The sequence below is a fragment of the Flavobacteriales bacterium genome (assembly GCA_020635855.1).
Taxonomy (GTDB): Bacteria; Bacteroidota; Bacteroidia; order JACJYZ01; family JACJYZ01; genus JACJYZ01.
The window spans coordinates 1-57,671 of sequence record JACJYZ010000004.1; the positions used below are offsets into that span (position 1 = coordinate 1).

The following is a 57,671-nucleotide window of genomic DNA, read 5'->3' on the forward strand; positions in this document are numbered from 1 at the left end:
CGGTCGCGTCAATCACATCCAACCACCCATTGACTATTTACAATTGACTATTGATCATTGACTATTACTACCCCCGCAGTCCGTAGCTTGTCACTAACGGCGGCGGGTGTTAGGCGAAGGTTGCACCTTCGTCTTTCTATTCTGTAGCATTCGCTACGCATCTAAGCCCACGATAGCTTTTTCTTTTTACCTTGGGTATGGTTCTTTGAAAAGTTTCTCCGTTTGGGATGATCATGCCAGGACGCAATCAAAGTTCAAGCGGCTATAGGTTCGGCTTCAATGGGAAAGAAGCTACGACCGAGTGGAATAGCCAGACCGGAGCCATCTACGACTATGGGTTCCGTATCTACGATGCCAGATTGGGGCGATTCCTAAGCGTTGACCCTATTTTTAGATCATATCCAGAATTGACTGTCTATCAATTTGCTTCCAATAGGCCAATTGATGGAATTGATCTGGAAGGGAAGGAATATTATTCTGTACACATTAAGGAATATCCTGATGGTACTCGAACACAAATGGCCGTGGTGAATTATACAAAAACCGCCGAGGGTTATGGCCCCAGAGGAGATGTTGGAATTACTTATACAATCCATAAAGTTGATAAGGACGGTAAACTCACAGGCGAAACGACACAGTTCAACGTAAAAAATCGTCACGGAATCTATCAAGGAGGTGATAACCCAAAAGCATATTGGGAAAAGCAACGTTCAGACGGAAGTTATCCGGACGATTATTCTTTAGACCCCATTGATGAAACGGATGCAAACGCCAAACAACATGATTTGGACTATGATAAAGTTCGTGCAAGCGGGCCAACCGATGCGGTGCTAAAAACCAACACAAAAGCCGCAGATGATGCTTATATTGAAAGAGCTAATGAGACTATCAAGAAGTATGAAGCAGGTGGTATTGATAATGTCACGGGCAAACCTGTTTCGTATAAAGCAAACGAGGCTGCAAAAGAAGGTAAAACTTTCTTTAACTTAGTTGGCCCGATAAAGCAATTCAAAGGCTTCCTCAAGAAAGTGGATGACTTTTTGGAGGGTTCATCTAACTGATTCACCTTGTGATGAATAAGCGGAAAAAGATTCTTCTGACTGCTTCAGGTATAATATCATGTACCTATTTTGTAGTTCCACTTTTTGTTGAATATTTCTTTCCGTTAGCTTACGGGGATTTTTTGGACAGTTCATTTTTTGCGATATCAACTGGAATCTATGCTGGATTTCGGTTCTTTGGAGAGAGTGCCGTTATTTTCTGGATAATGCTTGCGATTGCGGTATCAGTATTATGGGTTATTCTTTTTTTTCTGTTCAGATTTATATGGAACGGAGTTTCTATGCTGCGCAAAAAGCAATAGGCAATCTGGAGAGGATATGTTGGAATTCTTTGAAGGCCTCAAGAGGTATATAGAAAGCGGGAGAGCCCGCCGAGTTGGATGAGGCCATCAGGCACCAGGTAGAAGCGCTCAAAAATAACCTTAGTTAGCAACTTATTCAAGCGTAACTTGCACGTTCCAAACACCTTAATGTGCTTAGACACATATCAGAAGAAGTAGATGCTGATATCCAAGAGTAAACTGCAGTATAAATGCTTGTGTCTTTTAATTTTTGCTACCGTTATTGTTGGGTGTGCTACGGATGACAAAAAGCAAGATGATTTTTATTCGGTGGGGTGTGGCTCTGATTGTCGAAGAATCCCGTTACTAAAGCCGTATTTTGCAGCAAGCACTACCGGTATTGATGGGCAATGGTATTTGGATAATGGGCAGGAAGGCATCAAAGTTCAATTTCTCAATGTTGTTGATTCGGTTATAGTTTCTTGCTATTACAATGCATCCATTACAGTGCCCGAAAACAGAGATACTACGTGGTATATTCATGAGCCCTCAAAAATCAAGATGTATAAGTTCTCTTCGGAAGCAAAGTTTCAAGAGAAATTGAATGAATTTACGGATCAACCTGCCGTATTTTTAGACATCAAAAATTTGTATCGGGAATTGGTTGATAAAGGTTACTTGGATTGGTTTCCTGATGACTTTAAAGCCAAAAAATCTTCACGCATAGCCAGTATTGAGTAAGTTTCGATCATCTCCTACGACCCCTCGTAGTTAACAACTTCCACAGATATAACTTGCACGTTTCCAACACCTTACTGTACTTAGACGCAAAACACGGTCTATGGTACATATTGAGAAAGAAAAGCTGGTCATAGAGATCCCCCATCCTTGTCCGAAGGACTTCTTCTACGATCTGAGAAAAGCCATTATTGAAATCATACAGCGGCAGCAGGAAAACCCCAAGCTGGCGCCGATGTTCCTAAGCGCAGCTGGCGCGAATTTATGCGAGGGTTTACGGGAGGTTAATTCGTGCCTATGTTTATCGTAGTGCATCGGTCGTGTGGTTAGGTGCTACCGGCACATGTGGGTCATCCGCGGCTGCATCGATTACGTCATCGGGTACTACTATAATGCCTTCTACGAAGGTGCATTTGTTGCTAAGACAGAATATTTTGTTTAATAAAAGAGAAACCTGTTAACCCCTTTGTTTCTATTTGATTTACAAGTCTCTTTGATATGAAAATATTGGAATGAATAAATGGAAACATGAGTAGGTCGTACGAATTCTTTGCGTAATCCTTGTCAAGGATGAGTCTACTAGCACGAATATGTTTCATTTTTAGTTCACTTTTTTCTTTCAGAAATTCATCATAAGAGGATAATTTCAGATCGTTGATTTTAACGAATGCCAGGTTGGTGACTTGAAATGAAGATGCCGAAAAATCAACCCCAAATAAATCTCCTTTTACAAGATGAAGCCACTCGTATTTGTAGTTTTTTTCATTAAACTTGACTGATGCGGGGTAAAATTTATGTTCAATCATAGTGCTATTTTCAAATACTTCTTTTGCTCGTTGACTAAGTAGTAGTCCTCGCGCTGATATATTACTTGGGCTCAATAAATCTGTTAGATTCGCATCTTCTTCTAATTCAAAAAGCAGTTCCGGTTGTGCATTTGGAAATGCATTATTATTAAGTTTGGTCATAGAATTTGATTTCTCAAACCATTCTTTTGTAAATCCGTATCCCGAGGGCATCCCTTTACACTGAGGATAACTCTTTCCTACTACTTCTTCCTTAGTGGAGCATGTCAGAATATCGTATTCCATTGTAATATCCTTTTAATTTAGTTGCGTCAATACCCGGTCCACTATAGGTGTTCTGTCCAATTTTTCCGTCACCTTCCTTGGAAGAGAGGTCAAGGGAGAAAATGCAGGCATACTCCAGCGGACGGGTTGCTTTGATATGCTTTGGCATAGTGAAGGCAATTTACCAAATGATCAGCTTGAATTCCCCCAAGCTAGTGCCAATATTCCTATGCTTGGCTGGCGCGAATTTTTGCGAGGGCCTGTGCGGGGTGTTAATTCGTGCCTGAGGCAACTAATAGTTTCCGGAAGTCTTTGATGTGGTTTTCAGTTCAAGCGCCAATTGTCCGACATGTGACAAAGGTGGTTGTGCTTATCGGATAGCGCGAGCAAGGTTTTGCTGTATCTTGCATTTGTACGATCAGATGTGACATTGGCACGGATTAGCTACGCGCAGGCTTACGCTGAAATCCGCGCCAGCCGCTTTGGTGGAACATCGGTGCTAGCTGGGTCACCCCACCCATTGACCATTTACTATTTACTATTTACTATTTACCACCCTCTTTTCGAACAACCAATAACGAACAACCAATAACAAACAACCATTTGCTTTTTATCCGCAGGAAAACCTATCTTTGCACCCGTAGAGGTGGCATCGTTCCGTATCTACGGAACCGCCTTAATAGGGAATCCGGTGCCTGACCCTGGAACCAGTCCAGGTAAGAATTCCGGAGCTATCCCCGTAGCTGTAAGCTCTTTTTAAGTTTTCGCATTCCTTCAAGCCACTGTTCCCTTCGCGGAACGGGAAGGCCAGCAGAAAACGGAGCAAGCCAGAAGACCTGCCCTTGCAATTTGAACCATTCAAAGCTTTCGGGTGAAAAGCAAGGAATAGAAAAGCAGGCTTGCCTTCTTTATCCCCCATCGGGTATTCCTTTTTTTCTGAAAGCTTATAGTATGTTATTCTTTAACGCAACACGCTATGAGCAAAAAAACACAGCAAACGCCGGCAGGCGGAAAGTACCTGACAGGCATCACAACCGTGATGATGATGCTGTCGGCAACCACGTGCATACATGCACAAAACCAAACCACCGATTCCACAAAAACCTATGACCTCGGTGAGGTGGTCATTTCCGGTACACGCTTCGAAAAACATGAAGATGAAGTTGGACGAAGCGTAACGGTAATCACGAAAGAAAAACTCCAGGAATCACCTTACCAATCCCTGGCCGAACTGCTTGCACAGGAGGAAGGAATCTATGTAATGGGCAGTGAGCAGAACCCCGGTTCACTGCAAAACATCTACATGCGTGGCGCTGCTTCCAACCACACCGTCATCCTGATCGACGGTGTGCGCATCACCGATGCAACTAGTGTTGACAACGCCATCGATCTCTCCGAACTTTCTTTGTCTGACATTGAAAAAATCGAGATCGTACGTGGCTCGCACAGCACACTCTACGGTTCCTCCGCCATCGGTGGTGTTATCAACATCACCACATCCAAAAACATGGATCCCGGTTTCCATGGCCAGGCGCAACTTCACGCCGGTGAGTTCGGCGCCAAAACCTCCGACATGGGGGAAAAGCTGCACCTGAACTATACCCATACCAAAGGATTTTATGTCAATGCCGAAGCATTCAATCGCAACGTGAATGGCATCAATGCAACCATAGATACCATTACAAACCCCAATACCTTTAAGGATTTCGATCGCGACGGGTTTACCAAAACCGACCTCTCGGGGAAAGTCGGCTACCGTACTGACAAGTGGGATGTGTATGGCTCCGTGCGAAACACACAGCAATCATCCGACATTGACGACGGTGCTTACAACGATGACAACAACTACGTGATTGATTATCAAAGGCAGCTTTTTACCGCAGGTATCTCCAGACAAATCGGCGAGAAATGGAAAGTAAGCTACATCGGCGGGTACACCACCATGAACCGCGACGCAACAGACGATTCGACCGTGGTGGACGAAGCAGGTCTCACCGACCATAGTTTCTTCAAGGCCCATTATGAAGGCAGCGTATCCAACCATGAATTGCAGCTGAACCTCAAACTCAAACACATCACCCTCGTTGGAGGCGCAGGCACTTACATGGAAACCATGACGGCTTCCTCACAGTACCTCAACACCGCCTGGCAGTATACCAGCAGCAGTGATCTCGACAGCCTGGACATCCACGCATCCATCAACCACCTGTTCCTGCAAGGCGACATCAACGGAGCGTTGCTCGGTGACAAATGGAAAGATGTATCCCTCGTACTGGGCGCCCGCGGAAGCGACCATAACCTGTTCGGGAAAAACGTCTCCTTCGAGATAAACCCCTCATACCGCATCAGTGAAAGCTCACTGCTCTTTGCCTCCTACTCCACCGGGTTCAACGCCCCCGCACTTTACCGGTTGTACAGTCCGGAAACCAACTACATTTCAGGCATCACCCGTGGCAACAAATCCCTTGACCCCGAAAGATCCCTCTCCTTCGAGATGGGCTTCAAGCAGAGTGTGGGCAAAAACCTGCGTCTGGGTATGTCTTACTTCCAAACCAAGGTTTTTGACGCGATCGATTATGTGTACCTGTGGGACAAGAACATCGCCATTGACTCACTGGGCAACGACTGGATGCGCGATGACTACCGCGGCGACACCTACCTGAACATCGGCACCCAAACCAACCGTGGCGTTGAGTGCAACGTATTCACACGCCTGCACAAGAAGCTATCGCTGCAAGGGAATTTCAATCTGGTCAGTGGCAGGCTTGAGTACGACCGCAACTATGTATCCAACAAACAAACGCAGGGAAATCATGTGCAGCTTTACAGCAACGGCGCGTTCCTGGGAAAAGATGTGGAAACAACCGGGCTCGTTCGCAGGCCCAGCACAGCCAACATCAGCGTGAACTATACCCCCAATGATAAACTCAGCTTCAAAGCCGGCGTTCGTCATGTGGGTTCGCGAAACGATGTGTACTATGAATCCCAACTCGGTCCGTACGGCGCCCTGGCCACCCGACCCGTTTCCGATTACACACTACTCGACCTGACTGCGGCATATGCCTTCAACCAAAACTTTTCAGTGACCGCACTGGTGAGCAACATCACCGACGTCACCTACAGTGAGATCTACGGATACACAACGAAAGGCAGAGCCGTTTACCTGAAAGTCCGCTATGGCTTTCATGCCCTTCCCAAAACCAAATAACCGACTGTATTCTTTCAAAACATCAATGTCATGATACCCAAAAAAGAACCCAACCTGATGCGTTCCGGCGTGCTGTTCGGATTCATTGCTTTTGCAACCATATCCCGTCTGATGGCACCATACGTGCTGGGCCACCCGTCAAATCTCGCACCCATCGATGCCATCGCACTTTTCAGCGGCGCATACTGTGCCAGCCGGTGGCGCGCCATGATCATCCCCCTCCTTTCGGTATGGGTGGGCGATTGGTTCGTACTCACCGCACTCCACGGTAAACTGGAGATATTCTACCCAGGTTTCTATTGGCAATACGGCACATACATGTTGCTGGTGTTGCTCGGTTCTTCCCTGCGCGGAAAAGTGAATTTCGGTCGGGTGATGACAGCCAGCCTGCTTGCGGCATGCATCTTCTTTGTTATTTCCAATTTCGGCGTATGGGCGGGCGGATACATGTACCCCTACACCTGGAACGGCCTGATGGCCTGTTACACAGCCGGTATTCCGTACTTCAAATACACACTGGCGAGCGACCTGCTGTACAGCGGTATGCTCTTCGGTGCCTTTGAATGGATGCAGAACAGGTATCCGGTACTGACACGCAAACCGATCGGACTCACCCGTTAATGAACCCCGGTTCCACAGCCAAGCCGGCACTCCGGACAAAAACCTGCGTGTTCTGCCAGACCCGGTTCTCGTGCGGTTCCGGCCAGGCCGTGGCATGTTGGTGCAACCAATACCCCGCCATCATGTCGATGGATATTCAGCACGACTGTCTGTGCCAGGAGTGCCTGCACAAGGTGATCCGGGAGAAAACCGAAAATTATGCGCAGGCATTTCTGGCCGGGCTTACAGATGGGAAGGCGGCGAAAAAACTGGGACCGGCAACCGCGCCCATGGAAGGCATAGACTACCACAAGGATGATGCCGGCCGCTATGTTTTCACCGCTTGGTTCCACCTGCGGAGGGGCAAATGCTGCGGCAACAAATGCAGGCACTGTCCATACAACCACATCAACGTACCCGCATGATATACCTGATCACCGGCGGCGCCCGATCCGGCAAAAGCAGCCATGCACTCCGCCTCGCCGAATCCATGTCTGCCACCCCCATGTACATCGCAACCGCACGTATCTGGGATACGGATTTCAAAAAAAGGGTGGATCGGCACAAACAGGAACGCGGTGACAACTGGACCTCGATCGAAGAAGAAAAACACATCGGAACACTCGAACTTGAGAACAAGGTGGTGGTGATCGACTGCCTGACGCTTTGGCTCACCAACCTGTTCACCGATCACAACCAAAACATGGATAACTGCCTGAACGAAGCACGGCAGAACCTGGATGCACTGGCACAACAACAGGCCACCGTCATCCTCGTCACCAACGAGATCGGGATGGGTGTGCATGCCCACACCGAAACAGGACGCAGGTTCACGGATCTGCAGGGGTGGACCAATCAGCACGCAGCCTCACTGGCCGATGAAGTCATCCTCATGGTCTCAGGTATTCCCGTTACCGTAAAATCATGACAGATCTATTCGACATACAACCGGTACCCGGCAACCTCGTTCCGGAACTTCAGCAGAAGATCGATGGAAAAACCAAACCACCGGGCGCTTTGGGTATGCTGGAAAAAATTGCCCTACAAATAGGAAGTATCCAACAAACCTTACAACCGAAACTCACCCTCCCCAACCTGGTGGTTTTCGCTGGTGATCATGGCATTGCCACCACCGGACTCGTGAACCCGTTTCCGCAGGAAGTAACCGCACAAATGGTGTACAATTTTTTGAACGGAGGTGCAGCCATCAATGTGTTTTGCAAACAACACAACATACGTATGCAGGTGGTGGATGCCGGTGTGAACCATCGTTTTTCCGAACACCCTGATCTGATCAATGCGAAACTGAAGAAGGGAACCCACAACTACCTGGAGTCTCCCGCCATGACCTTACAGGAATGCAAAGAGATCATGCATCGCGGTGCGAACCTGATTGACAGGATTCATCAGACCGGGTGCAATGTGATTGCATTCGGAGAGATGGGAATCGGCAATACATCCGCTGCTGCCATCCTTTGCCACCTGTTTACCGGCCATGACCTGGAAGCCTGCACGGGTAAGGGAACCGGATTGGATGAGGCGGGGATTGATCGCAAGAGAAAAATACTGGCACAAGCCGTTACCAGGCATCCTGGTATCACTGACCCGGTGGAAATACTCGCCACTTTCGGCGGCTTTGAGATCGCCATGATGTGCGGTGCCATGCTGCAGGCTGCCAGCCACCGCATGGTGATGATCATCGACGGATTCATCGTGGGCGCCGCCTTGCTGGCTGCATCGGCCATCTGTAAAGAGGTGACCGGCTATTGTATCTTTGCACATCTGTCGGAAGAACAGGGCCACCGCCTCCTGCTCGATCACCTGGAAGCCCAACCGATCCTGCAGTTGGGCATGCGTTTGGGCGAAGGCACGGGAGCGGCACTGGCCTACCCGTTGGTGGCATCTGCCGTGGGATTCCTGAATGAAATGGCCAGCTTTGAAAGCGCCGCTGTTTCCGGCAAAACATCCGTGTCGTGAAACAGCAGCTCCGCATATTTTTCACTGCGGTGATGTTCTTCACGCGACTGCCATGCCCGCGATGGGTAGATCATGACCCGACGTATCTCACCAAAAGTTCACGCTACTTTCCTCTGGTGGGCATCATCGTGGGAAGCCTGGGTGCCTGTATATATCTGATCGCTTCTTTTGTGTTTGCCCACTCCATTTCCATTGTCCTGAGTATGATCGCCACCATCCTCATTACCGGCGCATTTCATGAAGACGGGTTGGCGGATGTATGCGACGGGTTCGGTGGAGGCTGGACAAAGGATGACATCCTCCGCATCATGAAAGATTCACGGATCGGTGCCTACGGCGTGATCGGCACCATCTGCGCACTCGGACTGAAATTCCTGTGCCTGCTCGAAATGCCCCACGGGGTAATTGTGCCCGCAATGATATCCGGGCATGCACTCAGCAGATTTGCGGGAGTTACATTGCTGTACACCCATCCATATGTGCGATCTGAGGATGTAAAAGCCAAACCCGCAGCGGAAAAGATGGACATACCGTCCCTCCTGCTTGCCGGTATTTTCGGTTTGATGCCGCTGTTGCTTTTCAAAGATGCTCAGGTATTATGGGCATTGGTCCCGGTGTTCGTTGCCCGTTTCTGGCTGGGTCGGTATTTCCGCAAATGGATCGGCGGGCAGACCGGTGATTGCGGTGGCGCCACCCAGCAGGTTTGCGAAGTGGTGTTTTATCTCACACTGCCACTCGTATGGAAATTGTATTGATCCGCCATACCACCCCGGACATTGCCAAAGGAATCTGCTACGGACAGTCGGATATACCGTTGGCAAAAACGTTTGAGCGTGAGGCGGAACTCATCCGCATCGCACTTGCCAGCGGACCGTTTCCCGATGCGGTTTTTAGCAGTCCGCTCAGCCGATGCCAACAACTGGCTTCCTTTCTTTCACCCGCATCTTTTCAGGTGGATGACCGGCTCATGGAACTGCACTTCGGGACCTGGGAAATGACAGCCTGGAATAGCATTGATCCATTGCAACTCGACCCCTGGATGCGGGATTTTGTACACACGCCCTGCCCGGGAGGTGAATCATACATGCAGCTGTACAAACGTACGAGCGCGTTCCTGGATCAGTTGCGTATGGAGCCGCTTGAACGGGTGTGGGTGATCACCCACGGCGGTGTGATCAGGGCCGCCCTGGCTCACTGCGGCGATACAACGCTGGAAAATTCCTTCGACCGCAAGATTGGATACGGGACAATCACCCGGCTGCACTTGTCGTAAAACTGCGCTTTGCATTTTTGCTACATTTGAGTCGCCAAAACCCATCCTCATGAAACATCCTTCCATTCACCTGACAGGTGTCATGCTTACCTTCCTGTTTGCACTTTTTTCCATTTCCGAATCAACCGCCGCAACCGACGGAAATGCCGATTCATTGTACATCGCTTCGCACTACAACAAACAGGAAGTGATGATCACCATGCGTGACGGCGTGAAGCTTTTCACCCAGATCTACGCTCCAAAGGATGCTTCGGAAAAGTACCCCATCCTGCTCAAACGCACACCTTACAGCTGCCAACCTTATGGTAATGATGGCTTCAGAAAAGACCTCGGTCCCGACAGCCTTTTCATTCGTGAGAAATACATTTTTGTTTACCAGGATGTCAGGGGACGATTCATGTCGGAAGGCACCTATGTGAACATGCGACCACAGATTGATCAGAAAAAGAAGAAAACGGATATCGATGAGAGCAGCGACACATGGGACACGATCGACTGGCTGGTACAGAATGTGTCCAACAACAATGGCAAGGTGGGCATGTACGGAATCTCCTACCCGGGATTTTATACCGCCGTGGGCAGCATAGACAGCCACCCGGCACTCAAGGCCGTTTCACCGCAAGCCCCCATTGCGGATTGGTTTTGGGACGACTTCCACCACCACGGCGCATTTTTCCTGCCGCATGCTTTCGGATTCTTCTCCTTTTTCGGAAAACCCCGGCCACAACCCACCAAGGTATGGCCGGCCCGTTTCGATTACGGCACCCCTGACGGCTATCATTTTTACCTGGACAAACTCGGTGCGCTCAGCCAGGTCAACCCGAAGTTTTATCATGATAGCATTGCGTTCTGGAATGAAATGGCAGCCCACCCCAATTACGATACATTCTGGCAAAGCCGCAACCTGCTTCCGCATCTGAAAAACATCCGATGCGCCGTATTAACCGTAGGAGGGTTGTTTGATGCGGAAGACCTGTACGGCTCGTTTAAAATTTACGGCCAGATTGAAAAAGACAACCCCGGCATTTCCAACCGGGTGGTGATCGGTCCGTGGCGGCACGGCGGCTGGGTGCGCGACGACGGCACCCACCTGGGCAATGTGGCATTCGGAGACAGCCTGCCTGCATCCAGGTATTACCAGGAGCAAATTGAGTTTCCCTTTTTTCAATATCACCTGAAAGGCAAAGGCAATTCAGATCTTGCCGAAGCCACCGTTTTTGAAACAGGCACCAACAAGTGGCGCAAGTTCGACAGCTGGCCGCCGAAAGGGATCGTTCAGAAAAAACTGTACCTACATCCCGGGCATCGCATGAATTTCACCGCAGATGCATCACAAACATCCGATTCATTCATCAGCGATCCTGCGCATCCGGTACCTTTCACCGAAACGATTTACACCGGAATGACCAGGGAATATATGACGGATGATCAGCGCTTCGCATCCAAACGGTCTGACGTGCTGACCTATCAAACCGATATCCTGGATGAAGATGTGACACTGGCTGGCCCCATCCTGGCACACCTGCTGGTATCTACTTCACAATCCGATGCCGACTGGGTGGTGAAACTTATTGACGTGTACCCGGATGATGCGCCTGACAACGCATACATGCAAGATCGGCTGCACATGGGCGGATACCAGCAGATGGTGCGCAGCGAAGTCATCCGCGGTCGTTTCCGCAACAGCTACTCCGTGCCCGAACCCTTCCAACCCGATCAGCCGGCGGAAGTGAAACTACCCCTGATGGATGTGATGCACACCTTCCGGAAAGGTCACCGGATCATGGTGCAGATACAAAGCACATGGTTTCCGCTGGTGGACCGGAACCCTCAGAAATATGTGCCGAACATTTTCGAGGCAACGGAAAACGACTTCGTTCCTGCCACACATAAGCTATATATGGGCACCGAGAGCGGAACTTTCCTTGAAGTGGGCGTTCTCAGGAACCCATAAGTGCCTCTTTGGCTTTTGCAAGTGTTGTTGACACGTTGGACGGTTCGTGTACAAAAGGAATGTATACACGCACCCGCGTCCCTTGTGGAAACACATCGTCTGTTTGCATCAGGATGGGTTTTTTATAACGTTTATTGAACGCCTCGATTCGCTCCTGGAGGATACGTGTTCCGTAAGATTTATGCGTACCCGCTGTTGCTTCCTTCAGTTCCTGTGCTTTGGTTCTTCCAATGCCATTGTCGGTAACGGTGCAGACCAGGCTTCCCTCGCTTCTTGCAATTTCCACATCCAGCTTCCATTCCTCTTCGGCTGTTCCCTGGAAACCGTGTTTGATTGAATTTTCGATCAACGGTTGAAGAATCAGTGTGGGCATCTCCTCATCTTCAGGATCGAGTTCGGATGAAACCCGGATGTGGTATTCCAGGTGTCCGTTCATGCGCAGGTTCTCCAGCGCGAGATAGTGATCCAGCATTTCAACTTCCTGTTGCAACAGAATCTTATCTTCCCGCGAGCCTTCCAGAATGGCTCGGATCAGGCGTGCGAACCGGCCGAGGAACTGCGTGGCCTCATCTGACTGGTTTTTCCTGATAAACCCTTGAATAGACGTAAGTGCATTGAAAATGAAATGCGGATTCATCTGTGAACGTAGCGCTTTCTGTTGCAACTCGAGCATCTGTTTCCTGTCCCTCAGCCTCCGGTTCTGATACACAAACACCAAAAACCCAATCGCAGCCACACCCAATCCGGCACCGCCCGCCATGAGGTTGCGTGACTGGGTAAGTTTCAACTCCTGCACTTTGTTCTTTTCCGCCAGCAGGGCCAGTTCCTGTGTCTTTTTCTCGTCTTTGTACTTTGCTTCCACCTCGGCTATTTTTTCATCCCGGCTGGTCACACCGACAGAATCCCTGAGGTGTTTTTCGATCTTCAGATGATCAAAGGCTTCCTTGTACATTCCGTCGGCTTCGAAAGACTTCCAAAGCAACTCATGCGAAGTCATCAGCGGATCTGCATATTTGTTCCTGAGTGCCAGATCTGCCCCTTTGAAACAATATCCCCTTCCTTCCTTTCCTTGGCCAACTTTTATGAGCACCTCACCAAAGTTGTTATATGCCACACACAGCGAGCTATTGAGTCCGGTTTTCTCATATACCTGTATGGCCTCGATCATCGCTTTTTTACACGCTTCAACATCCCCCTTATTGGCGTAACAGTGCCCAAGGTATTCGCCGGCATAGGCAGCATACATCTGCATATCCAGTTTGTTGTAAATGGCCAATGCTTTGTTCAGCACCTCGATGCCTTCATCGTTTCGATGCTGATCTTCATAAAGGATGCCCAGCATGAGATAATCGTACGCCGCCATGCTGGTATGCTTCAGGGCGAGGTCGAGTTCCAGGGCACGCTTCATTTTCTCCTCGGCCTTGTCGTACATTTTGCTGTCAACGTAAAGCTTCCCCAGGTAAATACATGCTTCCGCCACGGCATCCGAATCGTTTCTCACCTCCGCTTTTTTCAACCCCCTGATATAGTATTCCGCTGACAATTCTTCCTTACCCAGGTTGGAGTAGGCCCGTCCGACGGCAATCAGGGCATAATGCAGTTCCGATTCCACTTGTCCTTCTTGCAACGCATGTAGGCTCTGTTCATAGTAATACAAGGCCGAATCCAACTGGCCGCTCATTTCATTTTGCACACCGATTTGCCGTTGACTCAGGCCCATGCCTTTGTGATACCCTATGTCCCGGGATTCCTGCAACGCCTTCCGTGCATATATAGGTGGATCACCCGGCTTTTCCCGGACTGATATTTCGGCCATCCGGCACAGCATCAGGATCCGGTTGGTATCATTCTGGTGATCCAGTATGGCCTTGAGGCTGTCGAGATCTTTATAGTCGGCGAAGGCCATAACATGGATCAGACATACCCATGCCGATGTAAGGAGAATACGTTTCATTAACCCGGGGATTAAGTTATTTGGAGGGGATATAAAGTTATGTCAAATCATGGATATCTTGTCTATTGATTCGGGAGTTGGGCAAGATTTTTTTAGCGGCTTGTCCGACTTCAGAATTTCCACAACATTCGGCCGTAGCATTGTATCGAACCAATACACCAAAGTGATGAAACAAGTATCCATCCTGCTTATCGTTGTCTTTAGCCTGAGTTGCTCCAAGGCACAGAAGCTCAAAACAGCGGATGTTCCGACAGCCGTTCAGTCATCCTTCAAAGATCATTACCCGCTTGCGGAATCCGTTAAGTGGGAGAAAGAAGACGGAAACTTTGAAGCCGAGTTTGACTTGAACAAAGTGGAATCTTCCGCTCTGTTTGATGAACGGGGTACCTTCCTCCAGGAGGAAACCGAAATAGAAAAAAGCATGTTGCCTTCGGGGGTAACCAACTATTGCGCCCAACAGTTTTCCGGTTATAAGTTAACCGAAGCCTCCAAGATTAGGGATGCATCCGGCACGGTGTCTTTCGAAGCCGAAATGTCAAAAGGCAAGGAGCGCTTTGATGCGATGTTCGATGCATCAGGAAACTTTGTTGAGAAGAAGGTACAGCCGTCCGATGACGAGGAATCGGAAGACTGAAAAAGCCTCCCCAGCACTACACTTACCGGCCACCCCAGGGGGTGGCCTTTTTATTTCATGCCCCCACTGCCTGACGCATCTCGGCCAGTTCTACGCGAAGCTGGCGAAACATATCGCGGATGCTGTCAAGGTTCAGGTCATCGGGTTGGTATTCCCTTGTATTGACACTGCACGTGTATTCCCATATTTCCAGGATGTCTTCCGGCTGTATCGCATAAGGCGGATATACGGGGTTATCGGAATGCAGGTACAGGCATCCTTCTTCCTTCAACCGATTGTAAATCCTTTTATACACAATGCCATCGTTGCGACTCAGGATGACATAGGTGGAACCATCACGAATTTCGCCGACGTGCTCGATATACCTGCCCACCACAAACGATCCTTCCCGAAGCGGCGGCATGGAATCCCCTTCAATCGGGAACGCCCGGTGTTTTCCCACGGGCATGAAAGGCAGTTGCATGTGCTGAAGTTGCTCGATGTATTCCGGATCACTGTACCCGCTCAGGTAACCGGCCTTGGCTCTGAAAGGCACCACCTCGATGGGCTCATTGCCGGATGTATCCACGGTGATGGGCAGGAGGATCCGGTTGGCACCCAGCTCCAGCAACTCCTTCAACGAAACCTTGCGCAGGTCCACTGAAATCAGCACATCGATGCTCACATGAAAGTGCCGTGCGATCCGCTGAAGGATGTCCAGCGGCGGTTCCGACTTCCCTTCTTCATACTTGGCCAGGCGGGCGCGGGTCAGGATGAGCGTATCAGCAAGTTTCTGCTGAGAAACACCTTCCTGGTTGCGCAAATGACGAATGTTTTCAGAGAGGATGGACATGGATATTATTTTTCTCAAATATAGAAAAACATTTTGATAACATACGTCTCAAACCCGGAAGGACCCCGAGCAGCCCGCAAAGCTCATTTTCAAGTTCCCACATTTTCAAATGGGTTCACCCCGTTCCCTCATTTATCCCGACCACATCCTCAGAACCGCTGACCACCCTCTCATCTCCGAATTTATCCAGAACCCTTGGGCCTAGTTTTGCGCCATCAACACATTCGTACATACAAAAAACAAAACCATGAAATCAATTGCACTGACTGCTTCACTATTCCTGACGGCCATCGCGGGAATCAATGCACAGACCGTACCGGTTCAGTACCTTGAACCTAAGTTTAACGCATCGAATTACGACTATTTCCGTTTCGGGAATTCCAGTCTGAACTTCGGCGGACTGATGCTTAACAAAAGCTCCAATATCTACGGCAATGGAGATGACATGTGCATTTATACGCATTCCAATCGCGACCTGAACCTGAGATCCGGAACAGGCAACATCATCCTGCACCCGGATGCAAACACCGCCAATCAGGGCAAAACCGGGATCGGCCTTACCAACCCCACCTCCAAACTGCACATCAACGGTGATGTTCGTATCAACGACAACTTTGCGCTTTATCTGCGCTCAGGAAGCGACCTGAACCATGGTATCAAGTACTATGGCAACGGTATTTCCTTCGCAGGATATCAACCCGATGGCCCGATCGTGTTCGGATTTAACGGTGGTGCACTGGGTGCCACATGGAGTGGAGAAAGAGTTGTTCTCGCATGGGACCACAACGGCAAAGTGGGCATTGGCACCACCAATTTGAATTGCGCCACCTGCGGAGATTACAACCTGTTTGTGACCAAAGGCATCCGGACGGAAAAAGTGAAAGTAGACATCGCCACCGGTGTATGGGCCGACTACGTGTTCAGTGATTTCTACGAACTGAAAAGCCTGCCGGAAGTAGAAAAGTTCATCAAGGCAAACAAGCATCTCCCAGGTGTGCCCAGCGCTACCGAAGTGGAAGCAGACGGCGTGGACCTGGGGAACATGAACGCAAAACTTTTGGAAAAGGTTGAGGAAATGACCCTGTATGTGATTCAACAACAAAAGGAAATCGACGCTTTGAAGCAAACAGTTAAAAACATGAAATAAGCATGAACATCACTTCTTGTTGAATTCAAATCTTGCAGGATGTTTTGTTGGGCAATGGTCAAAGTGACCTGAAAGTTGTCTGGGAGCCAAATCCAAAGCGTATCCGTTCGTGAAATGCATGTAGAAAATAATTGCTTCCATAAGACCTATGCCGGCAACCTTCAAGATCTCCCGGCATAACACGAATCACCCAAGGATCCACATCCATAAACAGGAAAATAATCAGACATTAATACACCGCACGATGCGTGTCCAAAGAGGTTGTCCAAACGAAAACCTCTTTTTGTTTTATTAAATAAAGAATTTTGATTGTAGATAATATGAAGTACAAAAAATATGCGTTACACTAACCTCCAAGAATAAATGAGCATCGGCATTCGCTCATCGAGATAATACGCTTGCTCTTTTCAAAGATCACTTGTGATCCATAGTCACTAATATTACATAAAACCCTGTCATCCATGAAGCACATCCTACTCTCAGGTTTTCTCCTTGCATCCACATGGGCCTGCGCAACCCACAACAAAGGAGGTGAAATATCCTACAAACACCTATCAGGAAGAACATATGAGGTGGAGGTGGTAACATTCACGCACACATTGTCGCAGGCAGACCGCGACTCATTGTATATAGAAGTGGCGGAAGACACTTCCCTCAACAAATGGGCGAAGCGGATCAATGGCCCAGACACCGATCCGGCCAACGGCATTCCGGATGGAGAATCGATCGGTTGTTCCCAAACCAAGAAAAATATATACCTGTTCCAATGTACATTTCCACACGACGGAACCTACCACATCAGCATGGTGGACCCCAACCGCAATGCGGGAATCGTAAACATTCCGGTTTCGGTGGATGTTCCTTTTTGTATCGATGCGGAAATTCACGTGAATTCCAGCCAACCCAACAGTTCACCCCGGTTCTTGTCCGATCCGATATATTTTGCAGAGCTCAACATACCTTGTACATTAAATGCAACGGCTTTTGACGACGAAGGGGACAGCTTGGTTTTCGCATTGGATACCTGCCTGGAATTATTTGGCAGTCCGGTCTCAGGGTATACCATCCCCGCCGGTGTTTCCCAAAACCCGATCAATGGAGAATTTGTCTGGAACCTTCCTACACTGAAAGGAGAATATGCCTTTCGTGTAAAGATTTCCGAATGGAGAGATGGGGTTTTCCTGGGATATACTAGTCGTGATTTCAATGTAAATGTTCAGGAGAGTTATTTTTCCGACTTTGTTTTTGATAGCCTTGCCACATGGCCAAAAAACAGCAACGGCGATTATGAAATCCACGTGGCACCCAACAACCCCGTTCAACTTCCTATCTCCTATGAAAACAAATCCGTATGGGTTCCCGACATCCTGGGCATCGGAGATGTTTTTTCCATGCCAAATGCTGCCCAGCTTAATCTGACTACAACCACCACTTCGGTAAGCGGTCTTTTTACATGGACACCTGGCACAAATGACTTCAGGTCGCAACCTTATGTAGTTACGTTCAGGGGAGCGTCGGTCTACAGCAACAACTCGCAATGCCTGTATCACGACCTGACACTCATGATTTATGTAGATATCCCGGCGGGAATCAACGATGCGGGAACAAGCGACAATACCATGCAACTGTTTCCTAATCCCTTCTCCTATCATACTACTTTGAAACTGAATGAAAGGCTGGTGGCGTTGAAGCCTGTATTATATGTACGAGACGCACTCGGAAGAATAGTACACCGGCAGGAAATACATTCCACGGAAACGGTGATAGCACCAAAGGGAGTCGGTCCGGGTATCTACTACTACGCGATCACCACTGCAGACCCAAACGTGCAAAAAACCGGAAAGGTGGTGATTCAATAGCGTGAGCATATGTCGGCATTTCATTCTCAAATTGTCGCATTTCCACATTTTCAAATTTCCCTCATCCCGCCCATCCGTCCCTGTCCAGACTGCGGTACTGGATCGCTTCCGACAAATGTTCGACCTGTATATCGGCACTGCCGGCCAGATCGGCGATGGTTCGCGCCACTTTTAAAATACGGTCATAAGCACGCGCCGACAATCCCAACCGATCCATAGCCTGCTTAAGCAACGCTTTACCCTCCGCGTCAACTTTGCATACCTTCCTGAAAAGACGTGACGACATATGGGCATTGCAATACACCTGATGCAAACCTTTGAAGCGTTCCTCCTGGATGCGCCGTGCCTCCATCACCCGGTTGCGTACAACCTCACTTTTCTCAGCAGTGCGCTCTTCCGAGAGTTCGGATACATCCACAGGCGTTACCTCCACGTGCAGGTCGATGCGGTCCAGCAACGGTCCGCTGATCCGGTTCAGGTACTTTTGCACGATGCCAGGAGCACACACACAGTCTTTGTCGGGATGGTTGTAAAACCCGCAGGGGCACGGGTTCATGGACGCCACCAACATGAAGCTTGCCGGGTAGTCTACACTGATGCGCGCACGGGAGATGGTCACCATGCGTTCTTCCAGGGGCTGGCGCATGACTTCAAGCACCGCCCTTTTGAACTCCGGCAATTCATCCAGAAAAAGCACCCCGTTATGCGCAAGGGATATCTCACCGGGCTGGGGATAACTGCCTCCACCGACCAGGGCCACATCACTTACGGTATGATGCGGTGCGCGGAAAGGTCGATCAGCAATGAGCGGCACCCCACGTGGCAGACGTCCGGCCACCGAGTGAATTTTGGTGGTCTCCAGGGCCTCGTGCAGGTCCATCGGAGGCAGTATGGTGGGCAAGCGCCGTGCCAGCATGGTTTTTCCTGCCCCGGGTGGTCCCACCAGGATGATGTTGTGCCCCCCAGCCGCCGCAATCTCGAGCGCACGTTTGATGTTCTCCTGCCCGCGTACATCGGAAAAGTCGACCTCACCACGTGTATGTCCGGCGGAAAGCAATTGGCTGATGGAGGCCTCCCGGGGTTGCAGTGTACCCGTCTCCCGGAAGTAAGCGATCACCTCTCCTATGGTTTCAGCACCCAGTACTTCAAGATCGGTTACAATGGAAGCCTCCTCCGCGCTCTCCAATGGCAAGATGACACCCCTGAACCCGTCAGCCCGTGCCTTGAGGGCGATGGGGAGCGCACCCCGTATAGGTCGTAACCCACCATCGAGCGACAATTCTCCCATGATCACATAAGTTCCTACACGGTCTGAGGGAATCTGACCGCTGGCCGCCAAGATGCCAATGGCAAGGGTCAGGTCATATGCAGAGCCTTCCTTTCGGATGTCGGCAGGTGCCATATTGATAACAATCTTTTTGCCGGGTATGCGGTAGCCGGAATTCTTCAGGGCGGATTCGATGCGGTGGTGGCTTTCCTTCACGGCGCTGTCGGCCAGGCCCACCAGAAAGAAATTCACACCGGTATCCACATTGACCTCAACCGTGATGGGAATGGCATCGACGCCATGTACGGCGCTGCCATAGGTTTTAACGAGCATGATGTTTTGCGGGCAAAGCTAGGTTGCCCATGCTTGCAGATGTATCGAAAGGCCTGTTGCTTCTTACCTCTGCAAGAAACTACATTGCTTTATCTGAATCATAGGTTGGCAAATCGGGGACATCCCCCGTATCGAACCACCCTCCTCCGCTAAAGCTACGGAGGGCACAGCGAACAACAAACTTATCACCCCACCTGCGCTTCAATGCCCAGGATCAGGGCATGAATCACTTTGATATGAATCTCCTGGGCCCGGTCGGCATAATTGCTTTTGGGTGCGCGGATTTCTACATCACACAATGCCGCAAGCTTTCCTCCATCGCCACCTGTAAGGCCCACGATTTTTATTTGTTGCTTGCGGGCCGCCTCGGCTGCGCGAATCACATTAACAGAATTTCCGCTGGTACTGATGGCCAGCAATATATCCCCCGAACGACCCAGGGCCTGAACCGAGCGTGAGAAAACTTCCTCAAAACCATAGTCGTTGGCCACACAGGTAAGGTGGCCGGGATCAGCAATGGCAAGAGCAGGCAACGGTTTCCGGTCATTCCTGAACCTGCCGGTCATCTCCTCGGCGAAATGAATGGCATCACACATGGAGCCACCGTTTCCACACGAAAGTACCTTGCCGCCCGCACGGATGGAAGCCACAATCAAATCCACCGCTTCCGCCGTTTTAGCCGGCCCGTCTCCATTCATGAATGATGTCAGCACCCTACTGGCTTCCTCAAATTGGTCTCTTATGGCGTTCATCATCCGGTTGGTCGATTTTGTTTCGACAAAGTTAGCAAAATGGAAACCCTATGCTTGTGTTTCCATATACCATTCTATATATTGGGCGACCCAAAGAGTCTTTGGCGCTTAAAACAAACTTCTTGACCGATGGCATTTCGAATTGTGATGACCGGCATGCTGATGATGCTGGCCTGTCTGCTGGGTGTGGCTCAGAATGCGATCGACGCCGAAGAACTCAACTGCTACTCGCAGTGGGAAAGGGTGTTCAAGGATCGCGGCGCCTACGACATCGATGATGGCGAATACACTGATGTGGTGGTTTCCATCCGCCAAAAATCCAAGAATGCAGACGGTGAGTACACCACCGAGATTACATGCAAATGCTACAGCGGTAAGGCTGAAGTGAAAAACGGAAGAATCACCGGTATTTACATCAAGGTGGTGGACAACACATTTGAAAAACTGGACAAAAAGTACAAGTATTTCAATCAGCTGGCGACCATTGACAATGGCATCTCCAGGAACATCATCACACAGGAAGGTGACCTGGTCAATGTCATCTTTGCTGAAAAACTGAAACCCAAGAGCCCGGATAAAGCCATATCAAAAATGGATGGCCCGCAATAGGAGCGAAAAAGGTTATTCACAATGTTTGGATTTCAAATCGAATTTTTCTAATTTGACTTTTCAGAGTTGGCGCGGGTGGACAGAGATCGGACCGCGAGGATCAGTATAAACGACGAATCAAGTTCATGAAGAGAATACTGCTTTCCCTGCTATTAGTTGCAGGAACCCAGGTAGGTGCGTTTGCACAAGGCGAGTCGGATTGCTTCACAAAGTGGGCGGTCCTGTTTGAAAAACGTGGCGCAGAGCCCGTTCCCGATGGCGAATATGAAAATGCCATCATCTCCATCCGCAAGATTCTGTATGATGAAGAAACCGGGCTAACAGAAACCATCATCAACTGCTACGCCGGAAAAGCTGTGGTAGAAGGTTCCAAGGTAACGGGTATGTTCTTGCGCCTTGTGGATAACTCCTATGAAAAGATCGAGCGTGACTACAAATACAACATTGACGCCGTAGTGGAAAATGGCATCTCCAAGACCCGTGTCACCAAAACCAACGAACTTATCAACGTGATCTTCCCGGATAAGCTGAAACCCAAAAAGCAGGCTTACCAGGAAGCACCGCCACCGCCACAGTTTTCAGACGAAGAGTAAAAAAAAGGGATGTTTTCACATCCCTTTTTTTATGCATTCCAGCGCGTGGCACCCTTAAAGGTTCTTTTTCCCGAACCTACACAGTCCCTCGTCCAGAAACCTCCGGTATTCATCCGCACTGGGCGTATACCCCCTTGGGTTTGCCAGCAGGTTCATATCGGTATCAATCAATACATACCAGGGTTGCGACAGCTTGTCGTATTCCGTTACCTGCAATTCACTCCACTTATCGCCCACCGTTTTGATCTCCCGTTGTGTAGCCTCCGAATAATACTGCTCGCTCTTGGGCAAAGATTGCCGGTCATCCACATACAGCGAGATCAGCACATAGTCATCCGTCAATCGCTCCAACACCTCTTTTTCCGACCACACCTTGTCTTCCATGCGGCGGCAATTGGTACAGGTCCAGCCCGTGAAGTCAAGCATCACCGGTTTGTCGTGCTCCCTGGCATAGGCAAGGCCTTCGTTCAGGTCGTGGAAGCAGGTGATCCCCTGGGGGCATTCACCCTGTTGAAAAACGGAATAGAATGTGGGTGGTATGAGCCCGCTCAGGAGAGTCAACTTTGAACCGCCCCAGATACCCGGAAGCATATAAACAGCAAAAACAAAGGCCATCACCCCTACACCCGCTTGCCCCCATTTGGGCCGCTTCCCGTTGAATACACCCAGCAGGTAAAGACTGAGCAGCAACGCGATGATCACCCAAAGAGCGATAAAGACTTCACGTTTCAACAGCCCCCAATGGTAGGCCTGATCCGGATTGGAGAAGAACTTCAGGGCAAAAGCCAACTCCAGGTACCCCAGGCTCACCTTCACCGTCTGCAACCAACTACCCGATTTCGGCAGGGAATTGAGCCAGGCCGGAAATGCTGCGAACAGGGCAAAGGGCAACGCCAGGGCAACGGCAAAACCCGTCATACCCACCAGCGGCCCCTGGATGTTGCCATGTACCGCTGTTTCCACCAGCAAGGTTCCAATGATCGGACCGGTACATGAAAATGAGACGATGCTCAGTGTGAATGCCATGAAGAAGATGCCGATGTACCCGCCACGGTTCGATAGCGTATCGATCTTGTTGGCCCATGAACCGGGCAGGGCGATCTCGAACGCACCGAAAAACGAAATGGCGAATACCAGGAAAATCACGAAGAACGCCAGGTTCATCGCCACGTTCGATGAAAGTTCGTTAAGGACCTGCGGACCGAGAGATGCAGTGACTGCGTAACCCAGACCCACATAAATAATAACGATGTTTAATGCATACAATAGGGCGTTGAACAATCCCTTCCTGTAGTTGGTGCTGGTTTTGGTGAAGAAGCTAACGGTGAGGGGGATGATGGGAAACACACATGGCGTCAGCAAAGCAATCAGGCCACCGATGAATCCTGCGAGAAAGATGGCCCACAGACTGAGGTCTTTCGTACTGTCTTCATTGGCCAACGTACCACAGTCATCGGAAAAGGTTTGTTCACCGGGCTCGGTCGATGTCGCTTTCCCTTCATCGGTTGACATCTCATCCCGATCAAATTTGCATTGGCCGGTTTGGATCTCACCCGGCACCAGGGGAATCTCAAATGTTTTGGAAACCGGTGGCAGACACTCGCCGTCTCGGCAGGTCATGTATTCAATGCTGCCTTTGACCACGGCACCTTCAGAAGTTGCAGTTACTGTTTGACAAAAGGAAACGCCTCCGCTGTATTGGATCAGGTCCATTTCGAAGAGCTCTTCATAGTATTTCTCCGCCTCCCCCTGCTCATTCACCTCCTGCTCCAGGCTGTAGCCATTCGGTTCATCAAAATGAAAGGATGTGGGAATCGGGCCGCCATCTTCAATATGTTGCGAGTAAAGGTGCCAGCCCTTGTCGATCTTCGCCTTGAACACCAACTCATATTGGTTGTCTCCGACCGGGTAAGCTTTCATGGTCCACTTTACCGGGTCGTATACCTGGCTCCATGCAAAGGATGTAGAAACCCAAAGGAATAAGATGAATGCGAATACCGCCTTGCTGCTTATATACTTCATGTCACAGAAATTCGAGGAGCATTTCAAAGATACAAAATGCCGCTATTCACTGAGTTCTTGGCCTTCCGCCAGCGCAAACTTGCGGCGAAAGAACCAAACACAGGCGTAAAACGGACCGGTGTCCAGCAATGCCACGATGGCCTTGAACAGGAATCCATTTATAAAAAGAGACTGGAACCTGTCCCAGGCTATTGCACCGAAACCACATAAAAGCAAAAGGATGGTGAGCGTATCGGCCAGTTGAGAGAACAACGTGGAAAAATTGTTACGCACCCAAAGATGCTTGCCTTTGGTAAGCCGCTTCCAGAAATGGAACAAGCGTATGTCGATGAACTGAGCGAAAAGGTATGCGATCATGGAAGATCCTACGGATAGGCCCGTCATCCCAAAAACTTTTTCGAAGGTCTCGTTCGGGACGGGCGACCAGGAAGTGGCAGGAACCACCGCAGCCAGAATCACAATGCCCATGACAAACACACTGGACACAAGTCCGGCCATCACCACCTGGTCTGCCTTCTTGCGACCGTATATTTCAGAAATGATGTCGGTTACCAGAAAAGTGATCGGATACGGGAGGATGCCCACCGATATCTGGAAAGTATAAATACCAAAGGGTGTCCAGTAGAAGAACTTCTGGAAAATGAGGTTGCAGGACACCAGTGAGGCGATGAAAATTCCTGCGAGAAAGAGATACCACCTGTCGGCGGCAATTTTTATATTCCTGTCCATTAAAAATTGGCTGCAGTGATTGCACCGCAGCCAATTTAGCCATTACGTACCGGAATCTAAAAAATACTTACCTGGCGAATGCAGTGGATCGGGATGATCCGACCACCTTTCAATATGATGTTTCCCTCTGTAGTGGCCCAGATTGTTGTTTCAACGCGCTTCAATCCTTCTTCCACTTCGAACAAAATCTTGACTTTTCTTCTGTACACATTCCCCAAAGATGTGGCAATTTCCAAGAGCTTTTTGCGGGTTGTAATTTCCTCCTTGTCGTTCAATACTTCAGATTTCTTAAACCGCATTCCACCCAAATGCTCTTTTTCCACGGTAATGGCTTGAGCAAACATTTCCTGTCCTGACATAGGTTTATGAATTAATAGATAAGTAATGGGAAAGAAATCTTCCCTTGGGATAGAAACGTAAGCTAGAAAATTTTGGTTTCAATGTCAAGCAAGATTTTTTCCGCCAAGACACCTTTATTTATTGACATTTTACAGATCCATCTTCCAGGATAGCTGCAGGACGCGCTTCGTGCCTGGTTTTACCTTAAACCGCTCGTCAACCCTGCATCCTGCAATCCAAACCACCTTATTCCCAGACAAAATCAAGGGCACCTCTTCACGGGCAGCCCGGTCCATTTTAATGTCGGTGAAGAAATCACTCAACTTTTTGCTGCCTTTGAGGCCGAGCGGACGGAAAGTGTCTCCTTTCTTCCAATACCTGACGGTCAGCACCTGACCGCACGTATCAGCATCTAGGCAGGCAATGGCCGGGTCTTTGGGCCATTTTGCAGGTGGTTTGTTCAGGATTTTACGGGTAAATATTCCCCTGTTGATGCGTAAAGTGGCTTTGCTCAGGTTCCATTTCCATGAGGGGGGGGTATCGTCTTTCTTTTTAGGGCTTCTTTTCCGGATATAGATCACACTGCTACCCACGGTCAGTCGGTGGGTACCCGAGAAAAACTCCTTCCCTGTTTTGCCTGTTTCCTGCAGGATGGATGCGGCCACATCTTCATGAAAACCATAATCCTTCAGCACTTCGGAAAGCAAAAGCTGCAAGCCGGGCTGGGGAGAAAGGCACCACCTCGGGATTTCCAGGTGTGTTCCTTTGTCTTCCAATATCTCATCCCTGAACATCACCAAGGCACTGTTCACAATCGCCTCGGCATCCGCCCACCGCGCAACATTGGCTTCCATGGTCTTTTCAAGTGACGGATTGATTTGCCTGAGAACCGGCACCACATCCAGGCGCATGCGATTGCGGGTATACTTCCTTGATGCGTTGCTGCTATCTTCCCGGTACGAAAGTTTCTGGGATGCTGCGTAACTCCTGATTTCTTCACGGGTGGCAAACAACAACGGATGAATCCGCGCTCCCTGTTGAGGCAGCATACCACGTAAACCGGCCAACCCGGTACCCCTGACCATATTGATGAGCACGGTTTCCACCTGGTCATCCAAATGGTGGGCCGTAGCCACGTGTGCATAGCCATTGTCTACAAGCAGCCCTTCAAACCATGCATATCTTTTCTCCCTTGCGAGCATCTGTACGGAAGCTCCGGAAGCCTGCTTTCCTTTCAGTGGGATTTCCTTGTAGTGAAACGGCACTTTGAATTTTCGTGCCAGCTGTTTCACAAAGCGGGCGTCTTCTTCCGATTCTTTTCCCCGAAGTTTGAAATTGACATGTGCCATTGCAAAAGGGATTTGAGCCCGGTGAAACAATGCTGCCATCACCACCGAATCCACACCGCCACTCACAGCCAGCAGCACGGTAGACGCTGTCTCCACCAGGTGATGTTGTTTGATGTATTGACGGAATGAACGGTACATATCAATTCATTGGGGAAATCGGGTTCGAGAGCTGGGACGATGTCAGCACGGAATGGGCTTTCAGCAGGCATTCACGGTACTCATCTTCCGGAACTGCCCGGCTGGTAATGGCACTGCCGGTATGGAGGGAAAGGTATTGATTTTGCCGGTTGTACAAAAGGGTACGGATCACCACATTGAAATCGAAATCACCTTCGGGTGTCAGGTAGCCTATGGTACCGGAATAGAGTCCCCTGCTCACCTGCTCGAATGTATCAATCAGTTCCATCGAACGGATCTTCGGAGCGCCGGTCATGGACCCCATCGGGAAAGATGCCTTTACGCAATCCCAGAAGTCCACCCCCGATCTAAGTGTGGCCCTTACCGTAGAGACCATCTGGTGTACCTTTGGAAAGGTTTGGATTCCGAACAACTCCGAAACAGAAACCGATCCTTTCTCTGCTATACGCGACAGATCATTGCGAACCAAATCCACAATCATCACATTCTCACTTTGCTCTTTCGGATTTCCCCGAAGCAGGTCGATCTGCCTCCGGTCTTCGCCTGCATCCCGCCCCCTGCCGATTGTACCTTTCATGGGTTGTGATATCAGTTCGCTTCCGCTTTTTTTCAGGTAGCGTTCCGGGCTTGCACTCAACACGAATTGTTCTCCGCAACGGAAGTAACAGGAGAAAGGACTCGGGAAATGTCTGGCCAGGTGCAAATATGCCAGATCCGGATCAAGACCGGCATCCGTCGCATAAAATTCCTGGCAGAAATTCATTTCATAGATATCGCCCCGGCGTATATGACCAAGAATCTGTTCTGCGCGTTTCTTGTACTCATTTTCCGTCATGCGCTGCCTAAAAGCCAAACCCTCGGGCCACTGAGGTTCTAACGCGTGCATGTTTTCCACCTCCTTCCATACCGATGCCGCATGCCGGGGATCATCCGGATGCATGGCCACCTCCACCTGATCACCGTTGAGACGGATCAGCACCTGAGGCACGAAAAAATAAGCCAGGGGAAAACCGGCAGGCTGAGGCTTCTGACTGACAAGATGTTCAATGTGGTTTTTCACATCATAGGAAAGAAATCCGAACATCCAGTCGGAATGACGTCGCTGAAAGGCCCTTAACGCTTCAAGGAGATTTCCGTCGAATGCTGCGTCAGCCGTGAACGCTTCGTGCACACCGATGGCCACCAGCAGGGATTGGGAAGAATTGGGATAACCGTTGCTGTTGAGCAGTGCGATGTTCGCATCCTGTTTACCGGCCCACGCCAGCACTTTCGGCACCAGGTGTACCGGGTCTTTGATCGGGAAGGTTTGAAAAGACCGCATGAATGGTAAAGATACAGACCCCGCTCAATTGACCAAAGTCGCAGACGGCGCGATCAGGCCTGACAATGCCCGCACCCAGTCATCGCGATCGTTCAGACTTGGCACCAGCGTAACCGATTCGCCTCCGTGTGAACGGAACAATTCATTGTATTCCGTTCCGATTTCGTACAGCGTCTCGAGGCAATCTGCCACGAAAGCTGGTGAAAAGGCCAAGATATTTTTCACGCCCTTCTCAGCCAATTGTGCCAGTACCTCATCGGTATAAGGTTGTACCCAAGGATCTCGCCCCAGTCGCGATTGAAAGGTAACCGTATAGGATTCCTGCGGGATGCCCAACCGGCCTGCCGTTTCCCTGGCGGTATGAAAACACGCGGCACGGTAGCACCCTTTATTCCGGTCGTTGATGGTGGCGCAGCATTGATTGTTCAACTGGCAATACCCGTTAGGATCATCCTTGAGAATATGTCGCTGAGGGAGTCCATGGAAGCTGAAAAGAAAATGGTCATATTCATCCAGGCGGAAAGAACCGGCTGTAGCAGCCACCGCATCCAGGTAACGCTCATCCTGATAAAAACTTCGCACTTCTTTTACCCTGATGCTCAGGTCCAGGTTCTTCAAAAGGCGTTGCACTTCCTCCAGGGTGGATGTGGTGGTGGAAGAGGCGGGTTGCGGGTACAACGGTACCACAATCAGCTCTTCGGCCTCCGCCAAAAGTTTCCATTGATGAAGGGTTTCCGCGATGGACGGATGCTGGTATCGCATGGCCCACTGCACATCGTAGGATGTACCCAAAACACGTTGTAGCTTTTTGGCCAGGTTGGCGGTATGGATAGCCAGCGGCGAACCTTCCGGGGTCCATATTTCCTTGTAAAGTGCCGCCGACTTCGGGGCACGGAAAGGTGCGATGATTAACTGAACCAGCAGGAATCTTTTCCAATAAGGAATGTCAATGACGTACGGATCCATGAGGAATTCCCTCAGGTATTTGCGCACGTCACCTGTCGCAGGGGAATCCGGTGTTCCCAGGTTAATGAGTAATACAGCTGTTTTCAAGGGCGACTCCTGCTGACCATGCTACATGTGAAGGGCACGCTTGGCTGTTGCGTCAAGGCATGCCTCCTTGAATGCTTCTGTGTACGTGGGATGTGCATGGCTCATACGCGCCACATCTTCTGCAGATGCACGGTATTCCATGGCAACCACGGCTTCAGCGATCATATCAGCCGCACGCGGACCAATGATATGCACACCCAGGATCTCGTCTGTATTGGCATCAGCAATCACCTTCACGAAACCGTCGGTATCCATGCTGGCCCTTGCACGGCCACTGGCCTTGAACGGGAATGAACCCGTTTTGTATTTGGTGCCCGCTTCCTTCAGTTCTTCCTCCGTGTAACCCACGGACGCCACTTCCGGCCAGGTATAAACCACACCGGGGATCAGCTTGTAATTGATATGGGGTTTCTGACCTGCCATGAGTTCAGCCACCATCACACCTTCTTCTTCGGCTTTGTGGGCCAGCATGGCGCCACGTACCACGTCACCGATGGCATAGATGCCCTTCACGTTGGTTTCGAGGTGATCGTTCACGATGATTCTTCCCCTCTCATCCGCCTTCACGCCGGCTTTATCCAATCCCAGGCCGTCGGTATAGGGTTTGCGGCCTACCGCCACCAGGCAATAATCACCATCAAATGTTTCTGTTTCCCCTTTCGGGTTTTCTGCGGTAACGGTTACTTTCTTTCCTTTTACCGAGGCATTCTTCACTTTGTAACCCAGCTTGAATTGCATGCCGAGCCCTGTAAGTACTTTTTGTAATTCTTTCGACAGGGCCTTGTCCATCGTGGGAATGATGGCGTTCATGTATTCCAGCACGGTGACCTTGGTTCCCAGTCTTGCATAGACCGAACCCAGTTCAAGTCCGATTACGCCTCCTCCGATCAGGATCATCTCCTTCGGAAGCTCCTCTAGGTTCAAGGCTTCAGTTGAAGTGATGATGCGTTTCTTGTCGATCTCCACACCGGGAATACTGGCCGGTTTGCTGCCGGTGGCGATGATGGTTTTCTTGGTTTTAATCGTGGTGACTTTGTCCTTGCTGTCTTTAACGGCCAGGGTATTCGCATCCTGGAAAGAACCGTGCCCGTTGTACACGTCAATTTTGTTCTTTTTCATCAAGTAGGAAATACCGTCGCAATTCTGCTTCACCACATCGGCCTTGCGGGCGATCATTTGTTTGAAATCCACCTTCAGGCCCGTTACGCCGATCCCGTGTGTTTTGAAATGATGGTTGGCGTTGTGGTAGTGCTCAGAAGAATCCAGAAGTGCCTTGGAAGGAATGCAACCCACATTCAGACAGGTGCCGCCCAGGGTGGCATATTTCTCAACAATAGCGGTTTTCATGCCCAGTTGTGCGCAACGAATGGCGGCAACATATCCGCCCGGGCCCGAACCAACGACTACAACATCATATTCATTCATGGGTGTGAAATTTTGGGCGAAGGTACGGAATGAAGCCCATTTGTGGTAACAATATTCCACGGCGGGCATGCCCCGAAAGTGTTGGTGCTATCGCGCCAGTTTCCTGTTCCTGATCCGGGTGGCGAAAGTGGCTACTACTAGGAAGACCGCCAGCCAGGATGCAAGGCGAAAGATATAGTCACCCCAGATGGCATACACGGTTAACTTATGGTTGGCCTGAATGGTAGCCCTGATGGCAGTGGGTTCCCACCAACGGGTGGCCATGGTTTCCACGCCTTTCTGATCAATGAAGCATGAGATACCGGTGTTCGCAGAGCGGGCAATGGACCTTCTGAATTCGATCGCCCGCAATCGTGCATAGGACATGTGCTGATGATAACCAGGCGTATTGCCCCACCATCCGTCGTTGGTCACCACAAAAATGAGGGATGCCCCTTTGCGGATGTATTCGCCCATGTAATCCCCATACACAGATTCCCAGCAAATGACGGGCGCAACAGTTTGGTTACTGTCTCTTGAGTAAAAGACACTGCGATCGGGTTGCGTACCCAGGCTACCGGTGGTGCCACCCAGGTCGAAGATGATTTCCTGTAATGAATTAAAAAGCCGCGGAAAAGGGAGCTTTTCAACACCGAGAACCAGTTTGGATTTGTGATAAATCTGAACCTGATCTCCGCCGCCGACCTGCATGGCCGAATTATAAAAGTCGTACCAACCATCTCCGTTTCTGGTAGGCCGGGCTGTTTCGGTGGGGCGATCCGGGCCGGGATAGTGCCGCACCGAAGATAGTCCGGTCACCAGTTTGGTCTTGGGGAAGGATGCCAGGAAAGCCCTGATCATCAGCACCGGTTGCGCCGACTCGAGCGATTCGCAATCGAGGGCCCGCGGCAGCGCCGTCTCCGGTCCAACGATGTAATCCACATTTTCATCCATCTGATCCTGGGCCAGGGAAATAAACGCATGCAACTGTTCGTCGGGTGTCATGCCCGAGAATTTCTCCCGGTAAGGATCAATATTGGGCTGCACCACCACCACGTCTACCGGTGAATGTGGTTCTTCATAATGGTTATACATCCACAGGGAAACGATCAACGGAACCGCAAACACCACCGCCGCCAACCAGGGCCTGGGGCCTTTTTCCGACTTGTGCATGAATCGTTGCCTGAACCACCCGAATACGAGCAGATTCATCACCAACACCCACAAGCTTCCTCCTCCCACACCGGTGTACTCATACCATTGCACCCATGACGGAAGGGAAGCCCATGCGTTGCCAAGTGTTAGCCAGGGATATGAAAGTTCCCAATGAAAATGGAGGTATTCAAAGGCCAGCCAATAGATCACAAAACAGATGTAGCCCCGTTGTCGTCCAAGCCACCGCTTGCTAACATGAAACAGGGACAGGACCAGTGCCATGAAACAAGCGTTCAGAAGAATGGCGGTTCCGGCCGAGATCACTTTGGTGACCCACCCGGTTGACACGCACCAGATCCACCAGGTGGATACCAGGTTCCACATGAACGTAGTCAGGTACGCATACAGGAAGAATCGTCGGGCCGGGAGGCCTTGTGCCCGGCGTTGCGACAGGTCTTCTTCCACAATCAGCAACGGCACGAATGCGATGAACAGGAGCCATGGCATACCACCGATACCGGGCCAGCTGATGCCTAACAGCACTCCACTCAGGAGCGATAAGAGGACATGGTAAAAGGAGGTGCGTTGCATAATTAAAAAAGCAACCCAAGATACATATATGAAATGGAAATAAAGGGAAGCAACAGCATGTTAACGGAAGAGATACATCTTGCCCAGCCCGCTGTGAAAATATGCGTCTGCACCGCTTTCCCTGTGTTTGATCTCGGCACCGTTCATGCGGGTGGTAACACGGTAAAGATATAGCCCGTTGGCCAGGCGATCCCCGAACTGGTCGGTTCCATCCCATGCGAATTTGGTGATGTTGCGTCCGATCCTGATGGGACCGATTTCATCGGAGGTGATCTCGCGTACCACACGACCGCTGATGGTCATGATCTGAATCCGGAAATCGTCAGGAACCTGTGAGCCGGTGAGGGTGAACACAAAGCGGGTGGATGTCGTGAATGGATTCGGATAGTTCATGACCTCGGTAATCGTGGATTCATTGATTACCTCAAAACTCACCAGGTAATCGTACACACCGTTCCCGTCACCCGAATGGTTGGATGCCGCGTCGCGCGCACGGATCTGTAATTGGTAGGTTCCATCTTCCTCAAGAACCGGGTTATAGTGAATCTCAAATTTATTCTTCGACAGGTTACCCGGTTTCCAGGTCATCGTGGCCTGTCCGTCTTCAATGAAATACACACGTTTCGATTCCACCTCATCCGGTGCTTTCAGGTATACTTCGAAAAGGGACGTATCATTGATGGCGATGAAAGGATTCTCATCTGCCAGGGTGATGAAGATCGATGGTTGTGATGAAACGACCTCACCGTTCAGGATATGGATACCGTCGAACGTCACATCAAGAATGGGGTTGATGCGGTCCTGTATGATATGAAAAGGCACCTGAAGCAGGTTGTTGTAGTGGTATTGCTCCAGCTGGTCATAGGTGGTACCCCCTTTCGGCACGGGATTGATTTCAGCCCACACGGTAACTTCACCCGATAAGCCCTTGGTATCAATGGCAAGCGAAACATGTACCGTATCACCTGCCGGTAAGGCTTTGACACGAAATGCGGGAAAATCATGGCGGTTGCGTCCTTCATCCATCAACCAGTATTTCACCAGCAAGCTGTCAGGTAAATCGGCATGAGAAATATTTCCTGCGGCAAAGGCCATTTGTATTTCATCTCCTTCCTGCAATGTATCGGCAGCAACCTGATAGAAGGCGTTGGGCATGACCGCCAATTCGGGCACTTCATCATGTATCACCTGCCACCTTTTCAACTGAACCGGTGTACGCAGGGAATCGTCTTTGGTAAAGGCCTCGAGGCGAATCAATGGATAAACGGATGCATTCACCAACGGACCCAGCGGCACCGAATCCACCGGAATGGTATCCAGCAATACGGCCTCCGATCCATCTATACCGATACCCGTAACTGATATTCGTACTTCATCATGCGTTTCGGCATCCAGCTTCTTTTGTCTGTAATGCATGGTACCCCATGAGGTGGTCGGACCTATCACCGTGGAATGGATCTCGCCCTGGTACCAAAGGTTGGTGAGTGCCATGTTCAGTTCAATGGTGGAATTGGAATTCTCTCCGGCCGTATCCCTGACCGTTGATAGATCTCCCTTGCGAACAAAGAAAATGTACGGCTGCTGGTCGGTGAGGCCGGGCAACAAACCGGCGCCCATGTTCACCAAAACGTTCTTCTGGGCAGAAGTCCATTTCGAATAGTTCCCACCGAATACCGAGTAAACAAGCACATAGTAGCCATCAGGTACTTTCTGCAACATGGACACCATCGAATCAAGTTGTTGTGAATCGGCTGAACGGAAAATAAAGAAGTATTCCGCACGGTTCCTGCCAGGGCAGCATCCCACACAGTTGACATTGCCGAACTGGGTGTATTCTTTGGTATTCCAGGGTTGCAGCGACAAGGGATCAATCACCGCCACATGTATGGAAGGGGTGGCTGTACAGGCACCATAATCCTGCACAGCTCCGTTGATGGTATATTCATTCGGCCAGGGAGAACCGTTGGCAGCACCTTTTGTTTTACACTGCAACGAGGCTGCATTCGTCACATACGCCCAGTCACGGTTGCTTTCACGGTAATCAACCAGGGAATAATCATCATCCCTGAACTGGAAATAATGCGCCTGCCCCCAACCGTATTTACCGGGAATGTACTGGAATGAACTTTGCCTCCAGTTGTATCCTCCGTTTACCGATGAGTCCGGACTCACACGCCAGTAATAAACCATGCTGTCCTGGGCAATCAATGGCGGCGTCCATTCCAGCACACCACCCGAACCCTGCATGGATTGGGACACCAGCATGGGGCTGTTGAATGCGTCTGTGGTATCCAATTCAAACACATAGGTGGTGATATCAGCCAACGGATCCGACGTACTTGCCTTCAGCACGGGCTGGTTATCGGGAATGATGGCAAACCGCGGAGGATATACGGGCAGGATATCCGAAGACTTGATGAGGAATTCCACGGAAACATAGTTGTTATTTTCTTTAAGCTCATCCACCTGGTTCAGGTCATCCACACTTACCTGCAGGCGGTTGATGCCTACCCCATCGGTCAGATCCACCGGCATCCTGAACACCAGGGTGTCTTTGTAGAGCGGAGCGGGAACCTGCTGGGTGTATACATGCCCGAGTCTGCCGTCAGGCAGATAACGTTCCACTTCAACCAGAATCGTATCGTGAATCGCCTTGCCGATGTTCCGCATTACGAGGTTCACATCAAAACTATCCACCTCATTGGTGATGTCTTCCGGTGAAAAATAGACATCAGACGTACTGATCACGTAGTCGGGTTTCGATTGGGCATTGATGATAATAGCAGGGTCTCCGTGAAGGGTCATTTCAAGCACTGTGGCCTTGGTGGGCCAAAGTTTGCTTTGCATGTCGCGAATGGAGTGCTGAAGGATATTCCCGATGGGTTTTCCGTAATCCTCTCCGGAAAAATGTTTAAAAAACGACTTCGAATAATCGTGGGTATAGAATTCTATTCCCAAGCCTACCTGTGCAATGCATGCAATGGCACCTCCTTCCGGCGTGAGCACCCATTGTTCGGTAATACTTCCTGAATAAGCCAGGTGAAGATTACCGGAAAAACATGAGTTCGCAACCATTAAGGGATACCGGTTCTTGTTATGAAAATTTTCAGGGGCATCCACATTCTGATCGAACCCGCTGGACGTGGCGTGACCGAAGAAAGTCATAATGGATACGCCGTTGTTGATCAGGTGGGCCACGGAATCCGAAAGGTTCACCTGGATGGGATCGGCAGATGTTTTGGAGAAGGTATAAACGGTTCCTCCGAAACTGGTATCGGTGAGTGATTGTTCGTACTCATTAAGGTGCTGGCGAAAACGGTTTGCTTCCACGCTGGTGGATCCTCCGCCAAAGTGAAGCACTTTCTTCATCCATTCGGCAGGTTGCTGGGCTTCGTAGGCTTTGACTTTATCCAGGTACAGCAGCACATCCTGGGAATTTTTAGCAGCCAGCCTGCCGATGGGAATGGCCGGTTCGTACAGGTAGGCGGTATCCAGTCCGGCCGTAAAAAGCAAATCACTGGGAGGATCGCCAAAGCTGGGAACCAGGCAAGCTTCAAAGTTCGACGGCGATTTCCTGAACCCTTTCGCGCTGACTTCATCATGTGCATGGATGGACTTCCCCAGCAGGAAGAGGTATTCGGGGCGAACGCTCCAGGTGCTCAACGCCATGTCACAGAACCTGCGAATGGCGAGTGGATGCTTGGCAATTCCGTAAGCAAACTGGTCATACAATTCCTCCGCCTCCACCACAAGCGGATTAAAACCACCGCCCTGGCTGCTTGCCCTGTAGCTTTTGTAAAGTGCACCTTCTATGGCGAGTGTGCGGGAGGTCAGGATGAGGTAGTTGTGGTCTTTTTCCACATTGCCATAATCGGTGAACTTACCATTGTAGGTCACCTTCCGTATCACCGATACCTCAATGATGTCGCCGTCGGAAACCAGGCTGCAGTATTTGTTCTTGCCTGCATTCGGGATGAGCATATGGAGATAACCACCTGCGCTCACCACGGGAATAATCCTGTTGTTGGTATGATCATAGAGGGAAGCGCCTCCTCCTTTGGTCACAAAATTGTTGCATTTGAGGTAGGTCTTCGACTGGCCGCTTGCATCCGGAACAACCATGTGAAATGTACTTTTCCCTTCCAGATCGGTCAGATGCGGGTAGCTTAACGTTATCCAGGCCATGGCTGTGCGGTCTGCCGGGTTACCCACATCCGGTACGCTTACCACATCCAACGGTGTTTGGTCAGCATCAAACACACCGGTTGAAATCAAGCTTGAATGGATGGTTTGCGGATATGCATTGAACAGTGTATCCAACACTTTCACCTTGGACGATCCGAGCGTGACACGAAGATGATGATCGGTTCCGGATTCTCCTGCCAGTGAAAATCTTACCAGTGCCTGCGGACCGCCTGTGTACCATTTGGAGGTAGGTAACTGAAATGTTTTGGTATTGCCCAGGGTGAGGGCATTGGCCATCCAGCCTTCACCCGTGATGTATTCTGCATCACTGCTGCCTCTTGCATCAATCTGTCCGGCATAGTACGCATCGCTGTAGTATACATCCTCTTCCTTGGTAAAATACGGGGATTCTGCATAGCTGCCGAACGCCACATCCGTTTCCTTGATCATCCTGCTATTTGTGGTAGAAGCATTCCACGTGAGAAAGTAATAAGCTGTATCGGTCACAAGACTGTAACCGGGGTTGCCCTGAACCTGCCCGGGCGCATATAGGAGGCTATCAAACCAACCGGTGTTCTTCTCTCCCCAGAACAGGATGTAGTCATTGGAATTGAATACCCCGTCCGACTCTCCGTTCACATGAATATAGGCCTCCTGGCCCTTGTTGAATACCTGAATATTCCGGGGATCGATGGAGTTAACAGGGATGCCCGCATTGGCCAATGCCCCGTAGGTGATCTTGTACACCCCGTTTTTGTAAACGGGTATTTTATAATATGTCTGGTTGTAATTGATCCACTCATTGCCGAATTGGCCGGCTGCTGTCAGGTAACAGGCAATAAAAAGGACAACGAGGTAAAGCTGTTTCATGGTTGGTCTCTGATGATATCCAGCTTCAGGGAAAATATGTTTGAGTACAGACCTGATTCCTTGTTACCCAGGTTGGTCAGTGCATAATCGATGGAAAGTTTCTTGAGTTTGAGTCCAAGCCCCATGTTGGGTTGAACGATGGTTTGTTTGGAACCGTCGGCATTGGTCACTTTCTGAAACTGACCGAGACCGGCCCTCAGGAATACCATATTCTTATAACCGGCTTCAATGCCTATGTGCGGGTCGGCACTGAATGTGTGTGCGGCAATCAGCACATTGCGCTTTCCATCGGATGTGATGTCCACATCGGCTTCCGCCATCAGGCTGAACATGTCTTTGAATGCCAACTTTCGGGCCGCTCCGAAACGAAACCTGGGCAATGTGACCTCGAGGGAGTTTTCCGGAATTTCATTCCCGGTAGAAGCAAACACCTGTTGCATTTCCGGGGTCAGGTCGTAGCTCCATGCATTGAAGGTAGAGGTGAGATCTCCTCCCATCACACCGAACAGCCATTCTCCCAGTTTGTATTGGGCACCCAGCTCCATCCCGAAACCCCAGGCCCTGGCGAAATCGCCGACCTTGCGGTGTACGATCTTCGCATTCACGCCATAACTCAGACCGGAAAGAAATCCTGCCCTGCGTGCGTATGAGATCAGGAACCCATAATCAACCGCTGAAAACGAAGTAATCCGGTCGTAATCGATGTTGCCGTTTGCATCAATGAGTTCCGTGGTGTTGGGGATATCATCCACACCGAATCGCACCATTGAAAGGCCAAAGGCACTGTTGCTATCCAAAGGAGTGGCCAGGGCACCATAGTCATAGTTGGCAATACCGGCGAAATAAGAAGCATGCATCAGCGAAATCTGGATGTTGCTTTTAATGGCCAGCAGACCGGCAGGATTCCAATAACCGGACGTAACATCATCCGTATTCGCCACACATGCATTCGACATTCCAAGCCCACGGGCACCTACCCCCAACGTAAAGAACTCATTGCTATATTTGGGAGCTTGCGCCCGCACCTCTGCAGCACTTAGAAATACCAGAAACAGCGGCATCAACCAGCCGGAAGCAATCTTTATCTTTATCCTGGATAAAATCATATGATCAAAGATTATACTAAGGATTTTAATATGGGTTACGCCCTTCACAAATATGGCAATTCACAGGGATTTTAACCCTCGCATCCTTATTTTTATTTTAACCGTGGTGTTTTTGCACGCCGCTACCTTCTTTTTCGGTATCCGGCACGGGCACCCTTACTATGGTTATCCCAAGTCGGATTCATATGGTTACCTGGCGCAGGCGAAAAATATAAGAGATGCAGGATCCTGGTACTGCGGAGACCTTGATTCGGGGTTCGATCCCAACCTTGTCAGTCAGCGCCCGCCCCTGTATGGCCTGGTAATTTACCTGACTGGAGGCATTCTTCCGCCCCACATGGGACTCCTGATCATACAGAACCTGCTTGGCATCGCCAACATCCTGTTCATGTTTTGGCTGGGCACCCGTTTTCTTGGTATTCGGAAAGATCATCCCGGCTGGTTTGCACTTCTCTGGTTCCCTTCACAGTTCATTTTTGCCAATGTGGTCATGTCGGAGATTCTGTTTCAGTCTTTTGTTCTCACATCCGTGGCTTTCCTTATGGCCTTCTTAAAATGTGGACGAAGGAGAGACCTTTATGTATCCCAATTCGCCCTGGCCCTGGCCATGCTAACCAAACCCGTAATGTACCTGATGTGGATGCCGATGGCCTTGTTCCTGCTTGTGTACATGATTCGGAAACGGACCGGTATCAGGTATATACCGGCTATTCTGATCCCTTTCTTAACGGTATTGGGTATATCCCTGCACAACCGGCAAGCCACAGGTTACTTACACTACGCCAGCATCCGAAACTTCAACCTGCTCTATTACAACACCAATTACACCCTGCAGGAGGCCGTTGGTGCGGAAAAGGCGGATATCATGATTACTGATCTGACCCATAGGATAGCACATGCAACCACCTATGCGGAAGGCCAGCGGTTACTTGAGGCGCAGTGCCTTCATTGGCTATGGCAATACAAGGGCGTGTATGCACGGATGGAAGGCAAGGGATTGTTGAAATTTTTTCTGGATCCAGGCAGATGGGACCTGTACAACTTCCTGGGGTTACCACAGAATGACCAACCAGGATGGATGTCACGTTACCAAACCGGCGGCGCAAAGGCAGTACTTGCTTATGTCGCTTCATTTCCTACCTGGGTTTGGCTGTTTATGTTCCTGACCTATGGTATCAATATTTGGATGCTGATCGGTTTGATGCATTTCGTGCGTGGCAGGTATCCCGAACGGCACATGCGCATCGCCGTCACCGGTACCATCCTTTATTTTGCCGTATTGGCCGGTCCCCTGGCTTCAGGGCGATTCCGATTACCCGTATATCCTTTGATTGCCATGGCGGCCCTTTCCGGCTGGGCACATCGCAAAACCACCACCGCTGCACATGACCGGCCGATGGTGTCCTTGGAGTGATTTTTTGTAGCTTTGATTCCTCATCGAGACCAAGCAACTTTATGCGTCGTATCCCCAATCTGATTACCCTGGCCAACCTGCTTGCAGGATGCCTGGCCATTCTGTCGGCGCTAAAAGGCAACCTATTATGGGCGTCCTACCTGATTGTCGTGGCCATGGTGCTCGACTTTGCAGACGGTATGGCGGCACGGATGCTGGGTGCTTATTCGGAGATCGGCAAGCAGCTGGATTCTCTCGCAGACCTGATCTCATTCGGACTGGCGCCTGCGTTCATTCTTTTCCGCATGCTGGAGATAGGCAGGTACCGTTATTTCTCAAGCATATTCCTGGATTTGTCAGCTGTACTGCATCTGGATTACATCAACGCCTTGCTTACCTGCATCCCTTTCCTCTATACGCTATGCGCTGCCTGGCGTCTGGCAAAGTTCAACATCGACCCTCGGCAAAAAGAGCATTTCATCGGACTGCCAACTCCGGCGGCGGCCATGGTGGTGGCATCCCTGCCATTGATCTTGCTGAAACAGATTAACGTTGGATATGTATCCATGCCGTATGACGAAACAGTGGTCACTTTTCACAACATCAACCACATCAGTGATTTTGAATCCATGGTAGCCAACTGGCTCTTTGATGCCAAGATCATGTTGAGTCTCACCGGGGTGTTATCTGTTTTGATGGTATCAACTGTTTCATTGATATCTTTGAAGTTCACTTCTTTCGGATGGAAGGAAAATGCCCCGAGGTATATCTTACTGTTGCTATCGGCCGCAGCCATCGCAGGGTTAAAGCTCATGGCAACACCTGTGATCATCCTGCTGTACATCGTGATCTCAGTGATTCACTTTCAGCAATTGAAAATCAAAGGCCAGCCGAAAGCGCCAGGAACGATTAAAACCACTTAGATGAAATACGTTGCAGAAATAGATGTCATGCCCTTAAAGGCATTGCTGGATCCCCAGGGAAAAGCGGTAACCGCCACCATGAAGAACATCGGGTTAGCCACCATCACAGAAGTACGGATCGGCAAACACATTACACTGGAAGTAGAAGCGGGAAACCAGGATGAAGCCACCCGGCAGGTTGAATCTGCCTGTCAGAAGTTGCTGGCCAATCCCATCATGGAAAGCTTCACTTTCGACATCAGGGAAGCATAAGATCCCGGACTTACTTTCTCAATTCAAACTTTTCACCCAGGTATACCCGGCGGACCTGTTCATCCTGTGAAAGTTCTTCCGCCGTTCCTGCTTTCAGGATCGCGCCTTCGAACAGCAGGTAAGCACGATCAGTGATGCTCAGGGTTTCATGCACGTTGTGGTCTGTGATAAGGATGCCGATGTTCTTTTCACGCAAGCTGGCTACAATGCCCTGTATGTCCTCCACAGCAATCGGATCCACACCCGCAAACGGTTCATCCAACAGGATGAAAGCGGGATCTACGGCCAGGGCCCGTGCTATCTCTGTTCGGCGGCGTTCCCCGCCCGACAGGAAATCCCCGCGGTTGGTGCGGATATGGTTCAGACCGAATTCTTCCAGCAACTGATCTCTCTTTCTAATGCGTTCAGCTTTGGACAACCGGGTCATTTCCAGCACGGCCATGATGTTGTCTTCCACGCTCAACTTCCGGAACACCGATGGTTCCTGTGGCAGGTATCCGATTCCCAGCCTGGCCCTCTTGTACATCGGTTCGTGGGTGATGTCTTTCTTGTCCAGCGTGATCCTGCCCGCATAGGGTTGAATCAAACCCACCATCATGTAAAAGGTGGTGGTCTTACCGGCTCCGTTGGGGCCTAGCAAACCCACGATCTCACCCTGTTTCACTTCAATGGAAACACCTTTGACAACCGTTCGTTTGCGGTATTTTTTTACGAGATCTTCGGTTTGAAGCAGCATGGGCGGGTATCAGCAAAGTTCCTGCCGAAAATACGGAAAAGCTTCGGAGAATGATGTAACAAAGCCTTCCCAAATGAAGGAATGCCACAAAGGCTCCAAGACACGTAGGTTCGCTGTGCGAACTTTTCTTGGTGCCCCTTGGTGTCCTTGCGCCCCTGCCTTCCGTTGCTTCGGGCCCATGTGTCGGCAGGCAGGCCCGCCGTCTAAGACGATGGGTTTCTAAGTTGACCTAAAACATCACACTCAGGTTACCACGGATACCCAGTTTGGGGATGTTGTCGCCGTGGTCGAGGTAAGTGAATCGCCTGAACAGGTCGATGCGAATGATCTTGAATATGTTCTCTATCCCCATGCTGGCCTCCAGGTAGGGTTGGCTCAGATCAGACATTCCATCGGGGAAAATCAGCACATCCGAATTGGCCCGTTCCAGGCTTCCTACCAACCCTTTGGCAGAAATCACCTCCCGCCATTTCAGTTTTCTGAACAAGGGCACGCGGTTGAAAAAGTATCCTTCAAAGTGATGGGTGAGCGTGAGGCTTGCATACTGATCACTCACGAATTCGAAATAGTTCATCATGTTAAAGGCATACTCGTCGGTGGTGTAAGTCTCATTGCCCTGATGCAATTCCAGCAAGGTATAGGGCAACCGTCCCCATATCTTACCCGCATCCGCGATGTACACGGTATATCCGAACGGCCCCACATAAAAATAGTGCCTTATATTGAGATTCAGCTTGTGATACCCGTAGTCGCTACCCCACCAATCCTTTACACCCAGTGTGTACTGTAATTGAATCACCGGGTACTTGGTACCCAGGCTCACGCGGTCCATTTCACCTGATACGAATTTTTCATTGTAGGCGAACCGGGTGTAAAAAGACAGCTCCGTGGTGGTGATGCGATCCAGGGTGGAACGCGTTCCGTCATTATTAACATACGCGTACTCCAGGCTACCTGCCGGGTAAAATTTTCTGTGTGTCAACGCCAGGCGGTTCGACAATCCCGGAAACCACTCCACATCGTACGCGCCTTTTGTTTCCTCAATGCGGGTCAGCTGATCGAACGGTGCACGCCGGAATACAGATGCCACAATGTTATCGGTACGGAAAGCATTGCTGCTCTGACCGAGTTGCTCCAGGTCGTTTTTGTATGCCATGGAAACCATCTGTCGCGGATGTTTGGCAAAGAGGTACCTGAAGCCCCCTCCGTACTTGAAGGATTCATCCTTGAAACCGTAAGCAAGGTATCCGTTGAGTTCGAGCTTGGTGCTGAATTTGTTGCTGGTTCTTCCACCGAAACGTACGCGGCTGCCCTCGATGGCATTGAAACTGTAAGTGGTAAAATAGGGTCCCAGTTCGAACAGGCCCCATTTCTTGTAACCGGTCACGAACATGGTTACGATGTCTACATAGGTCCGGAATGCCGGAAGGTTTTTAACAGAGTCCACCATCTCGTAGATGCCTTCTTCGGTGGCTGAAAGTTGCTCGTGCCGTGCATCCTGCCAATAAGCATCATTCTTACCGGTGGCATCATCCGCCACAATAAGGTTATCCGCCGTGTAAAAGCCATCGTCCTTCGGTCGGTTGATTACAAAGTTCTTATAGGTGGATGTTTTTCTTCCGAAGAATCCCATCGATTTGTCGGTCAGGTTGAAATCCACCACCAGGTTTTCTTTGGTGATCATCCATACACTGTCTGCCACCTCTCTGAACTCCTGCTTGATGTACATCTCATCCACATAGTTCAGGTTGGCACCTGCCGCAATTTCCATGTCCACTTCCCGGATGGCGAACACCGAATCCACCACCCAAAAGTTCCCAACCATGACCAGTTCCTGCTTGCGCCGTGGCTCAAAAGAAACTTTATAGCATTTGTGCCCGTCGAAGTTGGCGCTGTCTACGATGTACATTTTATAATACAGCAATGCACTGTTGGCCAAAGGACTCACGAAGTTCTTACCAAACAGCACAATGAAATTGTCATAGATGTTGATGTCCTGGTACATATCACCTGTGAACTGCGATACGCTTTCATTCTCGATGCCGGACACCCGGCTGGCTTTGATAAATTCCTTTTGCGAAGTTGGCTTGCTGCGGTGGTAATAATCCGACAGCGTTTCACTCAGCACCATGGGCAGGTACGGTTTTCCATTCTCGGACGTATCCACCTTATCGAAAACAAAACTGAAAGGCTTGAATACCCTTCGGTTCCTGAATTTGTCGCTGAAGTTGTTGAGGTCGAATTCGATCTTCGTGTACACTTCGTACTGATAAGCATCCAGCTTTTCCTTGTTATTGAACTTCTTGTTGGCCAGTATTTTTCTGAGCAACGCATGGGAGGGATTTTCTTCCGGTGCATATACGGTGAATTCCTGCAGGGCGATTTCAGCTGGATTGAGTTGAAAGTCGATCACCTGTTTCTTATTCCTTACCACTGCCCTGGTCTGCACAACATACCCAACATAAGAAGCGATAATGGAATCGGTAGGGAAATTGGTATTGATGGAATAGCGGCCGTTTTCATCGGTGGTGGTGCCCACCCGGCCGTTCTTGAAAGCCACGTTCACAAAAGGCAATGCTTCCCCGGTTTGCGCATCGGTGATGCTTCCCGAGATCTCGGTTTGAGCCCTGACCTGGAACGCACACACCACGAGGCCCGCAAATGCAATCAACTTCAGAAATCCGAAATGGCCTTTCATACAATCACGTACAACGTGCAATATACCGAATTAAGAACATACATATTCGCGTATGATGTTTACGGATCAAATGCCTGTCACGATTCAGTTATAGCGGTATTTTTTCAGGATGCCGCCTCTTGCTTCCTGTGAACCGCCGCCGAGACCCAGATGCTCACCTGATAAAGGGTCATCAATGGAATGGCCATTAGGATCTGACTGGTCACATCCGGAGGGGTTAGAATGGCTGCCAGCGCCAGGTTCACAACAATGGCATGCCGGCGATACTTCCTGAGGAAATCCGGGGTGATCAAACCAATCTTGGTCAGAAAATAGACAAGGATGGGCATCTCAAAAACAACACCGGATGAAAGGGTGATCATCACAACGGTGGAGATGAAGGATGTCAGGGTGATCTGATTTTGTACCGTTTCACTCACCTGGTAATTGCCCAGGAAATTTACAGACAGCGGTGTGATTACATAGTAGCCGAAAAGGATACCGAGCATAAATAAAACGGAGCCGTAGAACACAAGCCCCCGGGCATGCCTCTTCTCCTTATTATGAAGTGCCGGTTTGATGAATCTCCATACCTCCCACAGGATGTAAGGGAATGCGAGAACAAGTCCGGACGCGAGCGAGACCATGATATGCATGGTGAACTGACCCGACATATCTATGTTGATCAGGTTCAGGTGAAAATCACCGAAGCACAGGTCATCGGACAAATGAAGCATCTGTGCAAGTTTGCAGAAGAAAACATAGGTAGGAAAATCGGGCTCTTTCGGTGCGAGCAACACCAGATCGAATACGATCTGCTTGTAAATAAATGCTACTGCTGCGAAAATAAAAATAGCAGAGAATCCGCGTACCAGGTGCCACCTCAATACTTCGAGGTGATCCAGGAAACTCATTTCATCCGCACTGTTCTTTTGCACTGTATCACTCATGGCCGCGGTGTTTACAAGATGCCCTCCTTCAACAGGTCATGCAGGTGAATCACACCCATGTATCGGTCATCACTTGCAACCACAAGCTGTGTGATCTGGTGGGCTTCCATCACCCTGAGTGCGGCAATGGCCAGTTCGTCGGGAGCAACCGTTTTGGGGGATGTGGTCATGATCTGTTGTGCAGTAAGGCCGGACATCTCGCCGCCGCGTTCAAGCATCCGTCGCAGGTCACCATCGGTGATGATTCCCAACAAACGATCATTTTCAACCACTGCAGTCATTCCCAACCGCTTCCCGGAAATTTCAAGGATCACCTTCCGGATGTCATCGGAAGGTGCCACCATAGGTTTCTCATTTTGTTTATAAAGGTCGTCCACCCGCAGGTATAGCTTCTTGCCAAGTGCGCCTCCAGGGTGCAGGTGTGCAAAATCGTCCTGTGTGAATCCGCGACACTCCAGCAGACAAACGGCCAATGCATCTCCCAATGCCAACTGGGCGGTGGTGCTGGAAGTAGGCGCCAGGTTGTTGGGGCAAGCTTCCGTTTCCACGGTTGCATCCAGTACGAGATCTGCTTCCCTGGCAAGGTACGAATCGGTATTGCCTACGATGGCTACAAGTTTATGACCACGCGCCTTTACCAGTGGAACCAGGGCTTTGATCTCTGGGGTTTGCCCGCTTTTTGAAAGACACACCACGATGTCATCTTCCTGCACAATCCCCAGATCTCCGTGGATGGCATCCGCTGCATGCATAAATATGGCCGGGCTTCCTGTTGAATTGAACGTAGCTACAATCTTACCGGCAATGTGTGCGCTTTTGCCAATTCCCGTAACCACAACCCTGCCACTGGCGTTCAATATCAGATCAACACAGGCGGCAAAGTCGCTGTTCAGGCGGGGTATCAATCCGGTAACAGCTGCAGCCTCCATGTGCAATGCGTTTTTTGCGATCGTGATTATTTCTTGTGAAGATTTCAAAAAAAATTTGGTATTGAAATAACAATTATTGTTACCTTTAAAAAGCGGGGCTGGAAGTTGGTTTATGTGATTTTTTTTCATGGCAAATGTATCTAATTTTAATCAAATGAATGGCCGGACAACGGTGGAGTCGCCCTCACTGAATCATTACCTGAAGAAGTTTTTCGGATTCGATCAATTCAAAGGCCACCAGGAAGAAATCGTTCGTAACGTACTGGAAGGCCGCGATACGTTTGTGATTATGCCCACCGGGGGAGGCAAATCCCTCTGCTACCAGCTCCCCGCCCTGATGTCGGAAGGAACCGGCATCGTAATTTCTCCGCTGATTGCCCTGATGAAGAACCAGGTAGATTCCCTGCGGAATTTCGGCACCGACGACGGCATTGCACACTTTCTCAATTCTTCCCTTTCCAAGCAGGAAATAGAACAGGTAAAGTCTGACATCCGCCTTGGAAAAACCAAGCTGCTGTATGTAGCACCCGAATCCCTGACCAAGGAAGAGAATGTACGGTTTCTCCACGAGATCCGCATTTCCTTCTTCGCCATTGACGAGGCGCATTGCATTTCTGAATGGGGTCATGACTTCCGGCCTGAGTACCGCCGCCTCCGTCCCATCATCGAGCAAATCGGGAAAGTACCCATCATCGCACTCACCGCAACCGCAACACCCAAAGTGCAACAGGACATCCAGAAGAACCTGGGGATGCTGCAGGCGAACGTATTCAAGTCGTCATTCAACCGAAGCAACCTGTACTATGAAGTGCGCCCGAAGGTGAACGTCACCAAGGAGATCATCAAGTACATCAAAAGCCACCCCGGTAAATCCGGTATTGTATACTGCCTGAGCCGGAAGAAGGTGGAAGAGCTCGCCCAATTGCTTGTGGTGAATGGCATCAAGGCGCTGCCTTATCACGCCGGCCTGGATTCTTCTGTGCGTGCTTCTCACCAGGATCAGTTTCTAATGGAAGAAGCCGATGTGATCGTTGCCACCATTGCTTTCGGGATGGGTATCGACAAACCCGACGTGCGTTTCGTGATTCACCACGACATCCCCAAAAGCCTGGAAAGCTATTACCAGGAAACCGGCAGGGCCGGACGCGACGGACGCGAAGGCAATTGTGTGGCCTTCTATAGCTACAACGACATTTTGAAGCTGCAGAAGTTCATGAAAGGCAAACCCGTGGCCGAACAGGAAATCGGCAAGCAGCTGCTGCTCGAAACCATGGCCTACGTGGAATCGTCGCTCTGCCGCCGCAAAACCCTGCTCCACTATTTCGGGGAGACCTATAAGGAAGAGACCTGCGGCAATTGCGACAACTGCCTCAACCCGAAGGAAAAGTTCGAAGGCAAAGACAGCGTCGTGTTGCTGATCGACGCCATCCTGTCCGTCAAGGAAAAGTTCAAGCAACGCCACGTGATCAATGTGCTGACCGGTAAGGCTTCCACCACGGTCAAATCTTATAAACACAACGAACTTCCGTGTTTTTCAAAAGGGGATTTTGAAGATGAAAAATACTGGAGTGCCGTCATCCGACAATCCCTGGTGGCCGGATTCCTCACGAAAGACATCGAGAACTACGGCATCCTGAAGGTAAGCCCGAAAGGACGTGAATATCTTGAGAACCCCGCTTCCATCATGCTGTCGCGCGACCATGAATATGAAGAGGAAGACCTCGAGGATGCAACAGGCGGTGGCATTCAAAAAAGCGGAACCGTTGACGAATCCTTGTTCGGCATGCTGAAAGACCTTAGGCGTACCATCGCCCGCGAAAAGAAACTACCGCCGTTTGTGATTTTCCAGGATCCGTCCCTCGAAGACATGGCCATCCAGTACCCGATCTCCATGGAGGAACTGACCAATATTGCGGGTGTAGGAAGCGGTAAAGCCATACGATTCGGAAAACCGTTCCTCACCCTCATCGACCGGTACGTCAAAGAAAACAGCATTGAAAGACCGACCGACCTGGTGATCAAGTCGGTGGTGAATAAATCCGGACTGAAAGTTCACATCATCCAGAACATCGACCGGAAACTTCCTTTCCATGATATCGCCAGCGCCAAAGGCATCACACCTGAAGCCCTGCTGCACGAAGTGGAAACGATTGTCTTCTCCGGCACCAAACTCGACCTGGATTATCACATCAACGATATGGTGGATGAGGAAAAACAGGACATCCTGATCGAATACTTCCAGGAAGCGGAAACCGACAGCATTGAAGCGGCCTTGGATGAACTCAAGGATGAGGATTTCACCGAAGAGGAAGTCCGGCTTGTTCGGATCAAATTCCTATCGGAATTCGGAAACTAATCTTCGGTTGCCAGTTCCTGTAACGCCAACCAGGCCATCAGCCCCGAACTTGTTTCAAGCGCCGATTCATCAATGTCAAAGGTGGAGGTGTGTATCTGGGATGTGATCCCCTTTTCCACATTGCCCGTTCCCATCCGATAAAAGCAGGTATCTGCTACTTGTGAATAAAAGGAAAAATCTTCTGAAGTCATCCGCAACGGCAGATGAATCACGTTGTCTTTTCCCAGGAATTTCTGCGCCCATGCCATGGCACGTTGTGTCAGTCGCTCGTGGTTCATCAAACACGGATAGCCTTTTTCCACACGAAAATCACAACTGCCACCCATGGAGGCCGCAAGGGACTCACCGAGTTGCACCATCTTCTGATGCGCTTCGGTACGCCATGTTTCGTTCATTGTTCGGAACGTTCCTTCCATCTTTACTTCATCCGGGATCACATTGGTGGCCCCATCCGCAATCACTTTCCCGATGGATAAAACCGTTGGTATCGCAGGCGGTGCCTGGCGGCTCACCAGTTGCTGCAGGGCCACGATCAGGTGCGCACCGATCAGCACGGGATCCACATTCAGGTTCGGCATGGCACCGTGGCCACCCTTGCCTTTCACGGTGATAAACAATTCATCTGCGGAAGCCATGTACTGGCCGGGACGGAATCCTACTTTTCCTGCAGGTATGTCCGGCTGCACGTGTTGGCCGAACATGGCATCGGGCCTGGGGTTCTCCAATGCACCTTCTTTGATCATCAAGGAAGCACCACCGGGCAGCTTTTCTTCACCGGGCTGAAAAATCAATTTCACCGTTCCTTCAAATTCATCCTTTAAGGCCAGCAGAATGCGGGCGCTTGCCAGTACGCTCGACGTATGCACATCATGTCCGCACGCATGCATCACACCTTCGTTGGCAGACACGTAGGGTACCTTGTTCTCTTCACGGATGGGAAGGGCATCGATGTCGGCACGCAGGGCAACGGTTTTCTTCGAGGGGTTCTTCCCTTCAATCAACGCCACGATTCCCGTTTTCACAAAGCCATCTTTGAACGGAATGCCCCATTGCTTCAGCGTTTCTTTGATATAGGCAGAAGTCTCAAATTCCTCGAACGAAAGTTCGGGATGTGCATGCAGGTGGCGGCGGATGGCCACCGTATCTGCCAGGTATTCCTTCGCCAGCCGGCGGATCTGTTCTTGTTCGGACATGTTGCAAAGATAGTAGTTAGTCGTTAGTCCATAGTCGTAAGCTGAGCACAGCTCCATACAAACATGTAAAATCCAATATCCTGCCGGCCACTGATTACTTTTTCCTAAGTTTGTCTTCAACCCCACCCACTATGAAAAAAATCATTCACCTGCTGGTATGCATGGCCATGCCTTTTGCACTACTGGCTCAGCAAGAAACAGAACCGATGAAAAACGTGGCGCTTGTGATCCATGGCGGTGCAGGCACCCTCCTGCGCGAACACATGACTGATTCAATGGAAAACGCCTTCAGGGAGAAACTCACCGAAGCATTGAAAACCGGATATGATGTCTTGCAGAAAGGCGGCAGCAGCCTGGACGCCGTGGAGCAGACCATTCATGTGATGGAAGAAAGTCCGCTCTTCAACGCAGGCAAAGGCGCCGTTTTCACCAATGCCGGCACCAACGAACTGGACGCCTCCATCATGGACGGAAAAACAGGAATGGCAGGCGCCGTAGCCGGTGTTCGCCGCATCAAAAGTCCGATCAGCGCCGCCCGGAAGGTCATGGAAGCTTCACCGCATGTGATGATGACGGGCAGCGGAGCGGAAACATTTGCCAAACAACAGGGACTGGACATGGTGGATACCAACTATTTCTACACCGAGAAAAGATACCGGCAACTGCTGCGCATGAAGGAGGAAGAAGCCAACCAACAGAAAGACGGAGACAAAGGCATGGCCCCCCTCGATGTGGAATTCGACGAGAAGTGGAGCGGCAACCCTGAGGACAACGGCGACCGGAAGTTCGGCACCGTGGGATGTGTGGCACTGGACGTGAACGGCAACCTGGCGGCGGGCACTTCAACCGGCGGTATGACCAATAAACGCTTCGGCCGGGTGGGCGATTCTCCCATCATCGGGGCAGGTACCTATGCCAACAACGCCACCTGCGGGGTTTCCTCCACAGGTCATGGGGAGTACTTCATCCGAAACGTGGTTGCTTACGACATAGCTGCCTTGATGGACTACAAAGACATGACCCTGCAACAAGCTGCGGAAGAAGTCATCCTGAAAAAATTACCGGCCATCGGCGGTACAGGCGGTGTGGTGGCATTGGACGCCAAAGGCAACGTGGCCATGACGTTCAACACACCCGGTATGTACAGGGGCTATATCACCCGCGATGGGCAGGTGGTGGTGAAAATATTTTCGGGGGAGTAGAAGGGATGCCACAAAGGCGCGAAGACACAAAGAAAGGATGTTTCCGGGACTGGGTGTCTTAAGAATGTGTCGTTAAAAATTTTTCTCAACTATTTCCGATTGTCAACATTGCACCAACAACCGGCAGTGGTTCCTGTTGTCCTTCCAAAGGGTCTTGCTCTTACCCTTAATACCCTGCCCTTTGTGTCTTCGCGCCTTTGTGGCAAAAACACATTTGGTCACCTACACCACTTTTACAAGGTAGTAGTTCTTCTTGCCTTTCTGGGCCAGGATGTAACGGTTGTTCAGCAAATGTCCGGCATTCACCTGCACATCGCCTTCCACCTTCTCCTTGTTGATGGACACACCTCCGCTTTGCAGCATCCGGCGTGCCTCTCCCTTGCTGGGGAAGATCTGCGTTTTGGTGGTAAGGAACTCCAGCAGATCCAGGCCGGCTTCCACTTCCGACTTGGGCAGCTCCACCTGGGGCACACCTTCGAATACCGACAACAACTGACTTTCCGATAGTTCCCTGAGTTGCTCGTTGGTGCCCTTCCCGAACAGGATATCAGCCGCCTGCATGGCAAGCCTATATGCTTCCGGTGAATGTACCAGTGAAGTCACTTCCTCCGCGATGCGATTTTGCAATAGGCGCAGGTGTGGTTCGGCTGCATGGGCCTTTTCCAGGGCCAGCACTTCTTCCTGTGGCAGGAGGGTGAAGATACGGATGTACCGCACAGAATCCTCATCGGAACTGTTCAGCCAGAACTGGGCGAACTTATAAGGTGATGTGCGTTCGGGATCCAGCCATACATTGCCTTCCTCGGTTTTTCCGAACTTGGATCCGTCGGCTTTGGTCACCAGCGGCGAGGTCAGCGCAAAGGCCTCTCCTCCATCTTTCCTGCGGATCAGTTCCGTGCCGGTAACGATGTTGCCCCATTGATCGGAGCCACCCATCTGCAGGCGGCAACCGTTGTGTTTGTATAGATGATAAAAATCGTAACCCTGCACCAGCTGGTAAGTGAACTCTGTAAAAGACAGGCCGGTCTCCAGGCGCTTCTGAACCGAATCTTTCCCCATCATGTAGTTCACGGTGATGTGCTTGCCCACATCGCGGATGAACTCGAGGAAACCCATCTTCCCGAACCAATCGTAATTGTTCACCATTTGTGCTGCATTGGGCTGATCGCCGAACACGAGGAATTTCTCCAGCTGTTTTTTAATGCAATCCGCATTGTGGCGAATCACATCTTCCGAGAGCAGGTTACGTTCCTGGGATTTGCCGGATGGATCACCCACCATGCCGGTGGCTCCACCCACAAGGGCGAACGGCTTATGGCCGCAGCGCTGGAAATGCATCAGCAACATGATCTGTACCATGCTGCCTATGTGCAATGAATCGGCGGTGGGGTCAAATCCGATGTAACCGGATGTCATTTCCTTCTGGAGTTGTTCTTCCGTTCCGGGCATGATGTCGTGGATCATGCCGCGCCACCTGAGTTCTTCAACAAAATTCATGTGCGGTTTTTTTTAAGGCTAGCAAAGATAGGGCAAAGCACCAAAAGCCCAAGGAGCTATGTTAAATCCACGTGATCTCACGTCCATTACGGGAAACACGTATTTTTCCCTTTGCCGGGAAGATCATATCTTTATCGCATGATTCTGGTCACAGGAGGTACGGGATTACTGGGCTCTCACCTGATGTATGATCTGGTGAACAAGGGGTACCATGTAAGGGCCTTGCGTCGCAAGGGAAGCGAGGTGCATCTCACACGCGAGGTGTTTTCCTATTACTGTGAGGATCCGGAAGCACTGTTCAGCAAGATCGAATGGGTGGAAGGCGATGTACTTGACATCTTCGCCCTTCAGGATGCCCTCCAGGGTGTGGACCAGGTGTTCCATTGCGCCGCCATGGTTTCTTTCAATCCCTCCACCAAAAGCAAAATGATGCAGGTGAATGTGGAAGGCACAGCCAACATGGTGAACCTGGCACTTGAAACGGGCGTCAAAAAATTCGGCTATGTAAGTTCCATCGCTGCGCTGGGCCGTGCCGGTTCCGACGGTGGTGTGGTAACCGAGAAGAGCGAATGGAAACCTTCCGCAGACAATTCAATGTATTCCGTCAGCAAGTACTACGGGGAACGCGAGGTATGGCGGGGCATTGCGGAAGGACTCAACGCATACATCATCAACCCTTCTGTCATCATCGGGCCTGGCAACTGGCGTCGTGGTAGTGCCAGCCTGTTCTACAAAGTATGGGACGGCCTCCGGTATTACACCTCCGGCATCAACGGCTTTGTGGATGTACGTGACGTAAGTGCTTCCATGATCCGGTTGATGGAAGAAGACATCAGCAACGAGCGCTTCATCATATCTTCCGAAAACTGTCCGTACAAACTGGTGTTCGAATGGATGGCGGAAGTGATGGGGAAAAGCAAGGCCAGCAAAGAAGCAGGATACATTGTAAGCGAGATGGCATGGCGCTTTGAAAGCCTGCGATCAGCTGTCACCGGATCCAAACCGCTGATCACGCGCGAAACAGCCCGGATGGCGAACCGGCAGTACTTCTATTCGAATGAAAAAATCGTAAAAACGGTGGGCATGCGTTTCATTCCTGTTGAGAAGGCGGTGAAAGATACGGCCGAGATCTTCCTGCGTACCTTCATGCCATCCATGTCTTCTCAGGGCAGAAACGTTCCGGCATGATTTATTTGGCGGCTTCAGTCACCTCCAGACGCCCCAGTTCATCCACCACTTCTTCATAGATTTCCAGCATCAGTTCAGGGTGATGGCGGTAAAATGAAAAGCTGCTGTCGAAACGTTCACGGCTTACGTGGAACTTTTCGTACACAAAGTCATAGGCCTGGTAATGCAGGCGTTGATCACCCGGCAGTTTGTTCAGGTTGGCGGCACCTTCCACCAGTTGAATATCAACCATCATGGATGTCATGGTATCTTGTGGAATCACTGCGGCGGGAATCAGCACCTTTTCCTCTTCCTCGTGGCATGCTCCCAGCAGCAACGCCGTAACGGCCATGGCCCGGATAGAATGCTTCATCGCTGTGCGTCAAATTCCAATCGTTCGCCCCGGATATCTTCATTGAACGTTCCCTGATCGTATACCAGTTTACCGTTCACATAAGTACCTACCACCCGGGCATGAAAAGTCTGACCTTCGAACGGCGACCATCCGCATTTATAGAAAAGGTTGTTTCGGTTGACCTCCCAGGGATCGTTCAGGTTTACCAGCACCAGGTCGGCCTTGTATCCTTTGCGGATGTATCCACGGTTGCGCAGGCGGAAGGCAATGGCAGGAGCGTGGCAGAACTTCTCCACGAGTTGCACCGGCGACATCACCCCTTGCCGGCACAGCTCCAGAGCCGCCACAAGTGCATGTTGCACCAGTGGGCCGCCGGAGGGGGCTTTCATATAAGGTTGCTCCTTTTCCTCCAGTGTATGTGGCGCATGGTCGGTGGCAAGTACATCGATGCGGTTGTCAATCAGGGCAGCCCGAACGGCATTGCGGTCGGTTTCGGTTTTTACAGCCGGATTCCACTTGATGAAGTTGCCTTTCGACACGTAATCCTTATCGGTGAACCAAAGGTGATGAATGCAGGCTTCCGCTGTGATACGCTTTTCGGTCAGAGGTTTTGATCCATCAAACAGGCTCAGCTCTTTTTCTGTGGATATGTGCAGGATGTGAAAACGGGTGTTGTTCCGCACTGCCAGTTCCACGGCAAGGGAAGAAGATTTATAACAAGCCTCCGCCGAACGGATCAACGGGTGCACCGATGCAGGCATCACATCGCCGTATTTTTCCCTGTAAACAGCCATGTTGTGTCGGATGGTGGCCTCGTCTTCGCAATGGGCAGCCAGCAACGTGGGGCATTCTGCAAACAATCCTTCCAGCGTTTTGCGGTCGTCGACCAGCATGTTCCCGGTGGATGACCCCATGAAGACTTTGACACCGCAAACACGCGTGGCATCGGTTTTCAGCACTTCATCCAGGTTATCGTTGGAAGCCCCCATGTAAAACGAATAGTTGGCGAGCGACACTTCTGCGGCCCGCTGATACTTGACTTCCAGCAGTTCCTGTGTGAGCGTGTTGGGCACCGTATTGGGCATTTCCATAAAGGAAGTGATTCCACCGGCAACGGCAGCCCTGGACTCTGTGGTCAGGTCGGCTTTGTGGGTAAGGCCGGGTTCCCGGAAATGCACCTGGTCATCAATGGCACCGGGCAACAGGTGAAGTCCGTTCGCATCCCTGACATCCGGTTGTCGCCGCATCCATTCCTCAGGCGGTGCATCGCCCCTGTAGACGGCTGCAATGGTATCATCCGATATCACCACACCACCCAGGTACGATTCACCTTCGTTGATGATGATGGCGTTTTTGATCAGCGTTGGCATGATCTATTTGTCTTTCTTTCTATAAGTTGAGAAGAAGCTCTTCAGTTTCATTTGCAGTACACCGAAGATCGCTTCCCGGAAAATACCGCGTGACATCTTGGATTGCCCCACGGTTCGGTCGGTGAAGATAATGGGAACCTCCACAATGTTGAAACCGAGTTTCCAGGTGGCAAATTTCATTTCTATCTGGAAGGCATAACCCATGAACCTGATCTTATTCAGATCAATGGTTTTCAGAACTGTATCGCGGTAGCATTTGAAGCCCGCGGTTGTATCACGGATCTTCATGCCGGTAACGAAACGAACATATACAGAGGCATAGTACGACATCAGCACACGCCCCATGGGCCAGTTCACCACATTCACCCCGTTGCAGTACCGCGAGCCGACGGCCAGGTCGGCACCCTGGTTGCAACATGCGTCGCGCAGGCGAAGCAGGTCTTTTGGATTATGAGAGAAGTCCGCATCCATTTCGAAGAGGTAGGTGTAGCCTTTGTCGAGTGCCCATCCAAAGCCGTGTATATAGGCCGTTCCCAGACCAAGTTTACCGGATCTTTCTTCGATGAAGAGCCGGTCGGGGAATTGTTTCATTTCCTGCTTGACGATGTCTGCGGTACCATCAGGGGACCCGTCATCAATAATCAGAACATGAAACGGGAAGTCGAGCTCCATGACCGCAGCAATGATCTGGCGTATGTTGTCCTTTTCATTGTAAGTCGGGATGATGACCAGGCTGTCAGATGTCGGCTGTCCGGGCATAATGGGCTAATATACGGATGTACACGGAAGTAAATGCAAAGTTCTGTTAAATGACCTCAACGGGGCCATTCAACCATTATTTCAACCCAGCACACGCCGTAAGTAGTTGATCTGACCAAGGTGATAACTCAGGTGACCGAGCAGGTGCATGATAAAATGCCCTATGGTCATGTCGCGGTCGAAGACTTTGACGGGGTATGGTATATTTACGTCTGTTCCTTTCAGTGACCCGAGGATTTGCAGCACTGTTTCCCGGCATGTCCTAATCTCTGAAGCAACTTCCTGCCGACTCAGGCCTTTTGTATTAAATTCCTTGTCGCGCTCACGCACATAGCCGGTATTGCCCAGGACCGCACCGATGAAATGGTTCAGGTTACCGCAAAGATGGAGGGCCAGATTGCCTCCACTGTTGCTGACCTGACCGATTATCTTCCACAACGCATCGTCATCCGGAAAAGCAAGCACCTCTTCTTCCAGTTTGGTGAGGTCGCGCTGATAAAACTCATAGAAAGAATCAAACATAACTTTTCAATTTTAAGCGGGCATCATGCACCCTCGGTAACCATCGTGGCACCCGCTGTGATTTCTTCCACCACACCCGGATCCAGCAGTGTACTGGTATCACCCAGGTGGGCGGCATCCCCTTCAGCCACTTTTCTCAGGATGCGTCGCATGATCTTTCCCGAACGCGTCTTGGGCAAGCCCGAAACAAACTGGATCTTATCCGGTTTTGCGATGGGGCCTATGTTTTCAGTTACAATGGCAAGGATCTCTTTTCTTAAAGCCTGTTCATCTTCGGGTTTGTGGTGGCAGATGACGTACGCGTAGATTCCCTGTCCTTTGATGTGATGCGGATATCCTACCACGGCCGATTCTACCACCGACGCATGTTCATTGATTGCGTTTTCGATTTCAGCAGTACCCAAGCGGTGTCCGGATACGTTGATCACATCATCTACGCGGCCGGTGATGCGGTAGTAACCTTCCTCATCACGCCTGGAACCATCACCCGTAAAGTACAGGTTTTTATAAGTAGAGAAATACGTTTGTCGGCAACGTTCATGGTCACCGTATGTCGTCCTGATCATGGAGGGCCACGGAAAACTGATGCACAGATTGCCTTCTGCCGGATTCCCTTTCAATTCCTTTCCTTCGTGATCCACAATCATCATTTGGACACCGGGAAGCGGAAGTGTTGCGAAAGTCGGCTTCAGGGGCGTGATTCCGGCCAATGCAGAAATCATGATGCCTCCCGTTTCGGTTTGCCACCAGGTATCCACAATCGGGCATTTCTCCTTGCCAATGTTCTTATGGTACCACTCCCATGCTTCGTGGTTAATGGGTTCTCCCACGGACCCCAACACCTTGAGTGAAGACAGGTCATAAGGTTCTACAAACGATGTGCCCATGGCTTCAAGCGCACGGATCGCGGTAGGGGCTGTATAGAAAATGTTCACCTTGTATTTGTCGACCACCTGCCAGAACCTTCCGGCATCGGGCCAGGTGGG

At 50.4% G+C, this 57,671-nt stretch carries 46 protein-coding genes, 1 pseudogene and 1 riboswitch (1 of these 48 running past the window's edge); of the genes and pseudogenes, 21 read left to right on the top strand and 26 right to left on the bottom strand.

The annotated features are described in order from the left end of the window. Positions 1-215 precede the first annotated feature (215 nt). Both H6585_12085 and H6585_12090 read left to right on the top strand, forming a co-directional pair. Positions 216-1,061, top strand: a pseudogene (locus tag H6585_12085) (hypothetical protein). A gap of 500 nt (positions 1,062-1,561) precedes the next feature. Then, a complete protein-coding gene (locus H6585_12090; protein ID MCB9449070.1) occupies positions 1,562-2,083 on the top strand; it encodes a hypothetical protein in 522 nt (173 codons plus the stop codon). A 416-nt stretch (positions 2,084-2,499) separates the two neighbouring features. On the opposite strand, the gene H6585_12095 is transcribed toward H6585_12090, so the two are convergent. Further along, a complete protein-coding gene (locus H6585_12095; GenBank protein MCB9449071.1) occupies positions 2,500-3,171 on the bottom strand; it encodes a hypothetical protein in 672 nt (223 codons plus the stop codon). Between the two features lie 606 nt (positions 3,172-3,777). Next, a riboswitch (cobalamin riboswitch) is annotated at positions 3,778-4,009 on the top strand. 117 nt (positions 4,010-4,126) lie between these two features. Here H6585_12095 and H6585_12100 point away from each other — a divergent pair. The 8 genes from H6585_12100 to H6585_12135 all read left to right on the top strand — a co-directional run bounded on the left by H6585_12100 (position 4,127) and on the right by H6585_12135 (position 12,162). Continuing rightward, positions 4,127-6,358 carry a TonB-dependent receptor gene (locus H6585_12100; GenBank protein ID MCB9449072.1) on the top strand — a complete coding sequence of 744 codons (2,232 nt, stop codon included), beginning with the start codon at positions 4,127-4,129 and terminating at the stop codon, positions 6,356-6,358. Positions 6,359-6,388: 30 nt separating this feature from the next. Next, the gene (locus H6585_12105) at positions 6,389-6,979 is read left to right on the top strand and encodes a hypothetical protein (protein MCB9449073.1); all 591 of its coding nucleotides are present in this window, start codon (positions 6,389-6,391) and stop codon (positions 6,977-6,979) included. After that, positions 6,979-7,383, top strand: coding sequence for a hypothetical protein (locus H6585_12110; protein ID MCB9449074.1), 405 nt, complete (start codon positions 6,979-6,981; stop codon positions 7,381-7,383). Before H6585_12105 ends, H6585_12110 begins: the two co-directional genes overlap by 1 nt. Beyond that, positions 7,380-7,886, top strand: coding sequence for a bifunctional adenosylcobinamide kinase/adenosylcobinamide-phosphate guanylyltransferase (gene cobU / locus H6585_12115; protein ID MCB9449075.1), 507 nt, complete (start codon positions 7,380-7,382; stop codon positions 7,884-7,886). Before H6585_12110 ends, cobU begins: the two co-directional genes overlap by 4 nt. Further along, positions 7,883-8,935: a nicotinate-nucleotide--dimethylbenzimidazole phosphoribosyltransferase gene (gene cobT, locus H6585_12120; GenBank protein ID MCB9449076.1), complete on the top strand. Its 1,053-nt coding sequence runs from the start codon at positions 7,883-7,885 to the stop codon at positions 8,933-8,935. Before cobU ends, cobT begins: the two co-directional genes overlap by 4 nt. After that, entirely contained in the window at positions 8,932-9,690 is a 759-nt protein-coding gene (locus H6585_12125; GenBank protein MCB9449077.1) for an adenosylcobinamide-GDP ribazoletransferase, read from the top strand. Before cobT ends, H6585_12125 begins: the two co-directional genes overlap by 4 nt. Next, complete coding sequence (gene cobC, locus H6585_12130) at positions 9,675-10,208, top strand: alpha-ribazole phosphatase (GenBank protein ID MCB9449078.1); 534 nt, start codon at positions 9,675-9,677, stop codon at positions 10,206-10,208. The genes H6585_12125 and cobC overlap by 16 nt, the downstream gene beginning before the upstream one ends. An 82-nt stretch (positions 10,209-10,290) precedes the next feature. Next, a complete protein-coding gene (locus tag H6585_12135) occupies positions 10,291-12,162 on the top strand; it encodes a CocE/NonD family hydrolase (protein MCB9449079.1) in 1,872 nt (623 codons plus the stop codon). Here the strand turns inward: H6585_12135 and H6585_12140 are convergent. Further along, a complete protein-coding gene (locus tag H6585_12140; protein ID MCB9449080.1) occupies positions 12,149-14,116 on the bottom strand; it encodes a histidine kinase in 1,968 nt (655 codons plus the stop codon). The genes H6585_12135 and H6585_12140 overlap by 14 nt on opposite strands. Before the next feature lie 166 nt (positions 14,117-14,282). Here H6585_12140 and H6585_12145 point away from each other — a divergent pair, with 166 nt between their 5' ends. Beyond that, a complete protein-coding gene (locus H6585_12145) occupies positions 14,283-14,750 on the top strand; it encodes a PepSY-like domain-containing protein (protein MCB9449081.1) in 468 nt (155 codons plus the stop codon). 55 nt (positions 14,751-14,805) lie between these two features. Here the strand turns inward: H6585_12145 and H6585_12150 are convergent, their stop codons facing one another. After that, positions 14,806-15,582, bottom strand: coding sequence for a LexA family transcriptional regulator (locus tag H6585_12150; protein ID MCB9449082.1), 777 nt, complete (start codon positions 15,580-15,582; stop codon positions 14,806-14,808). Between the two features lie 247 nt (positions 15,583-15,829). On the opposite strand from H6585_12150, the gene H6585_12155 reads away from it, so the two are divergent. Both H6585_12155 and H6585_12160 read left to right on the top strand, forming a co-directional pair. Beyond that, complete coding sequence (locus tag H6585_12155; GenBank protein ID MCB9449083.1) at positions 15,830-16,729, top strand: hypothetical protein; 900 nt, start codon at positions 15,830-15,832, stop codon at positions 16,727-16,729. Between the two features lie 461 nt (positions 16,730-17,190). Continuing rightward, positions 17,191-18,588, top strand: coding sequence for a T9SS type A sorting domain-containing protein (locus H6585_12160; GenBank protein ID MCB9449084.1), 1,398 nt, complete (start codon positions 17,191-17,193; stop codon positions 18,586-18,588). 61 nt (positions 18,589-18,649) lie between these two features. Here the strand turns inward: H6585_12160 and H6585_12165 are convergent, their stop codons facing one another. Beyond that, a complete protein-coding gene (locus H6585_12165) occupies positions 18,650-20,188 on the bottom strand; it encodes a YifB family Mg chelatase-like AAA ATPase (protein MCB9449085.1) in 1,539 nt (512 codons plus the stop codon). 185 nt (positions 20,189-20,373) lie between these two features. Next, complete coding sequence (gmhA, locus tag H6585_12170; protein ID MCB9449086.1) at positions 20,374-20,940, bottom strand: D-sedoheptulose 7-phosphate isomerase; 567 nt, start codon at positions 20,938-20,940, stop codon at positions 20,374-20,376. 129 nt (positions 20,941-21,069) lie between these two features. On the opposite strand from gmhA, the gene H6585_12175 reads away from it, so the two are divergent. Together H6585_12175 and H6585_12180 are read left to right on the top strand one after the other, a co-directional pair. Beyond that, entirely contained in the window at positions 21,070-21,549 is a 480-nt protein-coding gene (locus H6585_12175) for a hypothetical protein (GenBank protein ID MCB9449087.1), read from the top strand. A 125-nt stretch (positions 21,550-21,674) separates the two neighbouring features. Then, on the top strand, positions 21,675-22,142 hold the full coding sequence (locus tag H6585_12180; protein ID MCB9449088.1) for a hypothetical protein: 468 nt from the start codon (positions 21,675-21,677) through the stop codon (positions 22,140-22,142). Between the two features lie 54 nt (positions 22,143-22,196). Here the strand turns inward: H6585_12180 and H6585_12185 are convergent, their stop codons facing one another. From H6585_12185 to H6585_12230, 10 genes are all read right to left on the bottom strand, one after another. Then, the gene (locus H6585_12185) at positions 22,197-24,164 is read right to left on the bottom strand and encodes a thioredoxin family protein (GenBank protein ID MCB9449089.1); all 1,968 of its coding nucleotides are present in this window, start codon (positions 24,162-24,164) and stop codon (positions 22,197-22,199) included. Positions 24,165-24,206: 42 nt separating this feature from the next. Next, complete coding sequence (locus tag H6585_12190; GenBank protein ID MCB9449090.1) at positions 24,207-24,893, bottom strand: queuosine precursor transporter; 687 nt, start codon at positions 24,891-24,893, stop codon at positions 24,207-24,209. A gap of 56 nt (positions 24,894-24,949) precedes the next feature. Continuing rightward, entirely contained in the window at positions 24,950-25,237 is a 288-nt protein-coding gene (locus H6585_12195) for a hypothetical protein (protein ID MCB9449091.1), read from the bottom strand. Between the two features lie 144 nt (positions 25,238-25,381). Further along, positions 25,382-26,719, bottom strand: a complete 1,338-nt coding sequence (gene tilS / locus H6585_12200) for a tRNA lysidine(34) synthetase TilS (GenBank protein MCB9449092.1) — start codon at positions 26,717-26,719, stop codon at positions 25,382-25,384. Position 26,720: 1 nt separating this feature from the next. Further along, positions 26,721-28,040 carry a chorismate-binding protein gene (locus H6585_12205; protein MCB9449093.1) on the bottom strand — a complete coding sequence of 440 codons (1,320 nt, stop codon included), beginning with the start codon at positions 28,038-28,040 and terminating at the stop codon, positions 26,721-26,723. A gap of 24 nt (positions 28,041-28,064) precedes the next feature. Then, positions 28,065-29,093 (bottom strand): ferrochelatase, encoded by a 1,029-nt coding sequence (hemH, locus tag H6585_12210; GenBank protein ID MCB9449094.1) that lies wholly within the window; start codon positions 29,091-29,093, stop codon positions 28,065-28,067. 21 nt (positions 29,094-29,114) lie between these two features. Beyond that, on the bottom strand, positions 29,115-30,518 hold the full coding sequence (lpdA, locus tag H6585_12215; GenBank protein ID MCB9449095.1) for a dihydrolipoyl dehydrogenase: 1,404 nt from the start codon (positions 30,516-30,518) through the stop codon (positions 29,115-29,117). 87 nt (positions 30,519-30,605) lie between these two features. Then, a complete protein-coding gene (gene lnt / locus H6585_12220; GenBank protein MCB9449096.1) occupies positions 30,606-32,243 on the bottom strand; it encodes an apolipoprotein N-acyltransferase in 1,638 nt (545 codons plus the stop codon). A 60-nt stretch (positions 32,244-32,303) separates the two neighbouring features. Then, a complete protein-coding gene (locus tag H6585_12225; GenBank protein ID MCB9449097.1) occupies positions 32,304-37,298 on the bottom strand; it encodes a hypothetical protein in 4,995 nt (1,664 codons plus the stop codon). Continuing rightward, entirely contained in the window at positions 37,295-38,359 is a 1,065-nt protein-coding gene (locus H6585_12230) for a PorV/PorQ family protein (GenBank protein ID MCB9449098.1), read from the bottom strand. Before H6585_12230 ends, H6585_12225 begins: the two co-directional genes overlap by 4 nt. Before the next feature lie 157 nt (positions 38,360-38,516). Here H6585_12230 and H6585_12235 point away from each other — a divergent pair, with 157 nt between their 5' ends. Genes H6585_12235 through purS form a run of 3 tightly spaced genes read left to right on the top strand, consistent with a single transcriptional unit; the run spans position 38,517 to position 40,972 of the window. Continuing rightward, entirely contained in the window at positions 38,517-39,818 is a 1,302-nt protein-coding gene (locus tag H6585_12235; GenBank protein ID MCB9449099.1) for a glycosyltransferase family 39 protein, read from the top strand. A 41-nt stretch (positions 39,819-39,859) separates the two neighbouring features. Next, the gene (locus H6585_12240) at positions 39,860-40,720 is read left to right on the top strand and encodes a CDP-alcohol phosphatidyltransferase family protein (protein MCB9449100.1); all 861 of its coding nucleotides are present in this window, start codon (positions 39,860-39,862) and stop codon (positions 40,718-40,720) included. Next, complete coding sequence (gene purS / locus H6585_12245; protein MCB9449101.1) at positions 40,721-40,972, top strand: phosphoribosylformylglycinamidine synthase subunit PurS; 252 nt, start codon at positions 40,721-40,723, stop codon at positions 40,970-40,972. 10 nt (positions 40,973-40,982) lie between these two features. Here the strand turns inward: purS and lptB are convergent, their stop codons facing one another. The 4 genes from lptB to H6585_12265 form a co-directional block, all read right to left on the bottom strand. Beyond that, positions 40,983-41,708, bottom strand: a complete 726-nt coding sequence (gene lptB, locus H6585_12250) for an LPS export ABC transporter ATP-binding protein (GenBank protein MCB9449102.1) — start codon at positions 41,706-41,708, stop codon at positions 40,983-40,985. A 229-nt stretch (positions 41,709-41,937) separates the two neighbouring features. Then, positions 41,938-44,406: a carboxypeptidase-like regulatory domain-containing protein gene (locus tag H6585_12255; protein MCB9449103.1), complete on the bottom strand. Its 2,469-nt coding sequence runs from the start codon at positions 44,404-44,406 to the stop codon at positions 41,938-41,940. Positions 44,407-44,510: 104 nt separating this feature from the next. After that, positions 44,511-45,335, bottom strand: coding sequence for a twin-arginine translocase subunit TatC (gene tatC, locus H6585_12260; protein ID MCB9449104.1), 825 nt, complete (start codon positions 45,333-45,335; stop codon positions 44,511-44,513). A gap of 11 nt (positions 45,336-45,346) precedes the next feature. Further along, the gene (locus H6585_12265) at positions 45,347-46,312 is read right to left on the bottom strand and encodes a KpsF/GutQ family sugar-phosphate isomerase (GenBank protein MCB9449105.1); all 966 of its coding nucleotides are present in this window, start codon (positions 46,310-46,312) and stop codon (positions 45,347-45,349) included. A gap of 106 nt (positions 46,313-46,418) precedes the next feature. Between H6585_12265 and recQ the strand changes: the two genes are divergently transcribed. After that, the gene (gene recQ / locus H6585_12270; protein ID MCB9449106.1) at positions 46,419-48,620 is read left to right on the top strand and encodes a DNA helicase RecQ; all 2,202 of its coding nucleotides are present in this window, start codon (positions 46,419-46,421) and stop codon (positions 48,618-48,620) included. Here recQ and H6585_12275 read toward each other — a convergent pair. Continuing rightward, positions 48,617-49,813, bottom strand: coding sequence for an amidohydrolase (locus H6585_12275; GenBank protein ID MCB9449107.1), 1,197 nt, complete (start codon positions 49,811-49,813; stop codon positions 48,617-48,619). The genes recQ and H6585_12275 overlap by 4 nt on opposite strands. Positions 49,814-49,944: 131 nt before the next feature. Between H6585_12275 and H6585_12280 the strand changes: the two genes are divergently transcribed. After that, the gene (locus tag H6585_12280) at positions 49,945-51,015 is read left to right on the top strand and encodes an isoaspartyl peptidase/L-asparaginase (protein ID MCB9449108.1); all 1,071 of its coding nucleotides are present in this window, start codon (positions 49,945-49,947) and stop codon (positions 51,013-51,015) included. Positions 51,016-51,237: 222 nt separating this feature from the next. Here the strand turns inward: H6585_12280 and H6585_12285 are convergent, their stop codons facing one another. After that, positions 51,238-52,512, bottom strand: coding sequence for a tyrosine--tRNA ligase (locus H6585_12285; GenBank protein MCB9449109.1), 1,275 nt, complete (start codon positions 52,510-52,512; stop codon positions 51,238-51,240). Between the two features lie 138 nt (positions 52,513-52,650). On the opposite strand from H6585_12285, the gene H6585_12290 reads away from it, so the two are divergent. Next, complete coding sequence (locus H6585_12290; GenBank protein ID MCB9449110.1) at positions 52,651-53,700, top strand: NAD-dependent epimerase/dehydratase family protein; 1,050 nt, start codon at positions 52,651-52,653, stop codon at positions 53,698-53,700. Position 53,701: 1 nt separating this feature from the next. On the opposite strand, the gene H6585_12295 is transcribed toward H6585_12290, so the two are convergent. From H6585_12295 to acs, 5 genes are all read right to left on the bottom strand, one after another. Then, positions 53,702-54,052, bottom strand: a complete 351-nt coding sequence (locus H6585_12295) for a DUF4296 domain-containing protein (protein MCB9449111.1) — start codon at positions 54,050-54,052, stop codon at positions 53,702-53,704. Beyond that, positions 54,049-55,407 (bottom strand): dihydroorotase, encoded by a 1,359-nt coding sequence (locus H6585_12300; protein ID MCB9449112.1) that lies wholly within the window; start codon positions 55,405-55,407, stop codon positions 54,049-54,051. The genes H6585_12295 and H6585_12300 overlap by 4 nt, the downstream gene beginning before the upstream one ends. Further along, positions 55,408-56,163 (bottom strand): polyprenol monophosphomannose synthase, encoded by a 756-nt coding sequence (locus H6585_12305; protein MCB9449113.1) that lies wholly within the window; start codon positions 56,161-56,163, stop codon positions 55,408-55,410. It lies immediately after the preceding gene. Positions 56,164-56,244: 81 nt separating this feature from the next. Beyond that, positions 56,245-56,685 carry a DinB family protein gene (locus H6585_12310; protein MCB9449114.1) on the bottom strand — a complete coding sequence of 147 codons (441 nt, stop codon included), beginning with the start codon at positions 56,683-56,685 and terminating at the stop codon, positions 56,245-56,247. A gap of 23 nt (positions 56,686-56,708) precedes the next feature. Then, a protein-coding gene (gene acs, locus H6585_12315) for an acetate--CoA ligase (protein ID MCB9449115.1) crosses the window boundary here: on the bottom strand, positions 56,709-57,671 show its 3' portion. Its footprint extends 951 nt past the window's final position; the window shows 963 of its 1,914 coding nt (coding positions 952-1,914); the start codon falls outside the window, past its right edge — the gene reads right to left on this strand; the stop codon is at positions 56,709-56,711.

Coding starts and splice junctions, on each gene's coding strand:
- H6585_12090 (MCB9449070.1), top strand. CDS start 1,562: ATGCTGATATCCAAGAGTAAACTGCAGTATAAATGCTTGTGTCTTTTA.
- H6585_12095 (MCB9449071.1), bottom strand. CDS start 3,171: ATGGAATACGATATTCTGACATGCTCCACTAAGGAAGAAGTAGTAGGA.
- H6585_12100 (MCB9449072.1), top strand. CDS start 4,127: ATGAGCAAAAAAACACAGCAAACGCCGGCAGGCGGAAAGTACCTGACA.
- H6585_12105 (MCB9449073.1), top strand. CDS start 6,389: ATGATACCCAAAAAAGAACCCAACCTGATGCGTTCCGGCGTGCTGTTC.
- H6585_12110 (MCB9449074.1), top strand. CDS start 6,979: ATGAACCCCGGTTCCACAGCCAAGCCGGCACTCCGGACAAAAACCTGC.
- cobU (MCB9449075.1), top strand. CDS start 7,380: ATGATATACCTGATCACCGGCGGCGCCCGATCCGGCAAAAGCAGCCAT.
- cobT (MCB9449076.1), top strand. CDS start 7,883: ATGACAGATCTATTCGACATACAACCGGTACCCGGCAACCTCGTTCCG.
- cobC (MCB9449078.1), top strand. CDS start 9,675: ATGGAAATTGTATTGATCCGCCATACCACCCCGGACATTGCCAAAGGA.
- H6585_12135 (MCB9449079.1), top strand. CDS start 10,291: ATGCTTACCTTCCTGTTTGCACTTTTTTCCATTTCCGAATCAACCGCC.
- H6585_12140 (MCB9449080.1), bottom strand. CDS start 14,116: ATGAAACGTATTCTCCTTACATCGGCATGGGTATGTCTGATCCATGTT.
- H6585_12145 (MCB9449081.1), top strand. CDS start 14,283: ATGAAACAAGTATCCATCCTGCTTATCGTTGTCTTTAGCCTGAGTTGC.
- H6585_12150 (MCB9449082.1), bottom strand. CDS start 15,582: ATGTCCATCCTCTCTGAAAACATTCGTCATTTGCGCAACCAGGAAGGT.
- H6585_12155 (MCB9449083.1), top strand. CDS start 15,830: ATGAAATCAATTGCACTGACTGCTTCACTATTCCTGACGGCCATCGCG.
- H6585_12160 (MCB9449084.1), top strand. CDS start 17,191: ATGAAGCACATCCTACTCTCAGGTTTTCTCCTTGCATCCACATGGGCC.
- H6585_12165 (MCB9449085.1), bottom strand. CDS start 20,188: ATGCTCGTTAAAACCTATGGCAGCGCCGTACATGGCGTCGATGCCATT.
- gmhA (MCB9449086.1), bottom strand. CDS start 20,940: ATGAACGCCATAAGAGACCAATTTGAGGAAGCCAGTAGGGTGCTGACA.
- H6585_12175 (MCB9449087.1), top strand. CDS start 21,070: ATGGCATTTCGAATTGTGATGACCGGCATGCTGATGATGCTGGCCTGT.
- H6585_12180 (MCB9449088.1), top strand. CDS start 21,675: ATGAAGAGAATACTGCTTTCCCTGCTATTAGTTGCAGGAACCCAGGTA.
- H6585_12185 (MCB9449089.1), bottom strand. CDS start 24,164: ATGAAGTATATAAGCAGCAAGGCGGTATTCGCATTCATCTTATTCCTT.
- H6585_12190 (MCB9449090.1), bottom strand. CDS start 24,893: ATGGACAGGAATATAAAAATTGCCGCCGACAGGTGGTATCTCTTTCTC.
- H6585_12195 (MCB9449091.1), bottom strand. CDS start 25,237: ATGTTTGCTCAAGCCATTACCGTGGAAAAAGAGCATTTGGGTGGAATG.
- tilS (MCB9449092.1), bottom strand. CDS start 26,719: ATGTACCGTTCATTCCGTCAATACATCAAACAACATCACCTGGTGGAG.
- H6585_12205 (MCB9449093.1), bottom strand. CDS start 28,040: ATGCGGTCTTTTCAAACCTTCCCGATCAAAGACCCGGTACACCTGGTG.
- lpdA (MCB9449095.1), bottom strand. CDS start 30,518: ATGAATGAATATGATGTTGTAGTCGTTGGTTCGGGCCCGGGCGGATAT.
- lnt (MCB9449096.1), bottom strand. CDS start 32,243: ATGCAACGCACCTCCTTTTACCATGTCCTCTTATCGCTCCTGAGTGGA.
- H6585_12225 (MCB9449097.1), bottom strand. CDS start 37,298: ATGAAACAGCTTTACCTCGTTGTCCTTTTTATTGCCTGTTACCTGACA.
- H6585_12230 (MCB9449098.1), bottom strand. CDS start 38,359: ATGCCGCTGTTTCTGGTATTTCTAAGTGCTGCAGAGGTGCGGGCGCAA.
- H6585_12240 (MCB9449100.1), top strand. CDS start 39,860: ATGCGTCGTATCCCCAATCTGATTACCCTGGCCAACCTGCTTGCAGGA.
- purS (MCB9449101.1), top strand. CDS start 40,721: ATGAAATACGTTGCAGAAATAGATGTCATGCCCTTAAAGGCATTGCTG.
- lptB (MCB9449102.1), bottom strand. CDS start 41,708: ATGCTGCTTCAAACCGAAGATCTCGTAAAAAAATACCGCAAACGAACG.
- H6585_12255 (MCB9449103.1), bottom strand. CDS start 44,406: ATGAAAGGCCATTTCGGATTTCTGAAGTTGATTGCATTTGCGGGCCTC.
- tatC (MCB9449104.1), bottom strand. CDS start 45,335: ATGAGTGATACAGTGCAAAAGAACAGTGCGGATGAAATGAGTTTCCTG.
- recQ (MCB9449106.1), top strand. CDS start 46,419: ATGAATGGCCGGACAACGGTGGAGTCGCCCTCACTGAATCATTACCTG.
- H6585_12275 (MCB9449107.1), bottom strand. CDS start 49,813: ATGTCCGAACAAGAACAGATCCGCCGGCTGGCGAAGGAATACCTGGCA.
- H6585_12280 (MCB9449108.1), top strand. CDS start 49,945: ATGAAAAAAATCATTCACCTGCTGGTATGCATGGCCATGCCTTTTGCA.
- H6585_12285 (MCB9449109.1), bottom strand. CDS start 52,512: ATGAATTTTGTTGAAGAACTCAGGTGGCGCGGCATGATCCACGACATC.
- H6585_12290 (MCB9449110.1), top strand. CDS start 52,651: ATGATTCTGGTCACAGGAGGTACGGGATTACTGGGCTCTCACCTGATG.
- H6585_12295 (MCB9449111.1), bottom strand. CDS start 54,052: ATGAAGCATTCTATCCGGGCCATGGCCGTTACGGCGTTGCTGCTGGGA.
- H6585_12305 (MCB9449113.1), bottom strand. CDS start 56,163: ATGCCCGGACAGCCGACATCTGACAGCCTGGTCATCATCCCGACTTAC.
- H6585_12310 (MCB9449114.1), bottom strand. CDS start 56,685: ATGTTTGATTCTTTCTATGAGTTTTATCAGCGCGACCTCACCAAACTG.